Genomic DNA, 57671 nt, shown 5'->3' on the forward strand with positions numbered 1-57671 from the left:
TCAACGCCATACTCGCGGCGCTCAGCGGTCACACGTCCATGAAGCAGGTCATCGTGGTCGACGATGACATCGACATCTTCGATGACAGGGAGGTCGAGTGGGCCGTGGCCACGAGGATGCAGGCAGACCGCATACTCAGGATCCCGGGTGCGGCCGGATCGTCTCTGGACCCCAGCTCCCATGGGAAGAACACCTGGAAGGTCGGGTTCGATGCCACCCTCCCGCTGGATGCGGATCCCGCATTGTTCAAGAAGGCCAAGCTGAACTGAGCCAACGGTCCGGGACCTCCCGGACCACCTTCATCAAAGATCCGCACCGCCCTCGCGTGACGAATCCCGTCGATGCGGAGCCCATGACCGCGAGGAGATATCGCATCCTGTACAGGGTGACCTGCACAGAGTCGAAACGGCCGTCCGCGAAGGCCGATAAAGACCGTTCGCACTCGGATTGCCTGCGTTACAAGCAGAAAGCTCACTCGGCCACTGCCGATTCCATCGACACGTTGCGCATGAGCATGCGTCCCTTCTCGGTCAGGACCAGGACGTCGTCCTCATACAGCAGGTACCCGATGGTGACTATGGTGTGCACAGACTTCTTCGCATTGTAGTCGTGCTCGACCTCATCCCTGGTCCAGCCGACATATTTGCTTACATCCTTCTGAAGTGAAGATATGTAGCGGGGGCGGTCGCTCTTAGCGGCTACGCTCCTGCGATGTAAACCAAACTTCATTCCATCCCTATGTGCCAGAATAGCTATAGGTATTTAATGGCAACAGGAGATGGATGAGTGCCAGACGCCGTGTCCGGGGCGAAACGGGGGATGGTACGATGATTCTAACTATCGAAGTATACACTTCTTAGAGCATATTACGGTATTAAACACTTAAAACGATTGAGCATCCGCTTAAACGTTGAGTCCCAAGCACATGACGCACCATGCCGAATGGTGCGGAGATGTGAAAATGAACAAGAGCACGCTTGCGGTATGCATGGTGCTGGTGATGGTCGGGATGGCCGTCACGGTAGCTGCAACCGCATCCGACACGAACGGAGAGGAGCTCAGAAAGTTCGATCACAAACTGTATCTGACGAACAAGGACAACCTGGACACCGTCATCTTCGCCGGTGAGTCCTATACGTACGTCAACGCAGCGACGGCGAACGAGTACGAGGATCAATCGTTCCCATTCAACAGGTTGATCATAGACATGGAGGTCGTGCCCGCACACGCCTTCGACAACGCATCGACCTCGGAGATACTCCTGACGGAGAAGGTCAGGAAGATCGAGGAGTATGCGTTCTACAGCATAGACTACCTGCTGACCGTGGGGAAGGTGGGCACGACCCCGGTGAGCATAGACAAGTACGCTTTCGGGAGCTGCACCCGCCTCGGGGTCGTGGACCTCAGGACGCACGGGACCATAGACCCCCTGGCGTTCGGGAACGCATGCACGGCCAAGTTCGTCGTGGACGAACAGTCCGATGTGCCCGACTGCCCGAACGCCGGACTCGTCTTCCTGTCCAAGGACGTGAAGGAGATCAGCTACATCAGGAACGACCGCGACTACAACGGCGTGGACCGCATACAGGTCGAATACTACGGCTACGGTCTGCTCCACGCGTACGACTACAACAACCAGGTCACCACGTACACCCACAGGGAGGACTACTTCGCCGACGAGTACAACTTCGACAGGATCTCCGGCGGGAACATGTACATCGACTATCTGAAGGTCGATGTGACATACGGCGGGTTCGGACTGGGGTCTGAGAGGATCGCCATAACCGCCCACGAGATGCCTCTGAAGGCACCTGCCCCGGGATCCATAGACGGGACATTCAACGGCTGGAAGGACACCCGCACCGGCACGGACCTCGGCCTAGGGCTCGACAGGGACGAGATCGAGAGCACCAAGAACCTCATCTACGACCTGAAACCCGTGATGGAGCCTTTCAGCGTGACATACGATGCCACGGACATCCCCTCGACCGAGGAGAGGAAGACGTTCAAGACCACGACATACGGTTACGGCGGACACTACCCGTCACAGGTGGAGACCGAGCACTACGTCCTCGCGGCATGGGTGGTCGTCGACAACGGAACCGTCACCACCCATCTGCCCGGGAGCGAGATCACGAGATACAGGGACCATACCGCCAAGGCCGTCTGGAACGCCAAGCCCGAGTTCACGTACACGGCATCGTACCTCGACGTCTCCGGATCGGTCATCGGCACCGTCTCGATAGGTCACGGGAAGGTGTTGGACATCGATGACAGGAAGCCGACCGACGAGACCCCCACGCAGATGCTGGACGGCTGGAAGGTGGACGGGTCCGGGAAGGTCCTGTATCCCGGGGACTCCGTCACGGTCGTGAAGGACATCAGCCTGGTACCGGTCCTGAAGGACAGGGTGCAGTACAACGTCAAATTCTCCAACGGGACCGAGACGGTCGCCACCCAGACCGCGAGGGAGGGCGTCCCGTACGTCATAGACGTCCCAGAGCCTACCAGCCCGGACAGCATCTTCACAGGATGGTCGTACGGACAGGCGGTGCTGCACAACGGCGACACGATCGATGTCACCGGCGACATCGTCCTGAACGCGCAGTGGAGGGACCGTGCGCAGTACACGGTCACGTTCAAGGTCGATTCCACGGACTATGCACAGGGGACGGCCAAGGAGGGCATACCGTTCACGATATCCTCCGAGGATCCCTTCGACAAGACGAGGATATTCCTCGGATGGACCGCACCGGACGGCAGCAAGGGACTGTTCTGCGGCGACTCCCTGGAGGTGGACGGGCACATCACCCTGACCGCAGAATGGAGGGACCGTGCGCAGTACACGGTCACGTTCAAGGACGGGTCGACCACCATCGCCACCGCAGATGCCACCGAGGGCATACCGTTCGTCATAGGTGTGAGCGACATACCCGACGGGGAGAGGATGTTCGTCGGATGGACCGCATCCGGAGGCCAACAGGTCCTGTATAAGGGCGATTCGATCGATATCGGATCGGACACCGTCCTGAACGCGCAGTGGAGGGACCGTACGGAGTACACAGTGACCTTCATGAACGGTGACAGCGAGGTCGATACCGCGACCGCGTACGAAGGCCTAGACTTCATCATCTCCATCGAAGACCTGCCGGACGGGGAGAGGATATTCACAGGATGGAGTGTTGGGAACGGGACGCTGCTCCAGAAGGGCGATGCGATCGATGTCGATGGGAACATCACCATCGATTCCGAATGGAGGGATCGCGAGACCTACGAAGTCAGGTTCATGGACGGTCAGACCGTTCTGGCCACCGAGACGGCCACCGAAGGCATCCCGTTCAGCATCGACCAACCCGCTCCCACCGACGGGGACATGATCTTCACAGGATGGGAGGTCGATGGGAAACTGCTGCAGCAGGGTTCCCTGATCATAACCGAGGACATCGACATCACCGCCTCCTGGAGGGACCGCGAGACCTATACGGTCTCATTCGTCAGCCACGGGACCACCATATCCACCGACGAGGCGACGGAGGGGATCCCCTATGTGATGACGAGGGAGGACCTGCCCGACGGGACCATGGTGTTCGTCGGATGGACCCTGAACGGCGGACCCGTTGGGAACGGGGACACGCTGGACATCGACAGGGACACGTCGATCATCGCGAAGTGGAGGGACCGCGAGACCTACGAAGTCACATACAGGGACGGTTCGACAGACCTTCTCACGACGAAGGTCACGGAAGGGAACGACCTGACCATCGACGCCCCGAAGGTCGAGGACGGGGTCCAGATCTTCGTGGGATGGCACATCCAGGGGATCGACGGCATCCTGATGGACGGGGACACCGTGCGGATCTCCGGGAACACCGTCATCCACACCGAGTGGAGGGACCGCGAGGTCTACAGGGTGGTGTTCATGGACGGCACCGAAGTGATCTCCGAGGACACGGCCACCGAGGGGATGCCGTTCGTGTCCGGACAGCCTGCGCTTCCGGACGGCGAGAGGATGTTCGTCCACTGGGCGATGGACGAGGACAGACTGAAGGACGGCGCGATCCTGACCTCGGACACGAGAGTGGATGCCGTGTGGAGGGACCGCGAGACATACACCGTGACCTACACCGGCGGCGCCCAGACGATCGAGAGGACGGCGACCGAGGGGATACCGTTCATCCATGACGAGGAGGCCCTGCCGGACGGCGAGAGGGTGTTCCTCGGATGGAGGATGACCGGTTCCGACGGATATCTCGCCGAAGGGACGGAGATCACCGTCACGGGAGACATGACTATAGACGCTGTGTGGAGAGACCGCTTCGAATACACCGTCAGATACCTGGACGGGGCCGCATCCATCATGGAGACGAAGGTCATCGAAGGGGACATGCTGACCCTGACCGAGACCGTCCCCGAGGATGAGGACAGGATATTCGTGGGATGGGCACTGACCGAGGACGGCGTACGCATCTCCGAGAAGGAGATCGCCATCGACGGGGACACCGACATACACTCCCTGTGGAGGATGAAGAGCGGATTCGCGGTCACGTTCCTCGATGATGGCGAGGTGTGCTACGAGAGGACCGTCAAGGAAGGCAACGAGTTCCTAATCGATGTCGGAGACCTTCCGGACGACGAGAGGATATTCGTGGGATGGAGCATCTCCGGGGACGAGGGGGTGCTCGACAAGGACCTGCCCCTGACGATAACCGGCGATACGACGATCGATGCCGTGTGGAGGGACCGTGCCGTGTACGGGGTCACATTCGTGAACGGCGAGGACACCATCGGCACGGCGACGGCGAGGGAAGGCATACCGTTCGTCATCCCCATCGATGACCCCGCCGACGGCACGAGGATGTTCCTCGGCTGGAAGATGGGGTCCGACGATACCCTGTATAGGAACGGGGACGAGCTGTCGATCGATGCGGAGGCATCGCTCAGCGCCGTGTGGAGGGACCGCGTGGAATACACAGTCACGTTCATGAACGGGACCTCCGAGGTCGGGAAGCTGAAGGCCTACGAGGGGATCGACGCCACGGTGTCCATCGAGGACCTCGCGGATGACGAGAGGATATTCGTGGGATGGCAGTCCGAGTCCGGGGACGGGTACCGCAACGGTGACAAGCTCACGGTCTCCGGGAACATGGTCCTGAAGGCCGTGTGGAGGGACCGTGCCGTCTACAGCGTGACCTACATGAACGGAGGGGAGACCCTCGGGAAGGAGACGGCCCGCGAGGGCATACCTTACGAGATCGGGATGAGGGACCTCACCGACGACGACAGGGTGTTCGTCGGATGGAGGGTCCCCAACACCGACCAGGTTCACCGCCTCGGAGATTCCTTCGTCGCGACGGGAGACGTCGTCCTTGTCGCGGAGTGGAGGGACAGGCTGCAGCTGTCGGTCGTGTACGTCTCCGAGAACAGGATCGTCGGGAGCGTCACCGTCACCGAAGGTGGGACGATCCAGGTGGGATGGGACGTCTCCGCTCAGGGGAAGGAGCTCGTCGGATGGAACGACGGGACGATGTCGATAGTCGACAGGACCGAGTATGTGGTGAACGAGAACGTCACGTTCACCGCGATCTGGTCCGATTCCGTGATGCACACCGTCACCTACATGCTCCCCTCCGGTCCGCTGACGGCATCGTTCGTCGAAGGCCAGACCGTCAAGGTCTCGGCCGAGGCAGGGACGCGGGACGGAATGGTGTTCGCGGGATGGTCGCTGTCCAAGGACGGGGCCCCCGCATACAGGAACGGCGACCATCTCGTGATATCCGGCGATGTGACCCTGTATCCCGTATGGGAGCCGGCGGACCCCGCGGTCGATGACGACCCCGACGGGTCCCAGGAGCCCTCGGACGAGGACCACTGGACGTTCCTCGGGATGGACAGCATGACCACCTCCATCGCCGTGGTGGCGGGAGTGTCGGCACTCATCGTGAGCCTGATGGTCACCGCTTTCAGGCGGAGTTGAAATATAGAGAGCAAACCTAGTCCCCCAGGAGAACATGGGAGCAATTCGTCTCGGAAAGAACCATCTCAGGTGGTGTCGCGGCTGCAATCTGCCGATACTGGAATCCAAGGAATGCCCGGTGTGCGGTGCAGCCACCGAAGAGATCGAACTCACACCTCCGGGGGACGCAAGGCCCGCCTTCCCCCATGACGTGAAGATGATCAGGGACCTGCTCGACGATGACTACGGAACGGATGCCGGGGAGGCCCTCCTCCCGGAAGGCCACGTGGTCATCCTCAGCAAGGCCCCCGCACTCGACCGCATGGACGAGGTCGTCGTGGACGGGGACATCGTCGCCTCCGTCCGCTACGACATGGGATCAGGATGGAAGGTCATCCTCAGGATGCAGGGCGCATACCGTCTGGCAAAGGTCGCTTCGAAGGGATACGTGATCTGCGATCCGGGCGCGATAAAGTTCGTGCAGGAGAGCAAGAACCTGATGGCCCCCGGCGTGACCGATGCGGACAGCGGCATCGAGGAGGGGGACGAGGTCCTGGTCCTCTCCCCGGACAGAGAGATCGTCTCCACCGGGATGGCGAGGATGACCGGGGAGCGGATGGTCGCGGAGTCCAAGGGCGTGGCCGTCAAGACCAGATGGTACAAGCCGGAGGAGTACAGGCCTTCGGACATCGCGCACGGATGGGACGATGTCGTCGAGGCCAATCGCGCGGCGATCGAGAAGCGGGTGACCGAGGCGACCGGGTTCATAAGGAACACCATCGCGAAGCACGAGCTCCCCGCCATAGTCTCCTTCTCCGGCGGGAAGGACTCCCTCGCGACCCTGTTGCTCTCGATCGATGCGGGAGCGGACCTCCCGGTGCTGTTCGTCGATACCGGACTGGAGCTCAACGAGACCGTGGCCCATGTGCACGACGTGTGCGAGAGGCACGGCCTCAAACTCATCGAGGAGCATGCCCCCGCGGACGCCTTCTTCGGGAACCTCGTGTACTTCGGACCTCCCGCGAAGGACTACAGATGGTGCTGCAAGACCAACAAGCTGGGCCCGACCGTCGGTGCCATAACCAAGAACTTCCCCGACGGCGTACTGTCGTTCATAGGACAGAGGAAGTACGAGTCGGAGGCGCGCAACGCCAAGCCCCGCATCTGGAGGAACCCCTGGACCCCCGGACAGGTCGGGGCCTCGCCGATCCAGAACTGGTGCGCCATGCACGTCTGGCTTTACATATTCATGAAGGGAGAGCCCTTCAACGTGTGGTACACCCGCGGGTTGGACAGGATCGGATGCTTCCTCTGTCCCGCATCGGACCTCGCCGAGTTCGACATGATAGCCGGCAAGAGCGACCGCTGGGACCAGTGGGACGAGTACCTCACGAGGTACATGGACGACCGCGGGCTCCCTCCGGAATGGAAGGAGTTCGGGCTATGGAGATGGAAGAACGCCCCCAAGTCGATACGCGAGGAGGTCAGCAGGGTGACCGGCAAGGGTGTAGCGGAGCTCACCAGGCAGACCAAGGTCCCAGAGACCGGGCCCCTGAACATCAAGGTCCAGGACGGCTTCAGCCCGTGCACCATGGGATACAGCATAGAGGCCGCCCTCTCCAGGCCCATAGACCTGGAGAAGGTGAAGCCGTTCTGTCACGCCCTGGCATGGGTGGTCGAGGAGGACCCCGACGGCGACTTCATCAACGCGGGGTTCACGACCATCTACCGCGAGGGATCTATAATCGCGAAGGCCAACGTCGAGAACGATGCCAGACAGCACATAGACCATGCCTTCCAGGTCATCGTCCGTGCGGAACAGTGCGTCGGATGCGGGCTGTGCGCCGCTAGGTGCGAGCCCAAGGCGCTGTACATGGAGGACGGCAAGGTGAGGATCCACGAGGACGAGTGCGTCTTCTGCAGGGACTGCTTCGGACCGTGCCCGTCCGTGGACTTCGCCAGGGACGACAACGAAGGAGGATTCGACCAATGAAGGAGATCGACTACGACATAGATCCCGACGACCTCGCGGTGTGCATGGCAAAGGACCCCGCGATCGTCGACGAGGAGGATGCCCGCAAGTTCCACACCGGGCTGCAGGCGGTCAGCATGTACCGCCTCAGCCACAGGCTGTGGATGGAAGGAAGGAAGCTGGAGGCCCGCGAGGTCAACTACGTCGCCCACCAGATGACGGGGTGCGACATCCACCCGGGGGCGACCATCGGGAAGAGGTTCTTCGTCGACCATGCCACGGGAGTGGTTATCGGGGAGACCGCCATCATCGGCGACGACGTGATGATATACCAAGGAGTCACACTCGGAGGGGTCTCGACCAACAAGGGGAAGAGGCACCCGACCGTCGGCAACCACGTGGTGGTGGGATGCAACGCGTCCGTCCTCGGGGACATCGTGATCGGCAACAACGTCCGCATCGGGGCGGGATCCGTCGTCCTGAAGGACGTCCCCGACGACTGCACCGTCGTCGGAGTGCCCGGGAAGATCGTGAAGAAGGCGGGGGTCAAGTGCTCCAACGACGACCTTATGCACAATCAGCTGCCGGACCCCGAGACGGACCGCATCGCCGCGCTCGAGAGGAGGATCGACGACCTCTGCGCTCAGCTGCGGACATTGACCGAAGATATTAGGAACAAAGACCCCTGAAACAAAACACGCCTGTCTGGGTCATTCACATTCCGACCATCACAGGCGTGTCTTTTATCTATTAGAACGTCATCGACCGCCGATTAGATGGTGCTCCGTATCCATAACACCCTCACCGATTCGGTCGAGGATTTCACACCCATTGAACCCGGTAAGGTCAAGATGTACGTCTGCGGCGTGACGGTCTACGACGACATCCACATGGGCCACGCCAGAAGCATCATTGTCTTCGACACGGTCGCCCGTTACCTCCGCTACATAGGATATGACGTGCAGCATGTCACCAACTTCACGGACGTGGACGACAAGATCATCATACGTGCCGCGAAGGAGGGGATCGAGCCCCTGGAGCTCTCCAAGAGGTACATCGACCGCTATTTCGGCGAGGTCGACAGGCTCTACGTGAACCGCGCATCCTGCTACCCCCAGGCCAGCGAGAGCATCGGGGACATCATCGACATGGTCCAGAGGATCATGGACAACGGTTTCGCATACGCCTCGCAGGACGGGAGCGTGTACTTCGATGTGTCCAGGGTCAAGGACTACGGGAGGCTCACCAACCAGAAGGTCGACCAGCTGCAATCCTCCGGGAGGATCGCCGACGACCCCAACAAGAAGGGACCCCTCGACTTCGCCCTGTGGAAGGCCGCGAAGCCTGGGGAGATCTCCTGGGACTCGCCCTGGGGCAAGGGAAGGCCCGGATGGCACATCGAGTGCTCCGCCATGATCTACAGGAACATGGGCGAGCAGATCGACATACACGGCGGGGGCAACGACCTCATATTCCCCCACCACGAGGACGAGATCCTCCAGACAGAGGCGGTCACCGGCAAGCCGCTGGCCAACTATTGGATGCACAACGGCATGCTCCAGGTCAAGGGCCACGGCATGTCCAAGGAGGAGAAGATGTCCAAGTCCCTCGGCAACTTCTTCACCGTCCGTGACGTCCTCGAGAAGTTCGACGGCCACACGGTCCGCTTCTACTTCCTGAACACGCACTACATGAGCCCGCTGGTCTACGGCGAGGACATGCTCAACGAGGCGGAGGCCGCGAGGGGGAGGCTCGTCAACAACTACCGCGAGCTCCAGTCCTATGCCAGGACGGCCCCCGAAGGCGCGGAGGAGACCGGGACGATCGACGGATACCGCAACAGGTTCCGCGAGGCCATGGACGAGGACTTCAACACCCGCGAGGCCATCGCGGTGATGTTCGAGATGGCCAAGGCGTCCAACATCGCCATGGCGGACAGGACGATGACGCGCCAGGCGGCCATCGCCCAGATCGACCTCATCCGGGAGTTCGACGGCATCCTCGGGATCATGCCCGAGGACGAGGCCGACGACGACTCCATGGATGCCGTCATGTCCATCCTCATAGACCTGAGGAAGGAGCTCCGCGGACGCAAGATGTACGACCTTTCAGATATGATCCGCGACCGCCTCAAGGAGGCTGGGATTACACTCGAGGATTCGGCGGAGGGCGCCAAATGGAAGAGGGCCTGATAAAAAAGGCCGAACTGATTCACGGCGGTGCGATCCGCCTTCCGGAAGGCCTTGAACTTCCGGTCCGTCTGTCATGCTCCACGGCAGGTCCCGGAGCAGGGTCCAGCTCGATAGTTCTAGCTTACGGGAAGTACAGGGTGAAGAAGCCTGTCACGTACGGAGAGGGCGACTTCGACCTCGTCCCCGTCGAGGGGGACAAGTACGCACTGTACAGGGACGGGGAGCTCTTCCAGGACGGGGTCCAGATACAGCCCGTCATCAGGCACTGCCCGAACCAGGCGTTCTTCAACCTCGACCAGCACTGCATGTACCACTGCGCGTACTGCACGTCCCCCATACTGGACCCGTCCCTGGACAAGCGTCTCACCACGGAGAAGATCCTTGCGATGATCGACGAGTCCATGCAGGTCCGCAAGTTCAAGACCGTCGCATTCACCAGCGGCGTCGTCGGAAGCACCGCCCAGACCGTCGACCGCATGTGCGATGTCGTCAAGGCGGTGCGCGAACTGTACCCGAAGATCGTCATCGGCGTGGAGCCCTACGTCTCTGAGGCCGGACAGATCGCCCAGCTAAGGGAGGCGGGAGCCAACGAGATCAAGATCAACATCGAGTGCGCCACGAAGGAGATCTTCGACAGGGTGTGCCCCGGCTTCGACTATGACAACACGTTCTCGATGCTCAGGGAGGCGAACACGTACTTCAAGAAAGGGAAGATGGCGTCGAACATCCTCTACGGCCTCGGGGAGACCGACCAGGACATCGACATGACCATGGAGAGGCTGTGCAGGATGAACGTGCTGCCCGGGCTCAGGATGGTCCGCATGAACGACGCCAATAGAGCGCGTCTCCTCGCCGCGGGCGTGCCCGAGGAGCCCCCGACGCTGCTGAGGACCCTTTTCCTCGCCGGACTCCAGAAAAGCGCGATGAAGCGCCACGGCCTGAACCCCGAGCGTTTCCACTCGATGTGCTTCTCCTGCGCCTGCTGCGACCTCGTCCCGTTCGTGGACTTCTGAAAATACGGATGGAAGGGCCCCGTGATGCACACGGGACGAGCTAGCCGATTCCAATCCTCTACTGAATGCACTGATTGGAATCCCACATAATGCCTGATTCGCATGCAATTGGTCAGATTATAGCAAAGATGATTGAGAAATCGAGCTTTTCCGTTCATTCATCCGTGTCATCCTGAGCATGGGCCTCCCCGACCCTTGCCCTTATCCTCTCGAGGAGCTGACATGACTTGCAACTCGAGCCCAGGGTGGGCTCCCCGCATCTGGGGCAGGAATGCAGGTCCGCACCCTTGAGTCCCGACCTGAGGAGAGGTTTGATGGTATCGTACGAGGAGAGTATCCCGTATCTGGCGCCGGGGGAACGGTCCTCCAACTGGTCCACGATGTCACGATACTGGTTGCGGAGGGCCGCCTCCCAGTACGGGCAGACCCCGTCCCAGAACTCCAGCCCGGAGAGCATAGCGTAGAGCAGCGTCTCCTTCTCGGGGATCTCCCGCAGCGGGACGAACCTCGGTATGAGTCCGGGACGAACCACGTCGTGGGGGGCCATCCTGGCCATGCGCTCCGCATCGCCCCTGACGAAGTTCATCATTATGGACTGCGCCATGTCATCGAGGTTATGGCCGGTCGCGAGGTACTTCGCATCGACCTTCCTGGCCTCGTCGTTCATCAGCATCCTGCGGAACACGCCGCAGTATGTGCAGGGTGAGCTGTCGCCGCACACGGGCGCTATGTCGTCCATGGTGACCCCCAGCTCGGAGAAGGAGCGGAGATGGAAACGGACGTCGTTCTCGGAGCAGAACCTCCTGACGATGTCCACGCTGGGAGGACGGTATCCGTCTATCCCCTCGTCGATCGTGATCGCGTGCAGCTCGACCCCCGTCTTCCTGTTGAACACCGATGCCAGCATCTTCAGGGCGACCATGCTGTCCTTCCCGCCGGAGACCGCCACGGCGATGTGGTCCCCGTGATCGACATCGATCTGCTTCCTGATCTCACGCTTGACCCTGCGGTCGACATACCTGAGGAAGTGCTCCGGACAGAGATGGGTCCCGTTGTAACGGACGAACGTCACCGCGTCCTTGCCGCAGATGTCACAGCTCGACGCTCTCCTCCCCCCTCTCGATTATGGACTCCATCTTCTGGGCCAACACCTTGGACGGTATGTCCGGCAGCGAGACCAGCGTTATCCTCCCCGACGGGTCGTTGACCACCTTCAGACGGACTATCCCCAGCTTCTCCAGGTCCTGGAGGTACGTCCAGTATTGCGTGTGCTTCCTGGCCTGTATGCCGTACTCCTCGCACACTATCGCATACGTCTTCTCGGCCGCGGCCGACGATATGGACGGGTTGCTCTTTATGGCGCGGGCCACGGCGAGCAGCACCGCCATCCTGTTTATGTCCAGCGAACGCAGCTTAGAGTCGGACACGGAACTGTATATCATCGCCTTGGCGGCACGCACATGCTCGACGGTGACCCCGCCGCCATCGTCCTCCTCGGCCATGTTGGCGGCACGGTCCAGCAGCTCTATGGCCATCCTGGCGTCACCGAACTCCGCGGACTCCTCCGCGATCGTGTCCAGGGACTCCTCCGAGTACGACCCTGGCATGAGGGCCTCGGATGCGCGCACCGCGACGATCTCCCTGAGCTCGGACTCGCTGTACCTGTTGAACCTGACAGTGTTGGTCCTGCGGAACGTGGACATGGACGCCTCGTCGAGGAGGTTCTCGATCGGCTCCTGGGAGATCATCATCAGCGACACGGGAGCGGCATCGGCACGGGCCCTGGTGAGCTGATAAACCAGGTCGGTCGACCCCTTCTTCAGGAGCACGTCGACCTCGTCCAGGATGACGACGAGGCCGCGCCTGTTGCCGGCCAGATGCTGCGCCAGGACGCGCGCCATCTCCTCCGTCGAGAATCCCCTCTCCGGATATCCGGGATCGTAGTGCCTGATTATCTGAAGCAGGGCCCCCGCCTCGGACACGTTGCGCGAATTGACGTATATCGTGTCGGTGGGCCTCCCCCTGGAGGCCATGAACTCCGCCATGTCCGCACAGAACCTCCTGGCCGTCACCGTCTTGCCGGTACCCACGCTCCCCGTGAGGAATGCGGAGCAGCTGCGCCCGTCCAGGGCCAGCGGCCGGAACAGCATCTCGAGCCTGGACATCTGCTCCTCGCGATGGACCAGGTCCTTCGGGACGTATCCGTAGTCCAGCTTTGAACCGTCGCGGATGATGGAGGACTTCCTGTCGAACATCTGATTACCTGCTGCAGCGTATGAAGCCCGAACAGGGCAGGACCTCGATGCCATGGTCGGCCCACCTGTCGCAGATCAGGTTTATGCCGAGGGAATCGGAGGGCATGTGTCCGGATATCACGAGATTCACATGGGCCTCGCGGGCCACGTCGTAATGGCTCTCGGGGAAGTGCATCCCGACCACCGTTCCGACCCCCGCCCTGGAGAGTGCCTCGTACATCCCCTTCGGGCCCGACGTCCCGCCGGTCATCTTGCACATGATCCTCCCGCAGCGGGAGTCCTTCTTACCTACCATGATCCTCGGACGGGCATTGCTCTTGGCGGCCTCGCGGAACTCGGGCTCGCCCATCAGGGCCTTGATTATATCGTCCAGGGTCCTCGGACGGTTCTGCTCGAACAGGTTCGTGAGGTGGTCCTGGACCATGTTGTCCGCCGCGGAGTGGACGTTGAAAAGCGAGATCCCCAGCAGCCTGGCCGCATCCACGGCCTGGTTGTGGTTGACCCCCATGATACCGCGGAGGGCCTCGTCCGTCCTGGGCCCCATTATGGACTCGGCGACGTTGATCGGCACGCCCTCGTTGTGGAACATGTCCGCCTGGAGGCTCATGACCTCGGGGAACAGGACACGGGACCTTCCGGTCGGGTGATGGGCGACCACCGAATCTATGCGGCGTCCCCTCTCGCGGAGACGGTCCGCCAGGAGGACCTCCGCGGGACCTATGTCGATCCCCCACATCATGCACTCCGCATCCGTGTCGCGGGCCTCGTCCTCCCCGCAGGAGAAACGGCAGTCCTGATAGGGGTTCCAGAGACGCTCCTGGTCGAAAAGTTCCCTGGAGTCATCGTCGGCCTTCTCCCACTCCTCCCTCGCAGAGTCGAGAAGGCGCCTGACCTCGTCCTCCGGGCGGGGGTCCTTCGACATCCCCAGCCTGATGGCGAGCTCATACGCCTCGTATACCTTCATGAACGGTAGATGACCAGCCAGTTATTAATGGTGCCTTGCCTCCGCACATATGGTGAGCGATGTTCAGGCACCCTGTTTCTGAGGCCCTTCAGGTACATGGGCCTCTATGAGGTCGAACGCCCCGTCCATGACGTCGACGAAGTCCCTCAGCCTCTCGTTGCCGAAGCGCCTCTCCAACATGTCCGAGACCTCCTCGAATATCCTCCATTCGCTCTCGAAGACCTTCATGGAACGGTCGGAGAGCATGATGTACGAGACGCGCCGGTCGGTCTCGCTGGGGATGCGGACCACCAGGCCGCGTCTGACGAGGCTGTTGATCCTGACGGTGACCGTGGGCTTCGTGACGCAGGCCGCGTCTGCGAGCTTGGACACGGTGCATTCCTCCATGCCGGAGATGAGGTTCAGGTACAGGACGTCGCGGTACGACAGATTGTCATCGGACGAGGGGTCCGCGCTCATCATCCTCAGCTCCATCAGGGAGCTGACGATCATGTACCTGGCCAGCCTGTCGGCCACATCGTTCACTCCCTCACCCCCTCGCCCTTCAGGGACCATGCGAAGTACACCGAAGCCAGCGCCAATGCTATGGCGACCAGCGCGCAGAATCCGAACCCGTCCATGAACGTCTCCACGGACACGTCGGATATCGATGCCGAACCCTCGCCGGAACCGAATCCGAACAGGCCCGCGAACAGCGCCGTGCCCAGTGCGGAGCTGAAGTACATCACGAAGGACACCATGGACGACCCGGATCCCCTCTGCTCGTCCGGGAGGGAATCGACCATCCTCGCCCCCATCGGGCCTCCCCCTATGCCCCAGATGCATCCGCATATCAGCAGGGACATCGCCAGGAACGTCAGGGGGGTGTCCGTGGAGAACGTGGACGCCAGGACCATGAACAGGAGCATGATGCTGCAGGAGACCACCGCGAAGACCCTGTTTGGAACCCTTCCGGTGCTCTTCCCCACAAGCACGCAGCAGACTATCATGGACACCGCCTGGAGCGATAGTATGAGCCCACTGCCCAGCGTGTCCAGGCCGAATGTCTTCTTGAGTAGGAACGGGAACAGGTACACCATGCCCATTATCGTGAGGTTCACCAGGACGTACGCCATCGTCGCCTTGTCGAAGTCCCTGTTGCGGAACAGCGTCATGTCGAACACGGGACTGGCCCTTCCCTTCTCGTACATCGTGAATGCGACGAAGAACAGGATGCATCCGACAAGGGCGACGCCGGACGTGACGTTGATCCCCGCGGACGGGATCCTCTCGATGACGAACAGGCCCAGAACTATCGCGACGAACAGCAGCACGGAGCCGACGACGTCCAGGTCGCCCTTCTCCACGCCCCTGTCGGCGGGTATCGCCTTGTGTGCGAGGACTATCGCCACGGCACCTATTGGCACGTTGATGAAGAAGATCCAATGCCAGGATATCATCTCGGTGAGCGCCGCCCCGACCGACGGTCCGAGTGCCACCCCGATGGCCGTCCCCATGACGACGAGGGTCATCCCCAGTCCGAGCTTCTCCTTCGGCAGGAACTTGACGCCCAGCATCACCGCGGAGGCCGCGAGCATCGCCGCCCCTACACCCTGGAACGCGCGGCTCGCTAGTAGTACCGGGAGGGAGGGGGATATCCCGCAGAACAGGGACCCTACCGTGAAGAACGCCATGCCTGCGATCAGGACCTTCTTTATGGCCCCCTTGTCGCATATCCTGCCGAACACCAGGATCAGGCCGGCCATCACCAGATAATAGACGGTGATGACCCATGACGTGTCCCCTGTCCCGATGCCGTACGACTCCGCTATGCTCGGCAGAGCCACGTTCACCACAGTGCCGTCCAATCCATCGAGGAACATGCTGATCGCTATCGTCGCGAGCAGAAGTCCGTGTCCTCCCTTCATGAGCCCCAGTGATTCCGATGTGGTATTAAACGGTTATCATTGGTTTGATTATTCTAACTATCTATCCGTGAAACAACCAAGTGTATTAATCAATGGAGGCATTCACGCGATGGTTCCCATGAACGAGATCTGGACAGAGAAGTACAGGCCCAGAACGCTGGACAACGTAGCCGGCCAGAAGCATGTGACGGACAGGCTGAAGGCATATGTCAGGTCTAGGAGCATGCCCCATCTCCTCTTCACGGGACCAGCCGGGACCGGGAAGACCACCTGCGCCCTCGCCCTCACCAGGGAGATGTTCGGGGACAACTGGCAGGGGAACTTCATCGAGCTCAACGCGTCCGACGAGAGGGGCATCGACGTCGTCCGCGGGAAGATCAAGGAGTTCGCACGCACGTCCCCTATAGGCGGTGCGGAGTTCAAGATCATCTTCATGGACGAGGCCGATGCACTGACATCGGACGCACAGGCCGCACTGAGGCGCACTATGGAGAAGTACTCCGGGATATGCAGGTTCATACTCTCGTGCAACTATTCCTCGAAGATCATCGACCCGATCCAGTCCAGATGCGCCATATTCAAGTTCAAGCCGCTGACGGACCAGGAGATAGACGACTACCTGTCCGACATCGTGACCCGCGAGAGTGTGGACATCGATGCGGATGCGCTCAAGGGACTTGTGGAGATCGCCCGCGGAGACATGCGCCGTGCGGTCAACTCCCTCCAGGTCGCGGCATCCCTCGGAAGGAGGATAGACCTCGAACTGATCTACCAGACCGCCGGACTGGCGAACCCCGAGGTCATAGGGAGGATCGTCACCACCGCCCTGGACGGGAACTATGCCGGTGCGAGGGAGCTCCTCCAGAGCACGATGACCGAGTACGGGCTCTCCGGCCAGGACATAATCAAGCAGATCCACTCCAGCATATTCGACCTGGGGATATCGGACTACGAGAAGGTCCGCCTGATGGACAGGACCGGCGAGTGCGAGTTCAGGATCGTGGAAGGCAGCAACGAGAGGATCCAGCTGGAATGCCTGCTGGCATCCATGGCCCTCATCGGCGGCAAGATGAAGTGATCCTCGGCAGGATCTCCGACAGGGCGTCGTCCAGCACCGGACGGGAAGAGCACATGATCAGTATGCCGGTCTCGGCCAGCAGGTCCCGGTCGTACACGGCGCCCGCCATCTCCGCCAGGAACATCCCCGGCATGAAGTCCCATATCTTGTTGACGAACCTCACGTGTATGTCCGTGCGACCGGATGCCAGGTACGCGAAGTCGACGCATGCCGCACCGAACATCTTGAACCTCGCCACGGTGTCCCTGCAGTCGGACATCAGCCTCGCTTGCATCAGACGGTAATCCTCCGACCTGCGGCTGAAGTCGCCCGTGGACAGGATGCATTCCCTCAGGGGCCTCGGGTCCGCGGTCCTTATGCGTGTCCCGTCGAGGAAGGCCCCCTCCGCCGATGCCTCGTATGTCCCGGACAGCTCCGGGAGGGCTATCACCGACGCCTTTGGCACACCGCCCTCCATGAACACGCCCTGCATCCCGAACATGGGCATGCCGCGGGACATGTTCACCGTCCCGTCGATGGGGTCTATCGCCCATGTGCGGTCCGACCTCTCGGAGTCCGGGGCGGTCTCCTCCGAGATTATGGAATCGTTCGGGAAGGCCGTGCGTATCCTGTCGACTATGAGGCCCTCGACCTTCACGTCGACGTCCGTGACGATGTCGTACACCCCTGCGACGGTGTCCTTGCCGCGGACCGACATCCCGCGGCCCAGCAGCCCCCTGGCGTCGACGATCGCGTCCCTCAGGACATCCAGCTCCCTCATGGTCAGTACCTGTTGTCGAAGAACCTGTTCGTCTTCTTCTCGCTCCTCGGGAGGTATCCCTCGGAGACGGCCTTGGGGATGACCGTCACGCCCATCTTGGACTTGATCTTCTCGACGAGCTCCTGCTCCAGCACATCCCTGCCATCCTCGGGAACGGAGGTCTCGAAGTACACGGTGATCTCGTCCTTCCCCATGAGATGGTCTATCATGACCTGGTACTCGCACGTGGCGCCGTCTATCGAGCTCACCACCTCGTCGAACTGGGCAGGGAACATGTTGCACCCGCGGACCTTGATCATGTCGTCCGTACGCCCGACTATGATGTCTATGCGCGGGAACCTGGAACCGCAGGGACACTCGCCGGGTATTATCCTGGTGAGGTCGTGGGTGCGGTAGCGGATCAGGGGTGCGCCCTCCTTCCTGAGAGTCGTGATGACCAGCTCCCCGATCTCCCCGTCCGGGACGTTCCTGCCGGTCTTCGGGTCGATGATCTCGAAGTAGATGTAATCGTCCCACATGTGGATGCCGTTGCGGTAGTCGCAGCTGATCCCTATCCCGGGCCCGTATATCTCCGTCAGGCCGTAGATGTCGTAGAACTCAACGCCGAGGTAGCTGGCGATCTCGTCGCGCATCTTCTCCCCCCAGCGCTCCGATCCGATTATCCCCTTGCGGAGGCACAGCCTGTCCCTGATGCCGCGCCTCTTTATCTCCTCCGCGAGGAGCAGCGCGTAGGACGACGTGGCCGTCAGGACGGTGGTCCTCAGGTCCTCCATCATCCTGAGCTGCTTCTCGGTGTTCCCGGGACCCATCGGGATCGCCATGGCTCCCAACCTCTCGCATCCCGCCTGGAACCCGATCCCGGCGGTCCAGAGACCGTACCCGGGCGTGATCTGTATGCGGTCCTCCTCGGTGATGCCGGCCATGCGGTAGCACCTCTCGAATATGACCGCCCAGTCCTCGACGTCCCTCTTGGTGTACGGGATTATGACCGGCGTCCCGGTGGTCCCGGACGAGCTGTGTATCCTTACTATCTCCTTCTCGGGTACGGCCGCGAGGCCCATCGGATACGCGTCCCTCAGGTCCGACTTGTCCGTGAACGGGAGGGACTCGAAGGCCTCCTGGGAATCGATCGAGGACAGGTCGATGCCCTCGAACTTCCTGGCGTAGAACGGACTGCGCTCCTTGATGTCCCTGAGGAGACGGACGATGATCTCCCTCTGATACTCATTCATCTTCATGATCTCACTTCCTCATGGATCCGAGCAGCTCCGCCGCCTCCGCGGACCCGCGGGCCGCGGCCTTGGACAGCCACTTCCTCGCGTTGTTCTCGCTCCTCACCATGCCCTCGCCGGACAGGGACATCCTCCCCAGCTCCAGCATGGCCTCCTCAGAACCCATCTCCGCCGCCCTAGCGAAGTACTTGGACGCGCGGTCTGGACTGCGCGGGACGCCCTGGCCGTCCATGGCCATGCGTCCCATCCTGACACCCGCCTTGGGGTATCCAGCGTCCAATGCCCTCGAGTAGATGTCCCAGGCCCTCTTGGGGTCGGGGTCGCATCCGCGGCCCTCCTGGAATATGACCCCCAGACGGTAGAGCGCCATGGTGCTCCCCGCCTCCGCGGCCCTCTCGTACCAGTAGCGGGCCTTCTCCCAGTCCTGGGGTATGCCCTCCACGTCGGTGTACATGAACGCCAGGTTGAACATCGCCTGCGGGTACCCGAGCTCGGCGGACCTCTCGTACAGCTCCAAGGCGACCTGGAGGTCCCCCCTGACGCCGTACCCGTGCGCCTTGATGTACGCCAGGTTGCACATGGCCTCGGGGTTCCCCTGGTCGGCGGCGAGGCCGAACCAGCGTGCGGCCTCCCTGCGGTCCTGGGTGACCCCGTCGCCCTTGAAGAACAGGTAGCCCATCGCCACCTGAGCATCTGCATCCCCGTCCTGTGCGGCCTTTAGAACTGTTTCGAACGACATTTAACGCCTCTGATGGGTCCTGCGCGTGTATATCTCCGGATGGTCCACGTACTTGGACAGGTAGTAGTAAGCGGCCAGGAATCCGTTGTATGCGGCATCGGAGTAGAGCTTCACGATCTGCGACTCGTCGGTGGGGAACCTGCTGGACTCGTACGTCCTGGCAAGGTAGAACTGCGCATCCTCCGAACCGGCATCGGCGGCCCGGGACAGCAGCCTGATGGCATCTATGTCGTCCCTCTTGACGCCGATCCCCTGGTGGCGCATCATGGCCACCGCGAACATCCCCTCGGGGCTCCCGAGCTCGGCCGCCTTGCGGTAGTGCTCGTACGCCGCGTCGGCATCCCCGGACTCCAGGAGGGAGTCGGCATCGGCCACGTGCGAGTTCCTGTCGTCGACCTCCCTCTGGGACTCGGTCTCGCTGAGACGCGCCATCCTGTACTCCAGGGGCTCCCTGGGAGCGCCGCCGAGGCTCTTCAGGACCGAGTTCCAGCACAGCATGCACTTCTCGTGGCCCATATCGACGCCGTACTTGTACCAACGGGCGGCCTCGACCTCGTTGTGGTTGATGCCGTTCAGGCCGTACTCGTAGCTCATGCCTATGTTCATGAACATCTCCGCATCGCCGGTGATCCCGGCGGAGGAGTACCACATCTCGGCCTCGGACCCGGAACGGGCCACTCCGATGCCGTGAGCGTACATGTAGCCGACGGCGAACTTCGCTATCGACGAGCCCTGCTCGGCCGCCCTGCGGCACCATGCGAAGGTCTGCTCCAGGTCCGGCTCGATGATGTCCCCGGTGGAGAACTCTATGGCCAATGCGTTCTGCGCATCGACGTTCCCGAGCTCGGCGGACTCGACCAGGTGTGCCACGGCGATCGCCACGTCCCTCTCGACGTAGTCGCCGGCCATGTAGAACTTGTAGAGCTCCCAGTGCGCCCTGGCGCATCCCAGCGACGCGGCCTGCTCGAACCAGTGCATGGCCTCCGGTATGTCCTGGTCCATCTCCTTGCCAGTCTCCATGAAGTATGCGAGGGCCAGGCATGCGTACGGGTCGCCGGCCTCGGCGTCGAGCAGAAGCGTGTCCCTCATCTCGCCTTCTCCGCCTTGATCCTTTCCAGCAGAGCGGCCGCGTCGGGATCGCCCTGACGGGCGGCCAACCCCAGGAACTTCTTCGCACGGGGTATGTTGCGCTTGACATGCTCCCCCTCGTAGTAGAGCTTCCCCAGGTAGTACTGGGCCTCGAAGTATCCCGCGTCCGCGGCCTCGTTCAGGAGGTCCATCCCGCGGTCCACGTCCTGCTCCACCCCGGTCCCGGTGATGTACAGCATGCCCAGGAACGATTTGGCCCCGGGATGGCCCTGGTCGGACGCCTGGTCGAACCACACCGCCGCCTGTTCGGGGTCCTTCTCGCATCCCCGGCCCTCGTAGTACATACAGCCCAGGCAGTACTGGGAGTTGACCTCGCTGCCCTCGGCCGCGCTCTTGAAGCATCTGAACGAGGCCTCCTCGTCCTGCTCGAAGTAGTATCCGGAACCGTACATGCAGCCCAACGCGTACTGGGCGTAACCGTTGCACCTGTTCGCGGCCTCCGTGAACCACTTCGCGGCCTTGGCGTAGTCCTGGGGGAGCGCCTTTCCCTCGAAGCTCATGTTGGCCAGGTCCACCATGGCCTGCTGGTACCCGTTCTCGGAGGACCTCTCCAGCCAGTAGACGGCCTGCGACGGGTCCCTGTTGACGCCCTGACCGTACGCGAGCATCATGCCGATCTGGTACTGGGCCTCGTCGTGGTCCTGCTCGGCCGCCTTCAGGAACATGGCCGCGGCCTTGGAGTCGCTCGTCCACCTGGTCCTGGGCATCGAGTGGATGCATCCCATGGCGAACTGGGCGTCCCTGTCCCCGGCGTCCGCGGCCCTCTCGTACCACTGGACCGCGGTCTTCAGGTCCGGGTCCGAATCCCCGGTGCCCTCGTCGTACATCTGACCGAGGCGGTACATGGCATTGGGATCGCCGTTGTCCGCGGCGGCCTTCAGCCACCTGACCGCGAGCTGGGGGTTCTTGGGTATCCCCTTGCCCTTCAGGTGCATGAACCCTATGGTGCGCTGAGCTACCGGATCGTCGTTCTCGGCACAGACGGTGTAGAACCTCACGGCCTCGGCATGGCTCTTCTTGACGCACTCGGCGCCGTTGTCGTAGAGCTCGAACAGCCTCTCGCATGCCCCGACGTCGCGCTCCTCGCCGCGGAGCCTCAGCCTCATCAGCCTGTCCTGGACCTCTGGGTCGTTGCGCTTGAGCTCGGAGACGATGAGCGTGGAGGGCAGATGCCCCTCCGACGCCGCTATTGTGAATGACTCGGTGGCGGTGGCGACGTCCCTGATGGTGCCGCCCTCGCCGAGGTAGAGGAACAGTCCATGAATGTAGCGCGCATCGGGATTGCCTTCGGCCTCGCCCTTCTCCGCGAGGGACCGTGCCTTGCGTAGATCGAAATCGGGGGATGCGCAGTCCATCAGTCTGCGTGAGGGCCCGTACTGCCACTCGTTTCCAGTCTGTTCCATGGTACACCCCATGCGCGCGTGTTTATAAGGGATTTCGTCCCCGGACCATGTCCAGGAAGTATTGGTGGACCGTATCGTCCTCCGTCAGCTCGGGATGGAAGGAGGTCGCGAGCTGGTTCCCGTACCTGACCGCGACGGGGACCCCGCCGCACTCGCACAGGACGCGCACCCCGTCCCCCACACGCGTGACCATGGGGGCGCGGATGAACTCCAGGGGGATCTCGGCCCCCGAATCGAAGACCCCGCGGGACGAGAAGCTCCCCAGCTGCCTGCCGTAGGCGTTCCTCCTGACGCCGATGGGCATGGTGGCCAGGTGCTCCGTACCGCCCTCGACCCCGTCCGCGAGGAGTATCATCCCCGCACAGGTCCCGAACACCGGGATGCCCCCATCGATCATCTCCCTGATGCGGTCGAACATCCCCAGGTCGCGGAGCAGCTTGCCCATGACTGTGCTCTCCCCGCCGGGGATCACCATGGCGTCCAGACCCCTGTCCAGGTCCGCGGCCTTCCTGATCTCGAAGCATTCTGCGCCCAGACGCCCCAGGGACCGCTCGTGCTCGGCGAAGGCGCCCTGTACAGCGAGCACCCCGACCCTGCTCATTGGCCGCGCTCCGCCATGCGGATGTTCTCGAGCTTGTCGATCTCGTCCCTGTTGATCCCGACCATCGCCTCGCCCAGGTCCTCGGACACTTCGGCGAGGACCTTCGGGTCGTTGTAGTCCGTTACCGCGCGCACTATGGCCGCGGCCCTCTTCTGGGGATTGCCGGACTTGAATATGCCGGATCCGACGAACACCCCCTCGGCCCCGAGCTGCATCATCAGTGCCGCGTCCGCAGGGGTGGCGACCCCTCCGGCCGCGAAGTTGACGACGGGGAGCCTCCCGCTGTTATGGACCTCGAACGCCAGGTCGAGGGGGACCTGGATCTTCTTCGCATACTCGTAGACCTCGTCATCGCTGAGGGAGACGAGGTCGCGAATCTGCCTGTTCATCGTCCTCATGTGGGACACGGCCTGGATGACGTCCCCTGTGCCGGGCTCCCCCTTGGTCCTGATCATGGACGCGCCCTCGCCGATGCGCCTGAGGGCCTCGCCGAGGTCCCTGGCACCGCAGACGAAGGGCACCTTGAACTGCCTCTTGTCTATGTGATAGATGTCGTCGGCGGGAGAGAGCACCTCGCTCTCGTCGATGTAATCGATCTCGATGGCCTGGAGGATCTGGGCCTCTGCGAAGTGTCCTATCCTGCACTTGGCCATGACCGGGATGGACACCGCGTCCTGGATCCCCCTGATCATCTTGGGATCGGACATCCTCGATACGCCACCGGCCGCACGTATGTCGGCGGGGATCCTCTCCAGGGCCATGACCGCGCATGCCCCGGCCTCCTCCGCGATCCTGGCCTGCTCAGGGGTCGTGACGTCCATGATGACGCCGCCCTTCAGCATCTGTGCCAACTCCTTGTTCAGAACGTACCTGTCGCTACTCTCGCCGACCATTCCAGAATCTCCTGCCGCTTCCCGCGACAGAGGTCGTAAATGGCTTTTATTATTTGATTGTTCACACAATTAAATTCATCATTATACAATTATATACAATAATATTCGTTTTAAGACGTTATATCTGTCGATCAGCGATGAACCGGCCTCGCTCGTCGTCCCTTCCCTCCATGTCCTTCGGGATGGTGATAGTGACGTCCACCAGGTCGCCCTCGGCCACTCCGAGCATCTCCATGTAGCTCTTGAGGACCGTTATGTAGCGGGCGTTCCCGCGCTTCGTGATCTCTGCAGGGAACGTTATCGATGTCCTTCTTCTCTCGGCCATGTTATCTGTGAAGAATCTCCCGCACATCCATCCGTATAACCCGTATATAATATGTATCCTGTGTATCAATACTAACAGAATAATCCGCTGAAAATCACATAATGATGACACCTGGTCTCATTATATACGAGCACGATATCGGAAACATTGCCAGGGTGGAAGTCCGCGTACGAGGACTTCCCGTCCTTGCACACGGGCTTCCGTCCTGAGAAATCCGAGGAGGTGAGAGACACGTCCGAAGAGAAGAAGGACCAGAGCCCATATCTGCAAATCGCGGCCCTGGTCCTGAGTTTTGTTCGACTGATCGTCGAACTACTCAAATAAACCACTTACGACTGCCTTCGGGCGGTCGGTCATGATTCTGACATATCACTTGTCTTGCTTAATATAAAAACCTAACTCGCCTCCTCCTATGATTCCTGAAAACTGGAAATCTACAACCCCACTCACGGAATGGATCGATGTCCCCTCAGCAAACTACACCCCTGGATACAGGTGATACACGGATGATCACAAAGTGGAAGTCTGCGTACAAGGTCTTCCGGCCTTTGTACGCGGACTCCTGCCCTGGGAATCCCAGGGAATGAGTTTGTCCGAAGAGAAGAAGGACCAGAGCCTGCAGCTGCAAATCGCGGCCCTGGTCCTGAGCATCATTCGGCTGATCGTCGAACTACTCAAGTAAACCACTTACGGCCGCCGTCAGGCGATCGATTTCGGTTCAGATATACGATTGCATATCCAATATAAAAACCTTGACCGGATGTCAGAAAGCAACGGACTCATCCCTCGATCGTCCTCTCCCTGACCTCCTCCTCCCCGAAGACCGGGTCGTCGGAGGACTTCTCCCTGGAGACCAGCAGGAGCGCCACGGCGACCATCGCGAACACCGTCATGAGCCCCCATACGGCGGAGAAGTTCTCCAGGGAGTACGTGGTCCCGATGATGTACCCGGAGACGGTCGTGCCGATGCTCGCACCCAGGAAGAGGAATATGTTCGCCGCGGACACGGCGGTCCCGGAGACGGCCACGGGATACCATTCCTTGATCGTGGCGAACGTCAGGGTCATGAAACCGCCGAAGAACCCGAACAGGAAGCTGACGGCGAACCAGAACCCGTAGCTCTCTATGCGTCCGGCGAACACGAAGAGGACCACCCACGTCAGCGCGAACGCAGCGGTCCCGAGGACCATGGCCCTCCTCTTGGACCTTATTATGCCCCTGGTGGTCAGGGCCCCGATCGCCACGGTGCTCATGATCTTCCCGATCCCGAGGACGGTGACCATCCATGCCGCCGATATCGCGAAGTCGTAGACGGAGTCGAAGTACTTGACTGCCCAGGTCCCCTGGAACGTCATTATGGACCCGTAGACGAGGAAATACGCGAGGGCGCACGGCCAGAACCTCCTGCCCCCGGACATCACGATGCGGAGCCCGGTCAGCACCGGGACCCTCGCCTTGGTCGAGTCCCCCGTGGAACCCTCCACGTCCTCGGTCGACGGGAGTCCGCGCTCGCTCGGATGGTCCCTGATGACCACCATGCACGCCACCGCGAGGACCAGCGTGACGACGCCCAGGATGAGGAACACGTCCCTCCATCCCACCGCCTCGGCCAGCAGGCTGAGCGGTCCGGACGCGGCGATGGCGCCGACGTTCCCCACCGCGATCACCACCCCGCTGAGGACGGCGAAGTCCTGCTTCGGGAACCATACGGATATGAGCTTCATCAACGGGACGTAGGCCACGGCCATCCCCGCGGCGATCATCATCTTCCCGAGGACCATCATCCAGAACTCCGTCCCCGCGAAGGTCAGGAGCGATCCCGCGGACGCTATGACGAGGAACACGGTGCAGGCCACGCGCGGACCGAAGCGGTCGGTCAGGAGCCCGCACGGGATCTGCATGGCGGTGTACGTCCAGAAGTAGACGCTGCTGAGGATCCCGATGGTCCCTCCGACCTCCTCCACTATGTCGGAACCGACGACGCTGACGGACATCCTGTGGAAGTACACGAAGAAGTAGCCGACGGTGAGGACGGCGAATATCGCCCACCTGTGTCTCCACAGGCGGCGCATGACATCTTCCGGGTAGCCGTCGGACATGGTTCGCGGAACCGTGAAACATTATTTATAACTCGGGTATCAGAGCTTCGGCCCCTCGATTCATGACCCGTTGCCGCAATCGCGCCCCACGTCCCCGCCGCGGAGATGGGAGACCAGCTCGTCCGTCGTCGAGAGTGCGGACAGGACGCATGCCAAAGAACATATCGGGACCAGGGCCTGGGTGCCCATGGCGAACGGCACGACGAAGACCAGGAGCCCCGACGCCTTGTTGAGGACCGAGTGCTTCGGTTCGACGGACCCCGTCCTGACCGCGCACGCCGCATAGGCGAGCGCGCGGACCGCGGCTATCGCGACCGCCACGACCCATATGGCCGGCGGGAGCTCGTCCGACAGAATCGGGAGCAGTGCGACGAGGGCCATCCCGTAGAACACTATGTCCGCGACGGTGTCCAGCCGTGCGCCGGACCTGCTCTCCGCATGCGTGCGCCTGGCGACCGTGCCGTCCAGGACGTCGCTGAGGCCACATGACACGTAGACCGCGAAGAACGGGACGGACAATGGGTCCGTGAACAGCAGCCCGACGGAGGACAGCATGCGGAATAACGATAGACCGTCCGCCAACCTCCCCGTACGCCGTCCCGATGCCATCCGATGCCCTGCGGACGTATCGTCTTCTCCGATATAGGCGTTGCATCGGTCGCCGCCGGCGGGACTCACTCGCACTTCGCGTCGAAATGACGGGCCAGGTTCGTGTAGATCTCCCTGACCTCGAACGAATCCATGTCCAGCGTCCCGTCCTTCTGCATCAGCTGGTTCTCGAACCTGTTGACCAGGCACAGGAGCCTCCCCTTGTGGGTGAGGGAGTATACCGGGACCTTCTGGCCCTTCTCGCGGATGCGGGTCTCCAGTGCGCCGCACCCGGTGAGCTCCGTGAGGAGGCGCGGTATCCTGACCCTCGACCCGGACAGCCGGTACAGGTCCGACTCGATGACCTCCCCTGAGTCGGATATGGTGCTCAAGACACTTGCGAGGAGTTCCCTATCTGTGACGGTCTCCCTATATTTCGCAGTCATGGACGATATAAATACCGTTTCAATAAAACCAGATTTTTTCTTAAATTGTGTAGCGTGTAACAAATTGATTAACATTTAATACATTTAAGATGATACAACGCCACAGGATGTTCACCTCATCCGGCCCGGAGGTAGCCCATGCCCGCAGAGAAGTTCCAGGTCTCCCGCAGAACGCTGGTCGTTCTGGCAGTCGCGGTAGTATCCGTTTCCGCGTTCGTAGGATACCTCTGGGACCGTAACGGCGGGTCGCTGGACTTCTCCGACACGGATGTCATGATCGTGATCTCCGGGTCCATGGACGGGGAGCCCCGGACGCAGTACGAGATATCCACCATCCCCCTCGGGAGCATGGTGTTCGTCAGGGACGTCCCCTCGGACCCCGCAGGGAAGGAGGGGTTCTACTCCTCGCTGAGGGTCGGCGACGTTCTGACCTTCGACTACGAGCATCCCGTCTCCCACGAGACGATGGTCGTCACCCACCGCATCATCGACATCTCGGAGTCCGGGGGGACGTACACGTACACCCTCAAGGGGGACTCCATCGCGGACGACCCCACCAACGGCTCGGTCCAGGTCGTCACGTCCCAATCGGGGGACGTCATCGGGAAGGTCGTCGGCGTGTCCCACTGGATGGGGGAGCTCGTGGTGTTCCTGTCCACATGGACCGGGAAGGCATGCCTCATCCTGATACCGTGTGCGATACTGATCGTCTCGGAGGTCAGGAGCATCCTGCGCAACGCGAGGGAGCTCAGGGAGGGATCGGAAGATGACTGACAGACGCAAGATCGCGGTGGCGGTCATCATCGCCGCCCTGGCCGTCACGACGGCGGCGATAGTGCTTTATCCGCACGGCATAGAGGTGGAGATCGAAGGGGAGGGGACCGTCACCCCCTCGGACGGCTCGATCAGGTTCTATCAGGACATCGAGTTCTCGCTGGAACCCGCCGCGGGCTGGCACGTCGGGGAGGTGACCCTCGACGGGAAGGATGTCGAGGTCGTCGACGGGAAGGTCGCCGTCTCGGCCTCGGCGTTGGACTTCTCCACCATGAGATTGAAGGTCACGTTCGTCCAGGGATCCCCGGAGGACGTCCGCTCGCTCACCGTCAGATCCAACGAGGGGGGTTCGACGGACCCCCACGGGACCGTGGAGTACGCGAAGGGAACGACAGTCTCCGTGTCCATCGTACCCGACGACGGATACGGGATATCCGGGATCACCGTCGACGGGAAGGCCGTCGGGGCCGTTGACGAACTGAGCGTCACGATGGACTCGGACCACGTCGTCGAGGTCACGTTCGCTCCGGTGAAGACGTACACCATAACCGCGTCCGCAGGGTCCGGAGGGTCCATCTCCCCCAGCGGTCCGGTGGAGGTCCGTGCGGGAGAGGACATCACGTTCACGGCGAGAGCGCACTCCGACTACTCGGTGTCGTACCTGATGGTGGACGGAAAGAGGGTGTCCGGGAAGACCTCGTACACCTTCTCGGACGTCGATTCGGACCACACCATAAGCGTGGTGTTCAGGTACACCGGCGGATCGGGCCCGGTGACCCCATCCGAGCCTACCCTCGAGAGGATAGAGGTCACGAGGAACCCCGACAGGATGGCCTACACAGTGGGACAGACCTTCGACCCTACCGGCATGGTCATCAGGGCGACCTATTCCGACGGCTCCGCCCGCGACATCTCCAGCGGCTATTCGTTCAGTCCGGGGATGTTCGCGCAGGCCGGGGACCAGACGGTCACCGTATCATACGGCGGGAAGACCTGTACCCTGGAGGTGTCCGTGACATCCGGCCAGAGCCTCACCGTCAGCGTGACGTCGTACAGGGGAACGATGGTGGATGCCTCGGGGAACATCGTCGGGTTCGACGACGGCGGGGTCCCGTACGGTCTGAACGACCTCCACACACGCACGGAGGGGATCGTCCCCGGGATCGAGCAGACCATAAGGCTGAAGGTGACCAACGACGGCGGGACCGACCTGCACGCGTTCGTGTTCGTCAAGGACCTGGTGTGCGACGGCGACTCGCTCGCCGACCAGATATTCCTCTCATCAGGGTCCAGCAAAGTGCCGGTGTCCTCGGCGAACGCGGAGACGGTGACCTCCGAGAGCGCGTTCCTGGACCTCGGCATGATCTCGGGAGGTCAGTTCACGGAGTTCGAGTTGACCTTAAGCTTCCCGTCCTCCAGCGACAACAACGACGCAATGGGGGAGACTATCAGTTTCGACCTGGGCGTGTTCGCCTCTGAATCGGTGGAGGAATCGCCATGAGACGCCCACTGATCATCCTTATGGTAGCCACGATCCTCATGGCGACGCTCATCTCACAGATAGAGATCACCAAGTCCTGGTACTCAGACACGGAAGAAGCAGATATCGAAGTCTCGATCATGATGATCGAGATAACCGATTCCAACAACAACGAGGTATCTCCCGAGACTGCGGATGGCCCCTGGAGCTGGACGCTGTCCGCAGGGACGTATACGATTGTTCCAACAGTGAACGTATCGTTCTCAAGCACGGCAGAGATAAGTCCAGCGACAGACGGAACCCTCGGAACCGACGGCAGAAGCCTCTCGATTGTTTCAGGGCAGCCATGCACCATCACCCTTGCAGCTGGAACGACCCTGACTCTGACATCCCCGCATACCGGGACATCATCCTGAATCACACTCCATCAGCCACGGCTCCCGACAGGGAGGATGAGGCGCATCCCAGTATGCGTCCGTGGCAACCGCACGACCCTGGGAAGAGTTCTGGAGTCGGAAAAACCGGCCGTTGCTCGGAAAAAGAGAGCACGGCCGTCTCCGAAAGAAAAAGGAGGGAAACAAGAAATGAAGACAGAATACAAAGCGGTCATCGCCTCGGTGATGGTCCTCGCGCTCTGCCTCTGCGCCGTGGGAGGGGTCACATACTCATGGTTCTCCGACACGGAACAGGCCGACGTGAGCATCACTGCAGGAACGATTGATCTCGCCATGGGAAACGAATCCATCTCAATCCAATCATACGGTGGAGCTGAGAAACCCCTGAGTTCTGGTGTATCAACAAGCACCGATCTCGGTGGAACCGTCACATACACGAAGGATGAAACTCAAAGTACCACGAAATTCATGATAACATTCACTAACGCCGCACCTGGCGATAAAGTGATTGTTAAGATACCGACGTTTGGAATCACAAACACTGTAAATGCTGCATACATCGAGACCTATTCTATCGGTGCTCCGAGTGGAGTCACAAACCCGTTCAAGATAACAGGAATTGAAGACACCGCGAGGCAGATCAGCGCCCCAGGTAACGAGAATCAACAGACATATGACCGCTCATCAGATATTACAATCGAAGTGGACTCCGCAATGGGTACGGAGATCATGGGGAAAGCTTTCACGATTACTTTGAAGTTCTCAGCATATCAGAGCAACATGCCGAATCCGCCGTCGAGTGCCGTCAATACAATAGCTAGCGGGACTGTCTCGAGCGGTAACCTGAACTTGAACGTCGCTACCAGTGATGGAAAAAGTGCAACGATTTCAATCGAGAATCAGACCAGTTTATCAGATATAATCGTAACCGCAGAGACCACAACGAACGATGATTCCGCGTACACCCTTGGGGCTGATGTCGAAGTCCTCGGAGGAGTGAAGGTCACCGCCAAGGATACGAGCGGGAATAAGGATCTTTCAGGCATCCCTGTGAATGTCAGCATATCTGTACCTGGAGATTATACCGGGAGTACACTCATAATCTATCACGGTGAAGAGGTTTTCACTGCAGTGACTGTTAATAGTACAGATGTGAATAATGGAGTGACCACCATTAATTTCACAACGACGGAAGGATTCTCCCCCTATTTCCTAGCAAAGACCAAGGACAATGCGATTATAGCGACAACAGGTGGGACTGGATACGAAACGCTCACGGGAGCAATTGCAGCCGTCAAGGATGGAGGCACCGTTATCCTCATGCAAGATTCGGCTGGTGATGGAATCGGTCTGTATGCGAACCCTAACAGTTCCAAGGGCCAGATAATGACTAAGAGCTTCACTCTTGACCTCAACGGCTACACATATGTCGTGACCGGGGGTGCACAAGGCTCGAGCGGAACGGAGAACCAAGCGATTCATCTCGAGAAACCGACGAATGGCAATGTCGATATAGTGATAAAGAATGGTAAGGTGACAACGAATGATGCAAGTGAACTGCTCAGGGTCATACAGAACTACACGAACCTCACACTAGACAATGTGGTCGTGGATGGTACAAGGCTGAACCAAGAGGTTGCCGATGATGTGAGATACGTAGTTTCTAATAACTGCGGAGACAGTGTTTTCAAGAATGGAACGGAAATAATCACATCGGGAAATGATATCGCGTTCGATGTTTACCACTGGGCGTACAGCGATGGCAGTATAACTCCGTACGCTAATCTAGGGGTTAGTGTAACGATAGATGAGTCATTCCGTACTTCTGGAAAAGTGGAAATTGCACAGGGCTCTGGAGATCTATCGAATTGGACTGGTGGATTCCTTGCTAGGTTGATCCTCCCCGATGGCAACGTGATCGATTACGCCACCGACGTACATCTGATTTACAGCAGTGACGATCTGGACTTCTTGATCGTGACTGGTTCCAACGGTAAAACGTGGTACCAGGTGAGTAACGACATGAGCTTCGTCTTCATGGATAACATCACCGCAGATGGAATCAAAACAGAAGCGAATGTAACATTCTATCTGAACGGACACACGTACAATATCGATGGCACCGTTGGTTCCAGCGGTACCGAAACGAACGGGTTCCAACTACTGAGCAATGGGCAACCTGATTACACCGCATACGACGTAGCATTCGTGAACGGAGTAGTCAAGTCATCAAAAGCATCAATAATGATTCAGAACTACAGCAACCTTACCCTGGACAATGTAATCGCAGACGGTACAAATCTGCAGAATGGAAATCCTCCAGGATGTTACACCGTTTCAAACAATAACGGAAACATAGTGTTCAAGAACGGGACGAAGATCATTGCCAAATCTGATGGATCTACAACAAAACATTACGCATTCGATGTCTGCGGATACAGCGTGTATCCTGCAGTGAGTGTGACGATAGCCGACGCATCCGTCATCATCGAAGGGAATATAGAAATTTCAGCTAGCGCCAACCATACTGGAACATACAAACTTATCGGTCTGAACGACTCTAATTCCGATGGAACACCTGATGAGTTCTCCGAATTCGGAGTATATGTTGCCTCTAATGGAATCATCACAAAAGTCACCACGACGTCCGTGTAATCTAAAACCGGGCCTTTAGGCCCTTCTTTAACCAAAATAGAATATGAACACGATGCTCCGTAAGGAGAATGATAAACGAAACAAGATAACCTGTTGGAAAAATTGTTATAAAGATATCAAAGAATGCCATTGGAGAAATATCTTATAATTCTCCCCCTCCGAAGACAAGCATTTATCCGTTCGGTATTCGCCCAATCTTGACAGACACAGACCCCTTACCTCGAACAATTTTAACAATTAATGGTGACATTATTATTGATCTGGTGTTTATTTGTAAGAACTAAAAACATTAAACTCACAATGACCGACATCACATAATAGACCACACAAGTAAATAACGGCGAAGAAGATGCGGGAGCAGACATGAGCGCCTTGAACAGAGACGTAGAGCCGATGGAGTGGGCAAAGTTCGTCATCCGCAACAGGGACGAGATGCAGTACATCGAAGCCTACTCGATCTTCATCCACGAAGCCAGGGACAGCAATCCCGAGGCGGAGTACTGTCTCGGCCTCATGTACGCCAGGGGCCAGGGGATCTCCAAGGAGTACGCCGCCGCGCTCTCATGGTTCCAGAAGTCGTACGACCACGGGTTCCTGAGCTCCGGATACTTCCTGGGGAAGATGTACCTCCTCGGGATGGGCACCGACAAGGACGTCGTGATCGCGAAGAAGTACTTCGAATCCGTGGCGTTCCAGGACGCCAGGGCGATGTACGAGCTCGGACTCCTCTACTTCACGGACAAGGACCTCCCCCGGGACCTCCAGAGGTCCGCGGAATGGATGGGGAAGGCCGCCGAGGCGGGAAACGCCGAGGCCCAGTTCATCCTCGGACAGTTCTACAAGACTGGCGCCGGGGTGGAGAAGAGCGGGGACGATGCGGTCAAATGGCTGTCCGCCGCGGCCAAGAACAGGCACAAGGGAGCCCAGATCCTTCTGGGGAACATGTACAGGACCGGCGACCTCGTGGACGTCGACCTCACCGAGTCGGACCGCTGGTACGACATGGCGGACGGCAAGAGCAACGTCAGGCGCTGAGCCGGACGCCCGTTCAACCGAATTATTATGGGACGCGCCCCGACGCGCATGCATCGGGACCGCATCCGAGAAGGTGTTGATGGAGGCCGCCGGGAAATCCCGGACGACCCCTGGTGTGTTTATCCGGACCTCACTTGAGTCCGATGATCCTGCCGTCGTCGGTGAGGTCCATCCTCATCGCGGCGGGGACCTTGGGGAGCCCGGGCATGAGGGTGAGCGTACCGCACGCGGGGACGATGAACCCTGCCCCGGCGGAGAGCATGACCTCCCTGACGCTGAGCGTCCATCCCCTGGGCGCGCCCTTGAGCTTGGAATCGTCCGTCAGGGACGCCTGGGTCTTGGCTATGCACACCGGCAGGTTGCCGTAACCGTCCGCCTCCATCTGCGCGATGGACTTCTCCGCGTCCTTGGAGTACGTGACCGAACCGGCGCCGTAGATCCTCGTGGCGACCGCCTCGATCTTGTCCTTGATGGGGGCGTCCACATCGTACAGGAAGTGGAAGTCGGGCTTCACGTTGTCGAGCACGTCGATGACGGTGTTGGCCAGGTCGATGGCCCCCTCCCCTCCCTTGACGAACGCCTCGGAGAACGCGCACCTGACGCCGATGTCCCTGCAGTGGCCCATGACGATGTCCATCTCCTCCTGGCTGTCGTGCGCGAAGCGGTTGACGGCCACGACGACGGGGACCCCGTAGGAGGACATGTTCTCGATGTGCTTGTCGAGGTTGCACAGCCCGTCCCTCAGGGCCTGCTCGGTCATGGTGGACTCGTCGGTGAGGACCGCCCCGCCGTGGGTCATGAGCGCCCTTATGGACGCGACGATGACGACGCAGTCCGGCCTCAGGCCGGACTCCCTGCAGACGATGTCCATGTACTTCTCTCCCCCGAGGTCGGAGGCGAACCCCGCCTCGGTGATGACGTAGTCCCCGAGCCTCAGCGCGGCCTTGGTGGCGATGATGCTGTTGGTCCCGTGGGCGATGTTGGCGAACGGGAACCCGTGGACGAACACGGGCTGTCCCTCGAAGGTCTGCACGAGGTTGGGATTGATGGCGTCCTTGAGGAGGACCATCATCGCCCCGACGCACTTCAGGTCGGCGACGGTGACGGGCTTCCCGTCGTAGGTGTACGCGACGACCATCCTCTCGAGCCTCCTGCGGAGGTCCGCACGGTCCACGGACAGTGCGAGGATGGCGGATATCTCAGAGGCGGACGTTATGAGGAACCCGGCCTCGTGGGGGACCCCTCCCAGGATCCTGTCCTTCCCGAGGCCCGTCACGATGTTCCTCAGCTCACGGGCGTTGATGTCCATGGCCTTCTTCAGGACGACCTTCGTGGGGTCGATGTTGAGCGCGTTGTCCCTCACGAGCTCGTTGTCGATGATCGCGGACAGGAGGTTGTGGGCCGCGGTGACGGCATGGATGTCCCCGGTGAAGTGGAGGTCGATGTCCCACATGGGGTAGACCTGGGAATAGCCTCCGCCGGTCGCACCGCCCTTGATGCCGAAGGTCGGACCGATGGACGGCTCCCTGAGGGCACCGACGACCTTCTTCCCGAGCCTCCCGAGGCCCTGTATGAGTCCGATGGTGGTGACCGTCTTCCCCTCCCCGGCGGGAGTGGGTGTAATGGCTGAAACAACTACGAGTTTACCGGTCTTGTCTCCGCAGATCTTGTCAAGGTTGTCGAACGGGACCTTTGCGATGTACTTTCCGTACGGCTCGATGTCGTCCTCCGTGAGTCCTATGGAGGCTGCTACCTCTTTGATCGGCTTCACAATGGCGGACTGAGCTATCTCGATGTCATCCATGAGAAAACGTACAGGCCGGCTCATTATAACGTTTGGCCAGGAGACCGTGCCACAGGCGCCTGGACAGTCGCTGGACGGGTCGGTTTTCCCGATGTCCCCGTACGGATCCGGGCGTTTCACGTACTGTTAGGCATACAGTGTATTTCTGTAGGATTACCCTTTTTAAATTTCATATATCCATCTAATTTTTTAGGATTAACTAATTTTAAATACTTTTTAGGAATACCTCAAATCATGAGTCTGATAGGCAGGCGCAGCATCAGCGCCCAAAGCGGACACGACTCTGTCCCAAAGGACCACACGGACGGGCAGTCGGGGATCCCGGTGTCCATATCGAGGTCCGGCGAGAAGGGGACGATCGTGAGCATATCCGGCAAGGAGGAGGTCAGGCGCTTCCTCGCCGAGCTCGGGTTCACCACGGGCACGGAGATAGAGACCGTGAGCCAATCCGCCGGGAACATTATCCTCGACGTGAAGGGCTCCAAGATAGCGATCGACAGACAGATGGCGAACAGGATCATGTTCAGGCCCGCGAGGGGACGATATGAGGACACTGAAGGATGCCGACACGGGAACGACCGTCACGGTCGTGAAGGTACACGGCGAGGGCGCCCTCAAGAGGCGCATAATGGACATGGGCATCACCAAGGGATGCTCCATCTTCATCCGCAAGGTGGCCCCGCTCGGGGACCCTGTGGAGATCACCGTCAGGGGATACGAGCTCAGCCTCAGGAAGGGCGACGCGGAGAACATAGAGGTCTCGGAGGCGGTCGCATGAGCGTGACCATGGCCCTCATCGGGAACCCCAACTGCGGCAAGACCACGCTCTTCAACAAGCTGACCGGCGCCAACCAGCGCGTCGGGAACTGGCCCGGCGTAACCATAGACAAGAAGACCGGGAGGATCCACGGCCACGACATCGACGTGGTCGACCTCCCCGGGATATATTCCCTCTCACCCTATTCCCCTGAGGAGATCGTCTCCAGGGACTTCCTGCTCCATGAGACCCCCGATGTGGTGGTCAACATCGTCGATGCGACGAACATCGAAAGGAACCTCTTCCTGACCCTCCAGGTCCTGGACCTGGGGATACCGACCGTCATCGCACTGAACATGATGGACCAGGTTGAGAAGCTCGGCGACAAGGTCGACGTCGACAGGCTGTCCAAGTCTCTCGGATGCCCGGTCGTCCCCATCTCCGCCCTGAAGAACAAGGGCGTAGACGATCTCGTGGCCAAGGTCGAGAGGGCGGCCGCGTCCGGACACGGGCCTGACGCGGTCGAGTTCGACCGCGACATCGAGGATGTCATCTCCTCCGCCGTCTCGTCCCTCGGGGACCGCGTCCCGAAGGAGCGCTCCCGCTTCTATGCCGTCAAGATGGTCGAGAGGGACGAGAGGGTCTGCGGGGAGTTCCCGGACACGTGCGAGGCCATATCCTCCGAGGTCGAGGACCTCGAGAGGAGGATGGACGACGAGATGGACTCCATCATGGCCGACGCGCGCTACAACCTCATATCGGACATCGTCGGGCAGTCCCTGAAGAGGGCCCCCCGCAACGGGAAGGGCACGCTCTCCGACAGGATCGACCGCGTGGTCACCAGCAGGATCTGGGGCATCCCGATATTCCTGGGCGTCCTCAGCATAGTGTTCCTGGGCATCATCGGGTTCTCCTGGGGAGACTTCAGCATAACCGGGATCGGCACCTACTTCACCGACTGGCTCAACGGGTTCATCGAGGACCCCATCCAGAGCGGTGTCGCCGAGTGGTGCGCCTCCATCGGCGTCAGCGAGGCCATGACCAGCCTTCTCGTCGACGGTATAATCGGAGGGGTCGGGGCAGTCATCGGATTCCTCCCGCAGATGCTGGTGCTCTTCCTCGCGCTGTGCATACTCGAGGACATCGGGTACATGTCGAGGATCGCCTTCGTCATGGACCGCATATTCAGACACTTCGGGCTCTCCGGGAAGTCCCTCATCCCCATACTCGTGGGGACCGGATGCGGAGTGCCGGGGATCATGGCGTCCCGCACCATCGAGAGCGAGAGGGACCGCAGGATCACAGCCATGACCGTCACCTTCATACCGTGCGGGGCCAAGCTCCCCGTCATCGCGATGATCACCTCCGCCATATTCGGCGGGAACGGGCTCGTCGCAGTGTTCAGCTACGTGCTCGGGATAGTCGTGATCCTCATCTCTGGTATAATCCTGAAGAAGTTCAGGAGGCTCTCCGGAGAGGCGACCCCGTTCATCATGGAGCTGCCCCCGTACCACATACCCTCCGCGGTCAACGTGATCAAGGGGACCCTGGACAGGGGATGGGCGTTCGTCAAGAAGGCCGGTACGATCATCCTACTCGCGAGCATCGTGATATGGGTGCTCTCCAGCTACACCTGGGGACTCCAGTACAACGCCGGGGACATCAACGACTCCATACTGGCATCGATCGGACATGCGATCAGCTACGTCTTCATGCCCCTGGGCTGGGGAGACAACTGGGAGCTCAGCGTCGGCACCATCACCGGGCTCATCGCCAAGGAGAACGTCATCGGTACCTTCGGGACCCTGTTCGGCATCGAGGCCGGGGAGAGCGGCGAGGGACTGGAGGCCGTCCTCGGGACGATGCTGTCCAGCGCGTCCGGGCTCTCGTTCCTGGCGTTCAACCTGATCTGCGCACCCTGCTTCGCCGCGATGGGCGCGATGCACAGGGAGCTCGGGTCCTGGAAGAGCACGGGGATGGCCGTGGCGTACCAGTGCGTCATGGCGTATGCGGTCGCGCTCATCATATACGGCATCCTCGGATGCATCGACGGATGGAACACCATCATGGTCGACGGGGTGGCGACCGACCTGGGCGTGCCCGTGGCCAGCACGGTGGCCGCCATCATCGTGCTCGCGGTGATGGCGTACGTGCTCTGGGCCAAGGACCCGTTCCGCCAGCTGCACGATGGGAGCAGGGAGGCATCGGAATGATGGGGGACATCCTCGTGGGATCGATGATCGCAATCGCCGCGCTCGGGGCCCTCGCCTACATAATCGGGCAGAGGAAGCGCGGGAAGCGCTGCTGCGGATGCAGCGGCTGCAACGGATGCAAGCCCAAGAACGAGATCGTCACCATAGAGACGAAATGAACCAGAGGGGGACACCCCCCTCGCAAACACCTTCGATTCTCCACCCGACGGCCCGCCCGTCGGGACCCTTCCCTTATCATGGCTAACAAAGGCGAAGCATCGCCAGCAGGGTTCAAATACCACTTCCAAATCCGAGCGGGCATGAAATATCGTTGCCCCCTGTGCGGATACATCTACGACGAGGAGAAGGAGGGCGTCAAGTTCGCCGACCTCCCCGACGACTGGTGCTGCCCCATCTGCGGCGAGCCCAAGTCCGAGTTCGTCGCCGTCGAGTGAGCTCAGAGACCGTCAATCCGGACGAACTGCGTGTTCTGCCTGCGCCTCATGTCCTCCACGAGCTGGATGGCCAAGGCGCTTCCCATCGCGGCCGCCCTGGATATGACCTCGAAACCCCTTACCTCATCCTTCTCTGTCCCGAGTCCGCCGTAGATCATGCGGCCCACCATGAACGTCGCATCGGCCTCTCCGCGCTCGGACAGTTCCCTGTACAGCGAGAGCGCCCTGGGCAGGTCGCGCTCCGTGCCGTCGCCCTGATAGTACATCGTGGCCAGCCTGTACATCGCAGGCGGGAACCCGGTCTCGGCGGAAGACCTGCACCACTGGAACGCGGCCTTCATGCCTCCCTCGACCTTCCCGTCCATGCAGAGCTCGCACATCTTCAGCATCGACTCCGGGACCCCGGCGACGGCGGACATCCTGAACAGGCGGATGGCCTCCGCCTCGTCCCTCTCACAGCCTATGCCCTCCGACAGGAGGTAGGCGGCCTTGAACATCGACAGGGGGTCGCCCTCGTCCACCGCCTTCAGGTACCAGGCCAGGGCGGTGCCCGGATCCTCGTCCCTGCCGTAGCCGTAGAGGTACGAACCTGCGATCTCAGGATACGCCGGAGGGAAACCAGCCTCGGCGGACCTCTGGAACCAATCAGCGGCCTTCACGGGGTCCTCCTCGTGGTCGACGTTCCCTGCCCACAGCAGCCCGAGCCTGTACATCGACGGCGCATGGCCCTTCCCCGCGGCCTCCTCGTAGAGGGCCTCCGCCCCCTCCAGGTCCAGGGGCGTCCCGGTGCCGGTGGCCTTCAGCTCGGCGATGCCGAACAGCCCGTTCGGCGACCCGAGCGACGCGGCCTCCTGGAATAGACGCAACGATCCCTCCGGATCCTCCGACACGATGGATGCCGCACGTTCGCATAGCTCCTCTGGGACTGACATGACCGGAGGAGACGCTGGACCCCATTTAAGGATGTGCATATTTCAAGATGCTATGTGACCAATGAGTCGGTAACGCTGTGCGTCACCGACGATGTCACATCATGTGGTCAACTTGATTGACCGTTCACCGCTGAGCGGAGGGTCCGCATAACCGAACCCGTGGAGAGGATGTTCAGAGCCGCATTGCGGTCCATGTCTATGACGAGACCGCAGAGGACATCCAGTGTGTGTCCCAGCACTCTCGTCTGTGTGGCGTTCGGGTACAGTCTGTAATCGACCGACCGGTACCATCTGTCCCCCTTGCACCTCATGATCCGAGCACCGTCCCCACGATATATGAAGCGAAGCAGGAGGTCACCGAAAATGTCCCGACATCATCAACACGCTGATGACCCAGCCCATATTTCAATGATGACGGAGATTCGGGATTCATGATTAAGGGCCCTCTTGTATACGCCGCGGTGGCCTTCGCAGCCATCCTCATGGTCCTCTCGTTCATGATCGTGATGTTCCCGGACAACATAGAGACCCTGGGACTGGTGGCCGGAATCGTCTCCGTGTGCGTCGTGCTCGTCCTAGTTCTGATCCTCGTGAAGACCAGGAGAAGCGTCTGATGCCTGACGATGCGTGTGACGTAGAGGAGTGTCACCGCGACAGGATCGAGAAAGCACGGGACGGGCTCCCAGAACCTGGGACGATAGAGGACCTGGCATCGTTCTTCAAGGTCTTCGCCGACAGCACGCGTGTCAGGATACTGCTCGCCCTGGACTCGGGGGAGCTGTGCGTCTGCGACATAAGCCAGACACTCGGGATGTCCATGTCGGCGACATCTCACCAGCTCAGGGTGCTCAAGGACGCGCACCTCGTGTCCTCCAGGAGGGAGGGGAAGGTTGTCTACTACTCGCTGTGCGACGACCACGTGAGGATCGTCCTGGAGACTGCCCTGGAGCACATAAAGCACGATTGATGGGAGGGATGGGCGATGAAGTACCAAGTGAAACTGACGGTCATCGACAAGAAGCTGTATCCGGAACTGCAGCAGCAGTACTGTGCCGACCCCCGGGCGGGGGCCTGCCCCTGCTACAATGTGGGTGACGAGTTCATATTCCGCCGTGACGACGAACGTGACGACTTTTGGCACATGGGTCTGGATACCCTCGTCAAGACCACCGCCGACCCTGACACCGTGGCCGGCGGACCGAAGATGCCGCACTGCTCCGAACTGTGGGATGCTATATCCAGATACATCTACGCGGGCCTGCAGGGAGGCTCCATCATGAATGGCTGGATGAGGGAGGAGAACGTCATGATCGCATGCTGCTCCGATGGCACGCGCCCCGTCATCTTCAAGATCGAGCGGATGGACATCGAATGATGTTCCGATGGGCATGCCTGCAGTGTCAAGCGGATGCCTCCGAGGACTGTCCAGACGTGTGACGGAAACCCCGTCCTACGAATTTCGTAATCCGTTGTTCCCGCCCGATGCGGAAGGCCTCCGACCCATGCATCACTGCGATATTCGTAAGGCGTCATACTTATTTTATAATAAACAAGCGTTACCGAACCCGATGGGATATGAAGGTTGGGATAGATCTCGGAACAACCTACTCTGCAGTAGCCAGATATGACAGTAAGAACAACAAGCCAGTGATCATCCCCAATACGTTTGGGAAAGAGGTCACCCCCTCGGTCATCTGCTTCCTCGATGACGGGGACATCCTCGTCGGAGAGGATGCCAAGGACATGCAGTCCAACGGGACCGGCGTGAACGCCGCCGCGTTCAAGAGGGGGATGGGGGACGGGAGCATCGCGGTGAGCTTCAACGGCAAGGACTACACGTCCGAGGACCTGAGCACCATGCTCCTGAAACAGCTCATCCAGGATGCCGAGAAATCTACCGGCGAGAAGATCGAGGAGGCCGTGATCACGGTCCCCGCCTACTTCAACGACCTTCAGAGGACGGCGACGATCAGGTCCGGGGAGGCCTGCGGCATCAAGGTCCCCAAGATCATCAACGAGCCCACCGCCGCCGCCATATCCTACGGATACAAGCACTCCAACGACAAGACCCTCATGGTCTACGACCTCGGGGGAGGGACGTTCGACGTCACCATAGTCAGGATCTCCAAGGGGAACATAGAGGTCATCGGTACGGACGGCAACCACATCCTCGGAGGCAAGGACTGGGACGGGGAGATCGTCAAGTTCGTCTGCAAGCAGTTCATGGACGAGTTCGACGTCGACCCGAGGGAGGACCTCCCGACCAAGAACGAGCTCATCGTCGCCGCGGAGGGATACAAGAAGACCCTCTCCATCGCCGAGAGCGTCACCATCCCGATCAACTACGAGGGATACAGCGCGAAGTACACGCTCACCCGCGAGGAGCTCGAGTCCATGACCGAGTACCTCCTCGAGACCACCAAGGACGTCTGCCTCAACCTCATGGGAGACCTCGGACTCGCCTGGACTGACATCGACGAGATCCTGCTGGTCGGCGGGTCCACCAGGATGCCCGCGGTCGCGAGGTTCCTGAAGGACCTCACCGGAAGGGAGGTCATCACCCACAGCGACACCGACCTCGCGGTCGCGAAGGGGGCCGCCATCGTGGGCTCCCTGTACAGCAGCAACGCCACCGGCCTCAGGGCGATGCAGGTCACCGACGTCACGGCCCACTCCCTCGGAGTGCTCTCGGTCTCGCAGGACGGCTCCAAGTACGTCAACGAGATCATGATCAAGAAGAACAGCAAGGTCCCCTCCACGGAGCGCAAGCAGTTCACGATCAAGAAGGGCAACATGACCAACAAGATCGAGGTGTACACCCTCCAGGGAGAGTCCAGGATCCCCCTGGACTGCACAGTCCTCGCGAAGGTCGTGATCACCGGGTTCTACAACAACGGACAGGGCCTTAACATAGACATCGAGTACAACTACGACCAGAACGGGGTCGTCAACATCACCGCGTTCCAGGGGTCCGAGCCGCTCACGGTCGAGTCCCGCACCATCGACGAGGACATCAGATGGATGGGTGGGAGCCCGAAGAACAGGAAGGGCGACGAGACCATCCTCAAGAACATCGCGATCTGCGTCGACCTGTCCAGGAGCATGGACGGGGAGCCCATCGAGAGGGCGAAGGCCTCGATACGCGACTTCATCAACACGCTGCAGGACAAGGACACGTACTTCTCGCTGATAGGGTTCGGCGACAAGATCAAGGTCGTCCAGGAGCTCTGCAACGACCCCAGGGTGGTCCTCTCCAACATCGACGAGCTGAAGGTGAAGATGGTCGGAAGGGGAACGGACGCGAGTCCGCTCGACACCGCCCGCTCCATGCTCGGGTCCAAGCCCGGCGTCGGGATCATCGTGGTCCTGACCGACGGGATCTGGGGCAAGAGGGACAAGGCCGTCGAGCAGGCCATCGGATGCAGGAACGACAACATCACGATCATCGCGGTCGGGCTCGGGGAGGCCGACACCTCGTTCCTGAGGCAGATCGCCACCGTGGACGACGGTGCGCTGTTCACCACGATCGACAGGCTCGGAGAGACGTTCGGAACGATCGCGACTGCGATCTCGTCGGGCAACATGGGCCTGGCGGTCAGGGACGCAGGGACCGGACTCAGAGACACGGAGTCCCGCTACTGACGGGGAGTCATATGGCGACAAACAGGCAGAACTACTGTCAGCTGCTGGGCCTGAACCCCCTGAAGGAGTCGACCTACAGCGCCGAGGCGATCCTGAAGAAGATCGACAGCAAGCGCGACAAGTGGTTGAACGACAGCAGGAACAAGCAGAACGACACGGAGCAGCGCTTCAAGGCCGAACGCCTGGCCGAGTCCGCCGAGGACATGAAGGCCGTGTTCAGCGACCCCCGCCGCAAGAGGGACGAGTTCAGCAGGGGCCAGGACCTCCTGAAGGGGAAGGTCCAGAAGCTCAGGATGGACTGCGTCATCCTCAGCGACGGGACGTACCTCGCTCTCCCCGGGGCTGCCGACGCCTACACCAAGAAACTCCACTGGGAGGGCATCACCAAGGCCGACGTCCTCAAGCTGGCGGGGATCAAGGACGGCACCCCGCCCAAGCCCGTCAGCGAGAAGGTCATCAACGCCTTCAAGGGGCTCCGCTCGGTCGATGCGTACACACCCACCGAGATGCTGAACGCACTCATCACCCACCCTTCGCTGGAGATCGGTCTGGACCGTCTCAGCGAGGGGAGCTCGTTCTCGCAGATCAGGAACTCCTTCGACGTCTGCGAGAAGAGGGTGAACAGCGTCCGCCCGGACATCCTCCCCGAACAGGACTCGTACATCCAGTGCATGAGGTCCGTCAAGCTGGTGCTGGAGCCGGACAAGGAGCTGGCATCCCTCGTGGCATATGGGAAGTGCAACCGCGCCCTGGTCAACGTCATGGACACCATCGAGCAGGAGTACACCACCCAGATGTCCAGGAAGTACATCGATGAGCTCCTCAACGCCCATCTCTCCCGCGACATCGACAGCGAGATGGCGGTCCTGATCCTCCAGCAGTTCTGCTTCAAGAAGAAGTTCGCGGCCAACTTCTCCGAGACGGACAGCACCATGATCCGCTGCTCGGAATGCGGCAACATGGTCCAGGCCGGGCCCAACACCGTGTTCTGCCCCGCCTGCGGGAAGAACTTCAAGAGCGTGTGCCCGTCCTGCAACACCGCACAGTCATCCAAGAACTCGGTGTGCGTCAAGTGCGGGTTCAACTTCAAGGAGGGGATGCAGAAGGCCGACCGCCTCTCCCTCGACTTCCGCATGAGCATGCAGAGCGGCAAGGTCTCCAAGGCGGAGAAGGCGCTCTCGCAGCTCAAGGAGACGTTCCCCGGATACAACGGCATCGCCACCATGACCATGGACCTGGAGAATGCCAAGAACGAGATCTCCACGTCTCGCAGGTTCATACTGGACGCCTACGGGCGCGGAAAGTACACGGAGGCCAAGCAGTCCACCGAGGCGCTCATAAAGAAGTACCCCGACGCACTGGACGGGGACATAGAGCTCTCCCAGAAGTATTCGGACAGCGTCACTCGCTACAACAGGGCGGACATGTACTGCCAGAAGGCGGCGGTCGCCGATTCCAAGAGCGCCCGCATGCAGAGCTTCGTGGCGGCGGCGGAGATATGTCCGGACCATCCCGTCGCGAAGGCCAAGCTGCGCGACGACCCGCCGATGGGTCCCGCGGATGCCGTGGGAAACATGGGGGACCGCGCGTTCACCATAAGGTTCCAGGCACCCGTGGAGGCCGCCGGCATCACATACTGCGTCTACAGGGAGCGCAACTCGCTCCCCATAGTCAACGAGGACACCCGTCCTCTCGCGGAGATCCCCGGCACCGTGTACGTGGACAAGACCATGGACCCCGGAGTGGAGTACTACTACTCGGTGTACTCCAAGCGCTGGGGCATCCTGTCCAAGGAGGGCGCCCACATCGGCCCGGTGATGACCATCTCCGAAGTGGACAACGTCATCATAAAGCAGATCGACGGGGGCCTCCAGCTCATATTCGAGAAGCCGAAGGGCGCATCCCGCGTCAGGCTCTGGAGGGCGGACGGGAGCGACAGCGTGACCAACACGGAGATCGCGCTCAACGGACAGACCGTCTACGACGACATAGGGCTCGTCGGCGGCAAGAAGTACTACTACCTGTTCGTGGCGGAGTACGAGGGGCGCAACAGGATCGAGCGCTCCCAGGGCGTCATATTCAGTGAGACCACCGTGGACGCGCCCAAGCCCGTCAAGGACATGAAGATCAGCTGGAACAAGTCCGATAGCACCTACACGGCCAAGTGGTCCACCACGGAGCATGTCGTCCTCTACTCGTCCAAGAAGAAGATCAACATACCCGGCAGCATGGTCCCGATGGAGGACATCACGAGCTGGATGACCGAGATCAAGCCGATCATGGAATACCCCGACGGCGTGCGCTTCGCGCTCCCGGATGGCGCCGTCCAATACATCTACCCGGTCATCAAGCGCGGGAAGGTCGGCATACGCGGGACTGAGACCCTGGTGGCCAACCTCAAGCCGTTCAGGGACGTCGAGTGCACCCTGAGCAACAAGGACTGCATCATCACCATGGGATGGCCCAACGACGCCGTCGAGGCGAAGCTGGTCATATCCAACGATTCCGACGCCAAGGGCCTGGACGACACCTCCGCCGAGATCAAGACGATCCGCTACGAGGAGTACATGGAGGACAAGGAGATCCGCATCCCCATGGGCAAGGCCCGCAAGAAGTGCATCAACATATTCGCGATCTACATGCTCTCGAACCAGATGCGTCCGTCCAGGGGCATAGCCATCGAGGTCAACTCCGGGGACAGCAGGAAGGTCCGTTACAACATGAAGAAGGAGAGGGGCGGCAGCCTCATGGACATCGCCACGGAGCCGGGAGTCAGCGAGCTTCCCCCCGTGATGCTCGTCCAGGCGGCCACGGGGATACCTCTGAAGAGGACCGACGGAGAGGTGGTCTGGAGGTCCAACGGCCCCCTGAGCCTCCAGAACGGGAGGGGTCTGGTCAACATAGCCGGCGGGAACCTGCAGGACATATCGAGGACCAGGCTGTTCTTCGAGAAGGACTCGGACTACTACGATTTCAGATTCATACACCCCCTCTACAGGAGAGAATGAGATGGCAAGGAAGCAGAAGGAAACAACGAAGTCGACGGGGAAGGAATACCTCTGCCCATACTGCTTCTCGAAGGTCGACCTGGGCAACGTCCACTACATGTGCTCCGGGCAGACCTGCGCCAAGATGTTCGCCGAGACCGCCGCCATGACCAGGCGCGCGGACGCGACGAAGTACGTGTCTGCGGACGGCCAGAACGAGATAGACTACGAGAAGAGCCTGTTCTTCGGGAAGGATCCCCGCGGACGCGACGCAGTCATAGCGAGGAACCACATCATACGCGACTCCTCCGGCACGTGCGACGTGTGCAGGCGCCCGGTGTACATCAGGGTGTGCCCGATATGCCACAACCTCATACCCCCCGGCGCGGAGGAGGAAGGGAACAGGATCTTCGTCATACTCGGACCGAAGAGCGTTGGGAAGAGCCACTACATCGCGGTCCTGATCAACCAGCTCAAGAACTACGTGTCCACCGAGTTCAACGGCGTCCTCAACGCCGCCTCGGACAGCACGACCATGAAGTACCGCGAGATGTACTACAAGAGGCTGTTCGAGGAGAAGCGCAAGCTCCCGCCGACCAAGTCGTACGACGTCTCCGACGAGAGCAGGGAGCCCCTGATCTACTACATGAGGATATTCGACTCCGACAAGCCGAAGGTGTTCACGTTCGCGTTCTTCGACACCGCCGGGGAGGACCTGGTGTCGTCCGACAAGATGATGTCCCTGAACCTCAACTCGTTCATATCGAAGGCCGCGGGCATAGTCTATCTGGTGGACCCGCTCCAGATCCGCTACATCAACCAGAGGATCCATGTGGAGAACAAGCCTCCGGTGGGACCGGACGTGTCCGATGTCCTGAACAACATATGCCAGATCATCCGCACGAACAAGAAGATGAGCCCCCGGGCGAGGATCGACATACCCCTCGCCGTGGTCCTGACGAAGTCCGATGTCCTGTTCAAGAACTCGGAGGACGAGGAGGAGGACAAGGTCCTGTTCGGACAGTGCTCGTCCCTGCACATCGAGAGGGAGCGCGGCAAGTTCGACAAGGAGAACTTCGACCAGATCGACGCGGAGCTCACCGAGTACCTGCACAGGTGCCTCGGGGACAACTTCATCCAGACGGTCGGGGGGTTCCAGGAGCACTGTTTCTTCGCGGTCTCCGCCCTCGGATGCAACCCCACCGGAAGCGGCCTGCCCCGTGCGGTCAACCCCATGAGGGTGGAGGACCCGTTCATCTGGCTTCTTAACAGGGAGGGACTCCAGTGAGCGACAACACCAACAAGTTCAAGAATTTCCTGGTCAACGGATTCCAGGGGCTCGAGCCCCGCATAGAGGATGACGTGCCCGACGAGGGATGCATCGAGGAGGACACCTCCATCGAAGCCCCCGCGGAGAGGCCGGCGGAGGTCGCCCCGAGCGCCCAGCCCGTCGCCGATGGGTCCGACATCAAGGAGCTGGAGTCGGAGCTCATACGCATCAGGTTCATGCTCGAGGACCTCGTCGAGAGGCAGAGCAAGGCTCCCGAGATGCCCGACATGAGCGACTACCTGACGACCCGGGCCCAGAACAAGGCCATCACCGCCACCATACAGGAGATGGAGATGGCCACCAGCAACAAGAAGCTCCTGCATGCCATGGAGCAGATCTCGGTCATGAGGGAGGATTTCTTCAGACTCTGCCAGGGCATGAGGGAACGCATCGACAGGATGGACGCCCAGACGGTCCTGTCCAGCTTCGAGGCGTACGAGGTCGACATGGAGAACATCCTGACTGATGCGGGTGTCTACATAGGGAAGTTCGACTTCGAGAGACTCAACACACTCCACCAGCGTATCGTCGGGGTCGTGCCGACCGACGAGAAGGAGAAGGACGGCACGATAGCCGAGAGGCAGACCGACGGATACAAGCTCGGTGACAAGGTCCTCATGAAGGAGAAGGTCACAGTGTACAAGTACGTGCCGAGCGATACCCCCGAGGAAGCTTCCAAGGTGGAAACCTCTTGCGAAACGGATTCGAAAACGATTTGCACCACAGATGCACAGGAGTCCGGCCATGAAACTGGCTCCGACGGCAGCATGGAGGAAAAGGAATGACAGACTATTGCATCGGAATAGACCTGGGTACGACATACTCGTGCCTTGCCTATATCGACGAGGATGGGGACCCGGTAGTTGAGAAAAACTTCGAGCAGGAAGACACAACTCCCTCCGTCATCCTATTCAACGAGAACGGCGAGATCATAGTGGGATCACCTGCCAAGGACATGTCCATGATGTATCCTCCCGAGAGGGTCATCACCGCCATCAAGAGGCAGATGGGACAGGACTACGAAGTGGACATCGACGGGGAGAAGTACAACCCCATCATGCTGTCCGCGGTCATCCTCAGGAAGATGATCAACGATTTCAACGAGAACCACGGCTGCGACGTCAAGAAGGCGGTCATCACGTGCCCCGCGTACTTCGGACAGAACGAGAGGGACGCCACGAAGACCGCAGGGACCATCGCCGGACTCGATGACGTCACCGTCATCAACGAGCCCACCGCCGCCGCCATCTCCTTCGGATTCGGAAACGCTGCCGACGGGAAGAAGAGGGTCCTCGTCTACGACCTCGGAGGAGGGACTTTCGATGTCACCGTCCTCGAGATCGACGGATCCTCCTTCACTGCCGTCGCCACTGACGGAGAGAGACTCCTCGGAGGTAAGGACTGGGACATCGCCATCTCCAAGATCATCAAGGAGAAGGTCGCAGAGGAGACCGGAATGGAGACCGAGGCCCTGGACGAGGACAGTGAGATCACCCAGGCCCTGATCAACGACTCCGAGACCATCAAGAAGAGGCTCACCACCGCCGAGTCCACCAAGGGAACCCTGACCGCAGGCGGTCAGAAGGTCGTCTACACCGTTACCAGGGACGAGTTCGAGGCTGCAACCGCAGGTCTGGTACAGTCCACCGTCGAGATCATCGAGCGCGTCCTCGGGTCCAAGGACTTCACCATGGCGGACATCGACGACGTCATCCTCGTCGGAGGATCGTCCAGGATGCCCCAGGTCAAGAACGCGATCCTCGCCAAGTTCCCCGACGCACAGATCAAGGTCTTCGACCCCGACCAGTCCGTCGCAAAGGGTGCCTCCCTGTTCGCCAAGTCCAACGCCGGCGCTCCCGTGGAGGGAACCGTCGACCCCGTGACAGGCGAAGCGGCCGTCGCCGCCGAGGGAGTCCTCAGCGTCCACAACGTCCTGAGCAAGACCTTCGGTATCAAGGCCATATACGAGGACGGCACCGAGATGATCTCCAACATCATCTTCAGGAACGAGGTCCTGCCCATCGAGTCCGTCAAGACGTACTACCCCGTCGACGACGGACAGACCACCATCAAGGTGGAGATCTACGAGGATGCGGCCATGAACGACACCGACGGGAAGAAGACCGCGGTCATCGATGCCGCACCCGTGGGAGAGTTCATGATGGAGCTCCCCGCGGACGTCACCAAGAACACCCCGATCACCGTGAAGTTCACCGCCACCGACGAGGGAATCCTCATCGCCGCAGTGGACTGCATGGACGAGCACACCGACTATCAGATCGAGAACGACCTGAAGATGTCGGAAGAGGACATCTCCAAGTCCCAGGGACTCATGGAGAAGGTCACCAACGGATGATCACAACGCCGGAGGCCCAGCCTCCGGCACAAACACCTTAACTTGATTCTGTACTTACTAGGACAGCGGGTCCACGTGTGGGACCCATATTCTGCCGATCGATGCGAGAGAGACTGCTCACTCGTTGCCTTCGGACACAAGTATCACTGTGCAACCGGCATTCTTTGCGACATAGTCGGAGACACTGCCGAGGAAGAACCTGTCCAGGGATGACCTGTTGGAGCGTCCGACTATGATCGTGTTGCAATCATACCTGTCGGCGACATCCAGGACCATCTCGTCAGCCTTTCCGGTCTCGATTATAGAATGGACGGTGGCACCCGCATTGGCCGCCTTCTTCTGGGCCGCCTGCATGTACTCGCGGACTGCCTCATCGGGACCCTCAGGGTCCATCTGCTCTTCCCTGACGACGGTCAGTATGTACAATGGATCTTCGAATCTGACGGAATACTCGATGGCGTAATCCAACGCCTTCTCGCTCGTTGGCCTGCCGTCATAGGCTAGGAGTGCTGTCATAGCGTCATGAGAGTTGATTATCTGGCTATAAAGATTCCCATGAATCCTTTGAAGAAAATGAATGTGCCAGACAACAGATAATGCCAGGCGGGCAATACCCGCCTGTAAAATGTTTAGGGGGGATTCAACCTCAGAGACCGTAGTTCTTGGGGTTGTAGAGAGGCACGGAGTCCTTGAACTCCTTGGTGCAGTACTCGACGAACTTGGCTTCGTCGTCGGGCAGTGCCTCGAGCTTCTTGATGATGTCCTGGACAACCTCAAGCTGCTTGTTGGTGAGGGCGAGCTCCTTGGAGTCGTAGCCCCTCATGATGATCTTTGCACCGGTAAGTCCGGCGGCCTTTGCCCTGAGGTAGAGGTTGTCACCGTTTGCGGCGATGGCCTGTCCGATCTCGAAGGCGTGGTCGTAAGCGAGGACGTAGGCCTCGGGGCCTCTGAACCTGTCAGAGTACATGTACATGTCCCTGAGAGACTTCTCCTGCTTGAGCTGGATAGCGGTGTTCATCAGAGCGGCCTCGTATCCGAGGGATCCTCCCCAGCACTGGACGGAGGTTCCTCCGAACTCGGGGTGGTACTCGACGGACTCGTTGGACCAGAGGTCACAGCACTGTGCGATCAGGTTACCCTGGAGATCGCAGTGTGCGCACTGGCAGTTCTTACCCTCCTGGGCAGTGGGCTTTCCGGTGATGGACTTCACGATGGGTCCCTCGTATCCGCAGTCCTTGTCAGGTCCGACGGCTCCAGCCTCGCAAGCAGCGAGGGTCCTGGCGGCAGAGATGCACCTGGTGACTGCAGAGAAGGTCCTCTGGACATCGTTGTCGAGGTATCCGCCGGCCATGAACATGGCGACGTTGGCTCCAGAACAGTTGGTATCTCCTCCGGGGATGGTCTTGTGCTTCTTACAGATGTTGACGCACTCCTCCCAGATGTAGGACATGTCGATGGATCCGAGGTATCCGACACCGAACAGGAAAGCGATGATGTCTCCGTTGGTGACAGCGTAGTCGGCGAACTCTTTTCCTCCGACGGACTCGACGGAGAAGACATCCGCACCGTTCTCGCAGGCGAACTCAGCGCACTCGAAGAACTTGTGAGCGTATGCGTGCTCGGACTTGTCGACCTCGGGCCTGAGTCCCTCGTCAGCCTCACGCTGGTCGGGGATGGTCTGCCTGACGGCGCAGTTCAGTCCGTACTCCTCGTGGAACTTCTCACAGATCTCTTTCTGACCGGAGACGACAGGGGCGCACAGCTTCTCCTGGTTCATCTGGGAGACCCACTCGGTCTCGAGCTGAACGTTGGGGAATCCGGCGGTGACGTACCTGTTCAGGATGTCCTTGGAGATGTAGTCGACGTACTCCTTCCTGAGTTTGGCGGGGTCCTTCTCGGTTCCGGGCCTGGGAGCGTAGTTGACCTCGGGAACGACGTATCCTGCACCAACTTTGAGTCCAAATCCATAGGACAGGGGGTGCTGGGAGAATCCGAAGACCATGTCATCGGCTTTGTCGTAAGCCATCTTTGTGCATCTAGTAACTGCCATCTTAATCACTCTCCGTTAACGATCTCATCCCACTCTTCCCTGATCTGCTTCCAGTCGTAGCCAGCGAGCAGCTTGGCAGCGATGAGGGGGGTCTGGGGTGCCTTCTCGGAGTAGATTCCGAGGTCGTAGGAGTTGGCGAAGTCCCTGTTGACTGCTCCTCCGCATCCCATGATGGGGGTGTTGTAGCCCTTCTCCTTCAGGATCTGGGCCTCAGCGGGGAAGGCGGTCATGGTGGTGGTCATCAGAGCGGTACCGGAGATGAAGAGGGGCTTGACCTCCTCGACCTTGGCGACAGCGTCGACGATGGGGACGTCACGTCCCATGTCGATGACGTTGTAACCGGATGCCCTCATCATGACAGCGGCGATGTTCTTTCCGATGTCGTGGGGGTCTCCCTCGGCTGCGTGCATGACGACGGTTGCCTTAGGCTGGAGTCCACCGGGAACCTGCTTCTCAGCGAGTGCGATTCCGATCTCCATGGTCTTGGCGGCCATCATAATCTCAGGCAGGTAGTAGACGTGCTCTGCGTACAGCTTCGCGACAACTTCCATTCCGGCAACAAGTCCGTCATTGATGATCACGAGCGGGTCCTTCTCCTTCAGAGCCTGCATAACGGTAGGTCCGACGGTCTTGAACCTCATGTACATAACCTCCTCAGCGACCTTGTTCAGGACAGGGTCGGTAGGGAGGAGCTTTTTAGCCATTTCCTCGGGCGTGACCTCGACCTGCATGTCGACGTCGTAGCGCTTGAGGACTTTGCTAAAGTCTGCACCTTCGCAACTAAGCATTCTATTTCCTCCGTAAGGGCCGAACACCCTTACAATCGCCGAAAAAGAGGATTTGGTATTTTAGGAATTTGATGGATGTTTCTAATATCCATACATTTGATTGTATTATTATTTAAAAAACATACCATATCTCCCATCCAACTAGTGGGTTATGTAGTGTTGTATATAATATTATCTATTCATTGGATAGGATACATCCAACAACATAGTACAAAACCATACTGTCACTTCAATGAGAAAACATGCCCACCATGACTGCTGGCTCATGTCAGAAACAGCCAATGTTCCGCAAAGACCGGACGGATCTTCGGAGAGAACGCTGGATGATGATGGATGGATGAAAAGGATGTGGGGCCCGAAGGCCCCGTAAATGGTTTGGGGGATGAATCAGACTCAGAGTCCGTAGTTCTTCGGGTCGTAGAGAGGCACAAGGTCCTTGTACTTCTTGTCGGCGTAGTCGAAGAACTTACCCTCGTCGTCGGGCAGTGCCTCGAGGTCCTTGATGATGACATTGAGGACTTCGAGCTGCTTGTTGGTGAGGGCGAGCTCCTTGGTGTCGTATCCGTTCTTGATGATCTTGGCTGCGGTGAGACCGGCTGCCCTGGCCCTGAGGTAGATGTTGTTTCCGTTCTCAGCGATGGCCTGTCCGATCTTGTAGGCGTTGTCGTAGGCGAGGATGTATCCCTCGGGTCCACGTGCCCTGTCGGAGATCATGTACAGGTCCCTGAGGGTCTTCTCCTGTCCGCACTGGATGGCGGTGTTCATCAGGGAAGCCTCGTATCCGATGGATCCGAGCCAGCACTGGACGGAGGTTCCTCCGAACTCGGGGTGGTACTCGACGGACTCGTTGGACCAGAGGTCACAGCACTGTGCGATCAGGTTACCCTGGAGATCGCAGTGTGCGCACTGGCAGTTCTTACCCTCCTGAGCGGCGGGCTTTCCGGTGATGGCCTTCACGATGGGTCCCTCGTATCCGCAGTCCTTGTCGGGTCCGGTGGCGCCGCACTCGGGTGCCACAAGGGTCCTGGCTGCAGAGATGGCCCTGGTCACAGCGGAGAAGGTCCTCTGGACATCGTTGTCGAGGTATCCTCCGGCCATGAACATAGAGGTGTTGGCTCCGGAACAGTTGGTGTCTCCTCCAGCGACGACCTTGTTCTTCTTGCAGATGTCGATGAACTGGGACCATACGTACTCCATGTCGATGGATCCGAGGTATCCGACACCGAACAGGAAGGCGGTGATGTCTCCGTTGGTGACAGCGTAGTCGGCGAGCTCTTTTCCGCCGAGGGTCTCACAGGAGAGGATGTCTGCTCCGTTCTCGCATGCGATCTCGGCGCAGTTGAACAGTGCCTCGGGGTAGGCGTGCTTTCCGCCCATTCCGGGCCTGTATCCCTCTTCAGCCTCACGCTGGTCGGGGATGGTCTGCCTGACTGCACAGTTGATTCCGTACTCCTCGTGGAACTTCTCACAGATAGCCTTCTGTCCCTCGACAACGGGGGTGGCCATCTTGGGGTTACCCATCTGGGAGATCCACTCGGTCTCGAGCTGGACGTCGGGGAATCCAACGGTGACTGCCCTGTTGAGGACATCCTTGGAGATGTAGTCGACGTACTCCTTCCTCAGAGTCTCGGGGTCCTTCTCCTTTCCGGGCCTGGGTCCGTAGTTGATCTCAGGGATAACGCGGCCGGCTCCGACCTTGATTCCGAATCCGTAGGAGATAGGGAATTTGGAGGTTCCGAAGACCATTTCATCCGCGCTGCTGTAAGCCATTTTGGTGCATCTTGTTGCTGCCATCTTAATCACTCCTCCCCGTTGACGATGTTGTCCCACTCGTCCCTTATTCTCTTCCAGTCGTATCCAGCAAGGATCTTGTCTGCGATGGGCGGGGTCTGGGGTGCCTTCTCGGAGTAGATTCCCAGAGGGAAGGACTCTGCGAAGTCCCTGTTAACTGCACCGCCTGCTGCCATGAAGGGGAGTTCGACGCCGTCTGCGACGAGCTTCTCGGCTGCCCTGGGGAATGCAGTCATAGTGGTGGTCATGAGAGCGGTACCGGTGACCATGATGGGCTTGACCTCCTTGACTTTGGCGACGACATCGACGACTGCGACGTCCTTACCCATGTCAATGACGGTGTATCCGGAGGACCTGAGCATGACAGCGGCGATGTTCTTTCCGATGTCGTGGGGGTCTCCCTCGGCCGCGTGCATGACGACGGTTCCTTTGGTCTCTCTTCCGCCGGGGATCTGCTTCTCGGCGATGGCGATTCCGATCTCCATGGTCTTGGCGGCCATCATGATCTCGGGCAGGTAGTAGATGTGCTCTGCGTACAGTTTCGCGACGCACTCCATTCCTACGACGAGTCCGTTGTTGATGATGTCAAGGGGCTGCTTGGACTGGAGAGCCTTGGTGGTGGCAGGTCCGACGTCCTTGAACTTCATGTACAGGACGGTCTCCGCGACCTCTTTGAGAACGGGGTCTGCGGGCAGCATTTTCTTTGCAACGGCCTCAGGGGTGGTCTCGTTCTGAGCATCAACGTCGTAGCGTTTCAGGATCTTCCCGAAGTCCACCTTCTTGTAGTCAATCATATGTTTTCCTCCTATGTCTCGTCGGAATCGCTCCCAACTCAACGGATTCCCAATTCCTATCGATTGTATTTAATCGATGTTAAGGATGGTACATACATCCCTACTTTTTATATTCCTACATATCTTTTATATATTAGTGTCCGCAACTTTTCATTGATAACTCAATAAGTTGCTATTTCATTTATATATTATATTTAAATAAAAAAGCCTATAATATAAAGAAAAACAATATTATCCTAATTAGATAATTATTGTAATTATTTCTATAATTCGGAATTTCAAACAGTCAATCCGTACAGACAATCGGCGATTACCGGAGTATTTTGATGGATATATCGTGCATCCAACCACCCTTGCCCCCATGCAGCACACACCATTTTTCTTGCGATACCTATAGTAAATAATAGCAGGCGGTGGCAGGCATAGTTAACTGAGCTAAACCTGGAAATTATCCTTGCAATGGGTATATATGATTGAGTTATTGGGTCACTCATGTATGTCTACATACTGGGTGGCTTCCTCGGAAGCGGGAAGACCACTCTGCTGATGAAATTGGCCTCCATGTATACGAAACGCGGCGAGAAGACCGCCCTCCTCGTAAACGAATCTGGAGAGATCGGAGTAGACGGCGCCACCCTGAAGGCCCAGGGATACGACGCGATGGAACTGCCCAACGGATGCATCTGCTGCTCCCTCTCGGGGACCCTGCAGACCGCCCTGAAGAACATCAAGAACGACATCGACCCCGACATAATCATCGTCGAGCCCACCGGACTCGCCCTCCCCCACAAGGTGAAGGAGCTCGTCAACGTGTCGATGATCGACCCCGACGAGACGTACATCATCGGGATCGCGGACATCCAGAGGTTCGACGACCTCGTCAAGAAGAAGGAGCAGTTCTTCAAGATGCAGATGTCCCACGCGGACTTCATCATAATCAACAAGAAGGACCTCGCCAGGCCCGGACAGATCGAGGAGGTCACCAAGTGGCTCAACTCCGAGTTCCCCAACAGGCCGGTATTCTCCGTCTCCGCCAAGACCGACGAGAACATCGATCAGCTCTACGAGATGATGAGATGAGCGACGGACACCACCATCACCACCATGACGGCGAGGAATGCCATTGCCACGATCACGACCACCACCATGATCATGACCATGAGCAGACGTCCCTCGAGGTCGCCGACGGATGCGCGGAGGGCCTGCAGGGTACCATCACCGGATGGAACGCGGACGCCGAGGCCAGGATGGCGAAGGCCCTCCTGTCCGTCGGACAGTGGGTCACCAAGGAGTCCGGATGCCTCCTCGGCCACATCAAGGCGGCCGTCGTGGACGGGGACGGGAAGGGACTGACCCTGAACCTCACCGATCTCGAGAACGGCGTGGAGCACCACGGCACCCTCGAGCCCATGGAGAAGGTCCGCTTCACATTCATGTGCGCCGTCGTCGACGTGGACGAGCACGAGCTCAGGCACAGGATGTTCCACGCGATCGACGACACCGGACTCGACTACGAGCTGGACGAGCATGTGGAATGCCACTGCCACGATCACGACCATGAGCACCACCATCACCACCATGACGGCGAGGAGTGTCACTGCCATGACCATGAGCACCATCATGACCACGATCACGAGTGCCATTGCCACGATCACCACCACCATGACGGTGAGGAATGCCACTGCCATGACCATCATCACGATCACGAAGAGGGCCGCAGGGATGCAGAGCCCGAGAAGAAGGAGAAGAAAGGCTCCTTCCTCGACAGACTACGGAGGAAAACAAAATGAGCTACGGAATATCGATCGACATAGGAACCAGCGGGAGCAGGGCCCATGCCGTGGACCTGAAGGACGGTAAGATCCTGTCCACATCGGTCACGGAA

52 protein-coding genes and 1 pseudogene (2 of these 53 running past the window's edge) are annotated in these 57671 nt (G+C 59.8%); 28 read left to right on the forward strand and 25 right to left on the reverse strand.

Annotated features, from left to right (window positions below; translation table 11 throughout):
- On the forward strand, positions 1–269 hold the end of the coding sequence (locus V5D86_RS02190; protein WP_414595056.1) for a UbiD family decarboxylase. It extends 997 nt beyond the left edge of the window; the window shows 269 of its 1266 coding nt (coding positions 998–1266); its start codon lies off the left edge, out of view; its stop codon occupies positions 267–269.
- Between the two features lie 202 nt (positions 270–471).
- Here the strand turns inward: V5D86_RS02190 and V5D86_RS02195 are convergent, their stop codons facing one another.
- Positions 472–729, reverse strand: a complete 258-nt coding sequence (locus V5D86_RS02195) for a hypothetical protein (protein WP_414595057.1) — start codon at positions 727–729, stop codon at positions 472–474.
- 232 nt (positions 730–961) lie between these two features.
- Here V5D86_RS02195 and V5D86_RS02200 point away from each other — a divergent pair, with 232 nt between their 5' ends.
- The 5 genes from V5D86_RS02200 to V5D86_RS02220 all read left to right on the forward strand — a co-directional run bounded on the left by V5D86_RS02200 (position 962) and on the right by V5D86_RS02220 (position 11130).
- The gene (locus tag V5D86_RS02200) at positions 962–5974 is read left to right on the forward strand and encodes an InlB B-repeat-containing protein (protein WP_414595058.1); all 5013 of its coding nucleotides are present in this window, start codon (positions 962–964) and stop codon (positions 5972–5974) included.
- Between the two features lie 34 nt (positions 5975–6008).
- The gene (locus V5D86_RS02205) at positions 6009–7946 is read left to right on the forward strand and encodes a phosphoadenosine phosphosulfate reductase family protein (protein ID WP_414595059.1); all 1938 of its coding nucleotides are present in this window, start codon (positions 6009–6011) and stop codon (positions 7944–7946) included.
- Positions 7943–8614, forward strand: coding sequence for a serine O-acetyltransferase (gene cysE / locus V5D86_RS02210; protein ID WP_414595060.1), 672 nt, complete (start codon positions 7943–7945; stop codon positions 8612–8614). Before V5D86_RS02205 ends, cysE begins: the two co-directional genes overlap by 4 nt.
- 87 nt (positions 8615–8701) lie before the next feature.
- Positions 8702–10117, forward strand: a complete 1416-nt coding sequence (gene cysS, locus V5D86_RS02215) for a cysteine--tRNA ligase (protein ID WP_414595061.1) — start codon at positions 8702–8704, stop codon at positions 10115–10117.
- Positions 10102–11130, forward strand: coding sequence for a radical SAM protein (locus V5D86_RS02220; RefSeq protein ID WP_414595062.1), 1029 nt, complete (start codon positions 10102–10104; stop codon positions 11128–11130). Before cysS ends, V5D86_RS02220 begins: the two co-directional genes overlap by 16 nt.
- A gap of 154 nt (positions 11131–11284) precedes the next feature.
- Here V5D86_RS02220 and V5D86_RS02225 read toward each other — a convergent pair whose 3' ends face one another.
- The 5 genes from V5D86_RS02225 to V5D86_RS02245 all read right to left on the reverse strand — a co-directional run bounded on the left by V5D86_RS02225 (position 11285) and on the right by V5D86_RS02245 (position 16256).
- On the reverse strand, positions 11285–12202 hold the full coding sequence (locus V5D86_RS02225; protein ID WP_414595063.1) for a TIGR00269 family protein: 918 nt from the start codon (positions 12200–12202) through the stop codon (positions 11285–11287).
- Between the two features lie 19 nt (positions 12203–12221).
- Positions 12222–13385 carry a Cdc6/Cdc18 family protein gene (locus V5D86_RS02230; RefSeq protein ID WP_414595064.1) on the reverse strand — a complete coding sequence of 388 codons (1164 nt, stop codon included), beginning with the start codon at positions 13383–13385 and terminating at the stop codon, positions 12222–12224.
- A gap of 4 nt (positions 13386–13389) precedes the next feature.
- The gene (locus tag V5D86_RS02235) at positions 13390–14349 is read right to left on the reverse strand and encodes a hypothetical protein (RefSeq protein WP_414595065.1); all 960 of its coding nucleotides are present in this window, start codon (positions 14347–14349) and stop codon (positions 13390–13392) included.
- 63 nt (positions 14350–14412) lie between these two features.
- Positions 14413–14874 (reverse strand): MarR family winged helix-turn-helix transcriptional regulator, encoded by a 462-nt coding sequence (locus V5D86_RS02240; protein ID WP_414595066.1) that lies wholly within the window; start codon positions 14872–14874, stop codon positions 14413–14415.
- Positions 14871–16256: an MFS transporter gene (locus tag V5D86_RS02245; protein WP_414595067.1), complete on the reverse strand. Its 1386-nt coding sequence runs from the start codon at positions 16254–16256 to the stop codon at positions 14871–14873. Before V5D86_RS02245 ends, V5D86_RS02240 begins: the two co-directional genes overlap by 4 nt.
- A gap of 118 nt (positions 16257–16374) precedes the next feature.
- Here V5D86_RS02245 and V5D86_RS02250 point away from each other — a divergent pair, with 118 nt between their 5' ends.
- Positions 16375–17334 (forward strand): replication factor C small subunit, encoded by a 960-nt coding sequence (locus V5D86_RS02250; RefSeq protein WP_414595148.1) that lies wholly within the window; start codon positions 16375–16377, stop codon positions 17332–17334.
- Here V5D86_RS02250 and V5D86_RS02255 read toward each other — a convergent pair.
- The 11 genes from V5D86_RS02255 to V5D86_RS02305 all read right to left on the reverse strand — a co-directional run bounded on the left by V5D86_RS02255 (position 17312) and on the right by V5D86_RS02305 (position 27569).
- On the reverse strand, positions 17312–18094 hold the full coding sequence (locus V5D86_RS02255; RefSeq protein ID WP_414595068.1) for an inositol monophosphatase family protein: 783 nt from the start codon (positions 18092–18094) through the stop codon (positions 17312–17314). The two genes, V5D86_RS02250 and V5D86_RS02255, sit on opposite strands and share 23 nt — an antisense overlap.
- 2 nt (positions 18095–18096) lie before the next feature.
- Positions 18097–19332 (reverse strand): phenylacetate--CoA ligase family protein, encoded by a 1236-nt coding sequence (locus tag V5D86_RS02260; RefSeq protein WP_414595069.1) that lies wholly within the window; start codon positions 19330–19332, stop codon positions 18097–18099.
- Positions 19333–19336: 4 nt separating this feature from the next.
- Positions 19337–20065, reverse strand: a complete 729-nt coding sequence (locus tag V5D86_RS02265) for a tetratricopeptide repeat protein (protein ID WP_414595070.1) — start codon at positions 20063–20065, stop codon at positions 19337–19339.
- Positions 20066–21154 carry a tetratricopeptide repeat protein gene (locus V5D86_RS02270; RefSeq protein WP_414595071.1) on the reverse strand — a complete coding sequence of 363 codons (1089 nt, stop codon included), beginning with the start codon at positions 21152–21154 and terminating at the stop codon, positions 20066–20068.
- Positions 21151–22617: a tetratricopeptide repeat protein gene (locus V5D86_RS02275; RefSeq protein ID WP_414595072.1), complete on the reverse strand. Its 1467-nt coding sequence runs from the start codon at positions 22615–22617 to the stop codon at positions 21151–21153. Before V5D86_RS02275 ends, V5D86_RS02270 begins: the two co-directional genes overlap by 4 nt.
- 22 nt (positions 22618–22639) lie before the next feature.
- Positions 22640–23218: a pyridoxal 5'-phosphate synthase glutaminase subunit PdxT gene (pdxT, locus tag V5D86_RS02280; RefSeq protein ID WP_414595073.1), complete on the reverse strand. Its 579-nt coding sequence runs from the start codon at positions 23216–23218 to the stop codon at positions 22640–22642.
- Positions 23215–24111, reverse strand: coding sequence for a pyridoxal 5'-phosphate synthase lyase subunit PdxS (gene pdxS / locus V5D86_RS02285; protein ID WP_414595074.1), 897 nt, complete (start codon positions 24109–24111; stop codon positions 23215–23217). Before pdxS ends, pdxT begins: the two co-directional genes overlap by 4 nt.
- A gap of 118 nt (positions 24112–24229) precedes the next feature.
- Positions 24230–24436 (reverse strand): hypothetical protein, encoded by a 207-nt coding sequence (locus tag V5D86_RS02290; RefSeq protein WP_414595075.1) that lies wholly within the window; start codon positions 24434–24436, stop codon positions 24230–24232.
- 779 nt (positions 24437–25215) lie between these two features.
- The gene (locus V5D86_RS02295) at positions 25216–26535 is read right to left on the reverse strand and encodes an MFS transporter (RefSeq protein WP_414595076.1); all 1320 of its coding nucleotides are present in this window, start codon (positions 26533–26535) and stop codon (positions 25216–25218) included.
- Between the two features lie 60 nt (positions 26536–26595).
- Positions 26596–27144: a CDP-alcohol phosphatidyltransferase family protein gene (locus V5D86_RS02300; protein WP_414595077.1), complete on the reverse strand. Its 549-nt coding sequence runs from the start codon at positions 27142–27144 to the stop codon at positions 26596–26598.
- A 65-nt stretch (positions 27145–27209) separates the two neighbouring features.
- Positions 27210–27569: a hypothetical protein gene (locus V5D86_RS02305; RefSeq protein ID WP_414595078.1), complete on the reverse strand. Its 360-nt coding sequence runs from the start codon at positions 27567–27569 to the stop codon at positions 27210–27212.
- Positions 27570–27707: 138 nt separating this feature from the next.
- Between V5D86_RS02305 and V5D86_RS02310 the strand changes: the two genes are divergently transcribed.
- The 5 genes from V5D86_RS02310 (at position 27708) to V5D86_RS02330 (ending at position 33908) form a co-directional block, all read left to right on the forward strand.
- Positions 27708–28343 carry a hypothetical protein gene (locus V5D86_RS02310; RefSeq protein WP_414595079.1) on the forward strand — a complete coding sequence of 212 codons (636 nt, stop codon included), beginning with the start codon at positions 27708–27710 and terminating at the stop codon, positions 28341–28343.
- Positions 28336–29844 carry an InlB B-repeat-containing protein gene (locus V5D86_RS02315; protein ID WP_414595080.1) on the forward strand — a complete coding sequence of 503 codons (1509 nt, stop codon included), beginning with the start codon at positions 28336–28338 and terminating at the stop codon, positions 29842–29844. Before V5D86_RS02310 ends, V5D86_RS02315 begins: the two co-directional genes overlap by 8 nt.
- Positions 29841–30239, forward strand: a complete 399-nt coding sequence (locus V5D86_RS02320; RefSeq protein ID WP_414595081.1) for a hypothetical protein — start codon at positions 29841–29843, stop codon at positions 30237–30239. Before V5D86_RS02315 ends, V5D86_RS02320 begins: the two co-directional genes overlap by 4 nt.
- A gap of 168 nt (positions 30240–30407) precedes the next feature.
- The gene (locus tag V5D86_RS02325) at positions 30408–32873 is read left to right on the forward strand and encodes a TasA family protein (RefSeq protein WP_414595082.1); all 2466 of its coding nucleotides are present in this window, start codon (positions 30408–30410) and stop codon (positions 32871–32873) included.
- A 363-nt stretch (positions 32874–33236) separates the two neighbouring features.
- Positions 33237–33908 (forward strand): tetratricopeptide repeat protein, encoded by a 672-nt coding sequence (locus V5D86_RS02330; protein ID WP_414595083.1) that lies wholly within the window; start codon positions 33237–33239, stop codon positions 33906–33908.
- A gap of 130 nt (positions 33909–34038) precedes the next feature.
- Here V5D86_RS02330 and V5D86_RS02335 read toward each other — a convergent pair whose 3' ends face one another.
- Positions 34039–35712, reverse strand: coding sequence for a formate--tetrahydrofolate ligase (locus tag V5D86_RS02335; protein WP_414595084.1), 1674 nt, complete (start codon positions 35710–35712; stop codon positions 34039–34041).
- Between the two features lie 234 nt (positions 35713–35946).
- Here V5D86_RS02335 and V5D86_RS02340 point away from each other — a divergent pair.
- From V5D86_RS02340 to V5D86_RS02360, 5 genes and pseudogenes are all read left to right on the forward strand, one after another.
- Positions 35947–36180 (forward strand): annotated as a pseudogene (locus tag V5D86_RS02340) (FeoA family protein); the annotation flags it as partial.
- A 76-nt stretch (positions 36181–36256) separates the two neighbouring features.
- A complete protein-coding gene (locus V5D86_RS02345) occupies positions 36257–36490 on the forward strand; it encodes a FeoA family protein (RefSeq protein WP_414595149.1) in 234 nt (77 codons plus the stop codon).
- Positions 36487–38682: a ferrous iron transport protein B gene (feoB, locus tag V5D86_RS02350; protein WP_414595150.1), complete on the forward strand. Its 2196-nt coding sequence runs from the start codon at positions 36487–36489 to the stop codon at positions 38680–38682. The genes V5D86_RS02345 and feoB overlap by 4 nt, the downstream gene beginning before the upstream one ends.
- Positions 38679–38840: a FeoB-associated Cys-rich membrane protein gene (locus tag V5D86_RS02355; RefSeq protein ID WP_414595085.1), complete on the forward strand. Its 162-nt coding sequence runs from the start codon at positions 38679–38681 to the stop codon at positions 38838–38840. Before feoB ends, V5D86_RS02355 begins: the two co-directional genes overlap by 4 nt.
- A 141-nt stretch (positions 38841–38981) precedes the next feature.
- On the forward strand, positions 38982–39116 hold the full coding sequence (locus V5D86_RS02360; RefSeq protein ID WP_414595086.1) for a rubredoxin: 135 nt from the start codon (positions 38982–38984) through the stop codon (positions 39114–39116).
- A gap of 2 nt (positions 39117–39118) precedes the next feature.
- On the opposite strand, the gene V5D86_RS02365 is transcribed toward V5D86_RS02360, so the two are convergent.
- Together V5D86_RS02365 and V5D86_RS02370 are read right to left on the reverse strand one after the other, a co-directional pair.
- Complete coding sequence (locus V5D86_RS02365) at positions 39119–40048, reverse strand: tetratricopeptide repeat protein (protein ID WP_414595087.1); 930 nt, start codon at positions 40046–40048, stop codon at positions 39119–39121.
- A gap of 107 nt (positions 40049–40155) precedes the next feature.
- Positions 40156–40359, reverse strand: coding sequence for a hypothetical protein (locus V5D86_RS02370; RefSeq protein WP_414595088.1), 204 nt, complete (start codon positions 40357–40359; stop codon positions 40156–40158).
- A 120-nt stretch (positions 40360–40479) separates the two neighbouring features.
- Between V5D86_RS02370 and V5D86_RS02375 the strand changes: the two genes are divergently transcribed.
- The 8 genes from V5D86_RS02375 (at position 40480) to V5D86_RS02410 (ending at position 50363) form a co-directional block, all read left to right on the forward strand.
- The gene (locus tag V5D86_RS02375) at positions 40480–40662 is read left to right on the forward strand and encodes a hypothetical protein (RefSeq protein WP_414595089.1); all 183 of its coding nucleotides are present in this window, start codon (positions 40480–40482) and stop codon (positions 40660–40662) included.
- Positions 40662–41015 carry an ArsR/SmtB family transcription factor gene (locus V5D86_RS02380; RefSeq protein WP_414595090.1) on the forward strand — a complete coding sequence of 118 codons (354 nt, stop codon included), beginning with the start codon at positions 40662–40664 and terminating at the stop codon, positions 41013–41015. Before V5D86_RS02375 ends, V5D86_RS02380 begins: the two co-directional genes overlap by 1 nt.
- A 15-nt stretch (positions 41016–41030) precedes the next feature.
- Positions 41031–41423 (forward strand): TIGR04076 family protein, encoded by a 393-nt coding sequence (locus V5D86_RS02385; protein WP_414595091.1) that lies wholly within the window; start codon positions 41031–41033, stop codon positions 41421–41423.
- Between the two features lie 200 nt (positions 41424–41623).
- Positions 41624–43690 (forward strand): Hsp70 family protein, encoded by a 2067-nt coding sequence (locus V5D86_RS02390; protein WP_414595092.1) that lies wholly within the window; start codon positions 41624–41626, stop codon positions 43688–43690.
- Between the two features lie 11 nt (positions 43691–43701).
- Complete coding sequence (locus V5D86_RS02395) at positions 43702–46698, forward strand: hypothetical protein (RefSeq protein WP_414595093.1); 2997 nt, start codon at positions 43702–43704, stop codon at positions 46696–46698.
- Position 46699: 1 nt separating this feature from the next.
- A complete protein-coding gene (locus tag V5D86_RS02400) occupies positions 46700–47965 on the forward strand; it encodes a TRAFAC clade GTPase domain-containing protein (protein ID WP_414595094.1) in 1266 nt (421 codons plus the stop codon).
- Entirely contained in the window at positions 47962–48792 is an 831-nt protein-coding gene (locus tag V5D86_RS02405; RefSeq protein WP_414595095.1) for a hypothetical protein, read from the forward strand. Before V5D86_RS02400 ends, V5D86_RS02405 begins: the two co-directional genes overlap by 4 nt.
- The gene (locus V5D86_RS02410) at positions 48789–50363 is read left to right on the forward strand and encodes an Hsp70 family protein (protein ID WP_414595096.1); all 1575 of its coding nucleotides are present in this window, start codon (positions 48789–48791) and stop codon (positions 50361–50363) included. The genes V5D86_RS02405 and V5D86_RS02410 overlap by 4 nt, the downstream gene beginning before the upstream one ends.
- A 117-nt stretch (positions 50364–50480) precedes the next feature.
- Here the strand turns inward: V5D86_RS02410 and V5D86_RS02415 are convergent, their stop codons facing one another.
- The 5 genes from V5D86_RS02415 to V5D86_RS02435 all read right to left on the reverse strand — a co-directional run bounded on the left by V5D86_RS02415 (position 50481) and on the right by V5D86_RS02435 (position 55786).
- Positions 50481–50879, reverse strand: a complete 399-nt coding sequence (locus tag V5D86_RS02415; RefSeq protein WP_414595097.1) for a universal stress protein — start codon at positions 50877–50879, stop codon at positions 50481–50483.
- A 130-nt stretch (positions 50880–51009) separates the two neighbouring features.
- Positions 51010–52413 (reverse strand): methyltransferase MtaB domain-containing protein, encoded by a 1404-nt coding sequence (locus V5D86_RS02420; protein WP_414595098.1) that lies wholly within the window; start codon positions 52411–52413, stop codon positions 51010–51012.
- A gap of 5 nt (positions 52414–52418) precedes the next feature.
- Positions 52419–53201, reverse strand: coding sequence for a cobalamin-dependent protein (locus V5D86_RS02425; protein ID WP_414595099.1), 783 nt, complete (start codon positions 53199–53201; stop codon positions 52419–52421).
- A 393-nt stretch (positions 53202–53594) separates the two neighbouring features.
- Positions 53595–54995 (reverse strand): methyltransferase MtaB domain-containing protein, encoded by a 1401-nt coding sequence (locus V5D86_RS02430; protein ID WP_414595100.1) that lies wholly within the window; start codon positions 54993–54995, stop codon positions 53595–53597.
- Positions 54996–55000: 5 nt separating this feature from the next.
- The gene (locus V5D86_RS02435; RefSeq protein WP_414595101.1) at positions 55001–55786 is read right to left on the reverse strand and encodes a cobalamin-dependent protein; all 786 of its coding nucleotides are present in this window, start codon (positions 55784–55786) and stop codon (positions 55001–55003) included.
- 492 nt (positions 55787–56278) lie between these two features.
- Here V5D86_RS02435 and V5D86_RS02440 point away from each other — a divergent pair, with 492 nt between their 5' ends.
- The 3 genes in view from V5D86_RS02440 to V5D86_RS02450 are tightly spaced (each overlapping or abutting the next) and all read left to right on the forward strand, a layout consistent with a single transcriptional unit that may run on beyond the window.
- The gene (locus V5D86_RS02440) at positions 56279–56866 is read left to right on the forward strand and encodes a GTP-binding protein (RefSeq protein WP_414595102.1); all 588 of its coding nucleotides are present in this window, start codon (positions 56279–56281) and stop codon (positions 56864–56866) included.
- Positions 56863–57576 (forward strand): hydrogenase nickel incorporation protein HypA, encoded by a 714-nt coding sequence (locus V5D86_RS02445; protein WP_414595103.1) that lies wholly within the window; start codon positions 56863–56865, stop codon positions 57574–57576. The genes V5D86_RS02440 and V5D86_RS02445 overlap by 4 nt, the downstream gene beginning before the upstream one ends.
- Positions 57573–57671, forward strand: partial view of a methylamine methyltransferase corrinoid protein reductive activase gene (locus V5D86_RS02450; protein ID WP_414595104.1) — the beginning only. It continues 1518 nt past the right edge of the window; only the first 99 of its 1617 coding nucleotides appear in the window; the start codon lies at positions 57573–57575; the stop codon falls past the right edge of the window. Before V5D86_RS02445 ends, V5D86_RS02450 begins: the two co-directional genes overlap by 4 nt.

Source organism: Candidatus Methanoprimaticola sp. MG2, from assembly GCF_047501175.1.
GTDB lineage: Archaea > Thermoplasmatota > Thermoplasmata > Methanomassiliicoccales > Methanomethylophilaceae > Methanoprimaticola.

Excerpts from the sequence above, each read along its gene's own strand:
- pdxS (WP_414595074.1), bottom strand. The coding sequence starts at position 24,111 with ATGGTCGGCGAGAGTAGCGACAGGTACGTTCTGAACAAGGAGTTGGCA.
- pdxT (WP_414595073.1), bottom strand. The coding sequence starts at position 23,218 with ATGAGCAGGGTCGGGGTGCTCGCTGTACAGGGCGCCTTCGCCGAGCAC.
- V5D86_RS02250 (WP_414595148.1), top strand. The coding sequence starts at position 16,375 with ATGAACGAGATCTGGACAGAGAAGTACAGGCCCAGAACGCTGGACAAC.
- V5D86_RS02380 (WP_414595090.1), top strand. The coding sequence starts at position 40,662 with ATGCCTGACGATGCGTGTGACGTAGAGGAGTGTCACCGCGACAGGATC.
- V5D86_RS02205 (WP_414595059.1), top strand. The coding sequence starts at position 6,009 with ATGGGAGCAATTCGTCTCGGAAAGAACCATCTCAGGTGGTGTCGCGGC.
- V5D86_RS02275 (WP_414595072.1), bottom strand. The coding sequence starts at position 22,617 with ATGGAACAGACTGGAAACGAGTGGCAGTACGGGCCCTCACGCAGACTG.
- V5D86_RS02365 (WP_414595087.1), bottom strand. The coding sequence starts at position 40,048 with ATGTCAGTCCCAGAGGAGCTATGCGAACGTGCGGCATCCATCGTGTCG.
- V5D86_RS02390 (WP_414595092.1), top strand. The coding sequence starts at position 41,624 with ATGAAGGTTGGGATAGATCTCGGAACAACCTACTCTGCAGTAGCCAGA.
- feoB (WP_414595150.1), top strand. The coding sequence starts at position 36,487 with ATGAGCGTGACCATGGCCCTCATCGGGAACCCCAACTGCGGCAAGACC.
- V5D86_RS02445 (WP_414595103.1), top strand. The coding sequence starts at position 56,863 with ATGAGCGACGGACACCACCATCACCACCATGACGGCGAGGAATGCCAT.
- V5D86_RS02315 (WP_414595080.1), top strand. The coding sequence starts at position 28,336 with ATGACTGACAGACGCAAGATCGCGGTGGCGGTCATCATCGCCGCCCTG.
- V5D86_RS02265 (WP_414595070.1), bottom strand. The coding sequence starts at position 20,065 with ATGTCGTTCGAAACAGTTCTAAAGGCCGCACAGGACGGGGATGCAGAT.
- V5D86_RS02200 (WP_414595058.1), top strand. The coding sequence starts at position 962 with ATGAACAAGAGCACGCTTGCGGTATGCATGGTGCTGGTGATGGTCGGG.
- V5D86_RS02195 (WP_414595057.1), bottom strand. The coding sequence starts at position 729 with ATGAAGTTTGGTTTACATCGCAGGAGCGTAGCCGCTAAGAGCGACCGC.
- V5D86_RS02290 (WP_414595075.1), bottom strand. The coding sequence starts at position 24,436 with ATGGCCGAGAGAAGAAGGACATCGATAACGTTCCCTGCAGAGATCACG.
- V5D86_RS02310 (WP_414595079.1), top strand. The coding sequence starts at position 27,708 with ATGCCCGCAGAGAAGTTCCAGGTCTCCCGCAGAACGCTGGTCGTTCTG.
- V5D86_RS02400 (WP_414595094.1), top strand. The coding sequence starts at position 46,700 with ATGGCAAGGAAGCAGAAGGAAACAACGAAGTCGACGGGGAAGGAATAC.
- V5D86_RS02375 (WP_414595089.1), top strand. The coding sequence starts at position 40,480 with ATGATTAAGGGCCCTCTTGTATACGCCGCGGTGGCCTTCGCAGCCATC.
- V5D86_RS02295 (WP_414595076.1), bottom strand. The coding sequence starts at position 26,535 with ATGTCCGACGGCTACCCGGAAGATGTCATGCGCCGCCTGTGGAGACAC.
- V5D86_RS02415 (WP_414595097.1), bottom strand. The coding sequence starts at position 50,879 with ATGACAGCACTCCTAGCCTATGACGGCAGGCCAACGAGCGAGAAGGCG.
- V5D86_RS02385 (WP_414595091.1), top strand. The coding sequence starts at position 41,031 with ATGAAGTACCAAGTGAAACTGACGGTCATCGACAAGAAGCTGTATCCG.
- V5D86_RS02430 (WP_414595100.1), bottom strand. The coding sequence starts at position 54,995 with ATGGCAGCAACAAGATGCACCAAAATGGCTTACAGCAGCGCGGATGAA.
- V5D86_RS02245 (WP_414595067.1), bottom strand. The coding sequence starts at position 16,256 with ATGAAGGGAGGACACGGACTTCTGCTCGCGACGATAGCGATCAGCATG.
- V5D86_RS02420 (WP_414595098.1), bottom strand. The coding sequence starts at position 52,413 with ATGGCAGTTACTAGATGCACAAAGATGGCTTACGACAAAGCCGATGAC.
- cysE (WP_414595060.1), top strand. The coding sequence starts at position 7,943 with ATGAAGGAGATCGACTACGACATAGATCCCGACGACCTCGCGGTGTGC.
- V5D86_RS02425 (WP_414595099.1), bottom strand. The coding sequence starts at position 53,201 with ATGCTTAGTTGCGAAGGTGCAGACTTTAGCAAAGTCCTCAAGCGCTAC.
- V5D86_RS02235 (WP_414595065.1), bottom strand. The coding sequence starts at position 14,349 with ATGAAGGTATACGAGGCGTATGAGCTCGCCATCAGGCTGGGGATGTCG.
- V5D86_RS02230 (WP_414595064.1), bottom strand. The coding sequence starts at position 13,385 with ATGTTCGACAGGAAGTCCTCCATCATCCGCGACGGTTCAAAGCTGGAC.
- V5D86_RS02355 (WP_414595085.1), top strand. The coding sequence starts at position 38,679 with ATGATGGGGGACATCCTCGTGGGATCGATGATCGCAATCGCCGCGCTC.
- V5D86_RS02270 (WP_414595071.1), bottom strand. The coding sequence starts at position 21,154 with ATGAGGGACACGCTTCTGCTCGACGCCGAGGCCGGCGACCCGTACGCA.
- V5D86_RS02370 (WP_414595088.1), bottom strand. The coding sequence starts at position 40,359 with ATGAGGTGCAAGGGGGACAGATGGTACCGGTCGGTCGATTACAGACTG.
- V5D86_RS02325 (WP_414595082.1), top strand. The coding sequence starts at position 30,408 with ATGAAGACAGAATACAAAGCGGTCATCGCCTCGGTGATGGTCCTCGCG.
- V5D86_RS02255 (WP_414595068.1), bottom strand. The coding sequence starts at position 18,094 with ATGAGGGAGCTGGATGTCCTGAGGGACGCGATCGTCGACGCCAGGGGG.
- V5D86_RS02305 (WP_414595078.1), bottom strand. The coding sequence starts at position 27,569 with ATGACTGCGAAATATAGGGAGACCGTCACAGATAGGGAACTCCTCGCA.
- cysS (WP_414595061.1), top strand. The coding sequence starts at position 8,702 with ATGGTGCTCCGTATCCATAACACCCTCACCGATTCGGTCGAGGATTTC.
- V5D86_RS02360 (WP_414595086.1), top strand. The coding sequence starts at position 38,982 with ATGAAATATCGTTGCCCCCTGTGCGGATACATCTACGACGAGGAGAAG.
- V5D86_RS02335 (WP_414595084.1), bottom strand. The coding sequence starts at position 35,712 with ATGGATGACATCGAGATAGCTCAGTCCGCCATTGTGAAGCCGATCAAA.
- V5D86_RS02330 (WP_414595083.1), top strand. The coding sequence starts at position 33,237 with ATGAGCGCCTTGAACAGAGACGTAGAGCCGATGGAGTGGGCAAAGTTC.
- V5D86_RS02435 (WP_414595101.1), bottom strand. The coding sequence starts at position 55,786 with ATGATTGACTACAAGAAGGTGGACTTCGGGAAGATCCTGAAACGCTAC.
- V5D86_RS02220 (WP_414595062.1), top strand. The coding sequence starts at position 10,102 with ATGGAAGAGGGCCTGATAAAAAAGGCCGAACTGATTCACGGCGGTGCG.
- V5D86_RS02260 (WP_414595069.1), bottom strand. The coding sequence starts at position 19,332 with ATGAAGATGAATGAGTATCAGAGGGAGATCATCGTCCGTCTCCTCAGG.
- V5D86_RS02440 (WP_414595102.1), top strand. The coding sequence starts at position 56,279 with ATGTATGTCTACATACTGGGTGGCTTCCTCGGAAGCGGGAAGACCACT.
- V5D86_RS02395 (WP_414595093.1), top strand. The coding sequence starts at position 43,702 with ATGGCGACAAACAGGCAGAACTACTGTCAGCTGCTGGGCCTGAACCCC.
- V5D86_RS02410 (WP_414595096.1), top strand. The coding sequence starts at position 48,789 with ATGACAGACTATTGCATCGGAATAGACCTGGGTACGACATACTCGTGC.
- V5D86_RS02300 (WP_414595077.1), bottom strand. The coding sequence starts at position 27,144 with ATGGCATCGGGACGGCGTACGGGGAGGTTGGCGGACGGTCTATCGTTA.
- V5D86_RS02345 (WP_414595149.1), top strand. The coding sequence starts at position 36,257 with ATGAGGACACTGAAGGATGCCGACACGGGAACGACCGTCACGGTCGTG.
- V5D86_RS02320 (WP_414595081.1), top strand. The coding sequence starts at position 29,841 with ATGAGACGCCCACTGATCATCCTTATGGTAGCCACGATCCTCATGGCG.